This is a genomic window from Bradyrhizobium sp. 25ACV (genome assembly GCF_054863005.1).
This window is the reverse complement of record NZ_JAVAYO010000004.1, coordinates 1-56,958: the sequence shown is the minus strand read 5'-3', so window position 1 is coordinate 56,958 and position 56,958 is coordinate 1. Positions and strand designations below refer to the sequence as shown.

The window sequence follows — 56,958 nt, the reverse complement described above, 5'->3', positions numbered from 1 at the left end:
ACCTGACCGTCACCATCCTTGGCCTGCTCCCAGCGGCCCATCAACAGCGCGATCTCCTCCTCACGGTTGACGAGCGGCGTCAGTCGCGTGCCCATGGCGGCGGCGAATCGGGTCTCCACCCGCGAGGCGCGCACCACATGCCAGGCCTGCGTCTTCTCGGATATCCCCTTCAAGGCGTGGACCCCGAGATTGCGGTAGTCGAACTTCCCCTTCAGCAGCGACTGGGTCGATGAGGAAATCACCACGCCATTGGGCGGCGCGAGACCCTGCAGGCGCGCGGCGAGATTGACGGTTTCTCCGACCGCGGAGTCGCGCTCTTCGGTGCCCTGTCCGACGAGGTCGCCGACCACGACGAGGCCGGTCGCGATCCCGATGCGGACGGCGGGTGAGTGGCTGAGCCCACCGCGCAGCTCGGTCGCGCGTGCGGTCGATAGCAGTCGCACGATCTCGAGCCCGGCGCGCACCGCGCGCTCGGCATCGTCCTCATGCGCGGTCGGATAGCCGAAATAGACGAGGATACCATCGCCGACGAAACGGGCGGCAAAGCCCTCGTAATGCTTGACCACACGGACGCAGGTTTCGCGGAAGCTCGCGATCATGTCGCGGACGTCTTCCGGATCGAACTGCACGGACAGTGAGGTGGAATCCACCATGTCACAAAACATGGTGGTGAGCTGACGCCGTTCAGCGCCGACCTCCGTGCGCGTTGGCGGCACTATTGTCGCGGGCGCCTCGGCCGCTTCCGCCTCGAACAGCGCTGCCATCGCCCGTTGCAGCCGCTTGCGATCGCCGAGCGGCAATCCGAGCTCGACCAGATCGGATTCGGTCAGGTCGCCCATGACGTCGAGATCGAGACGGTGCTGTTCGAAGAGATCGGTGTAATGGCCGAGGCCGACGCCCTCGAGCCAGCGCTTCAGCCCGCCTTCCCTTCCGATGTCCGGCCCATTCTCCAGCATGGTGATTTCTGCCCGACCATAATTCCGTCGAAGGGCTTAGGGCCCCTCAACCACAGATTTTGGGGCCAAAACTTCACCTCAGACTGGACGCGTTCCCTGACTTCTTGGAAGAATAGCTCAATCGGATCAAAAGGGAACGGAATTGTCGGACGTCACACTCCCAGCCCCGGAGGAATCAAGCGGCACGGCGGCCGAAACGAAGACATTCGCCCACATCGGCGGCGTTCTCGATTTCTACGCCCGCAAGACGCCAGCGGCAGCCGCCCTCCTCGCCCCGGGTCGACCCGTCCTCAACTACGGCGCGCTTGGCGAGGTGACGCAAGATCTCGTCCGCACGCTGCGCCGGCTCGGCATCACCCCTGCCGACCGGATTGCGGTTGCATTGCCGCGCGGCGCCGACAGCGCGCTGGCGCTGATCGCGGTTGCCTCGAGCGGCGCCTGCGTCCCCGTCAATCCCGATCTGACCGCGGACGAGCTGCAACGCTATTTCAGCGAACTGAAGCTGACCGCGCTCGTGACCCGGGCCGACATGAACTCGGCGAGCCGCGACGTCGCCAAGGCACTCGATATCGCGGTGATCGATTTCGTGCCGGGACCGCAAGACAATCTGGGCGGCGGCAAATTCATCGGTCCGACAGTCGGGCCGGCGGCGACCGGCGGCGCCTCGCGCGGCGACGACGATGCGTTCATCCTGTTGACATCAGGCACGGCGGCGCGGCCGAAGATGGTGCCGCTGACGCATCGCAATGTATGCCTGTCTGCCGCCAATGCCGGCCACGTGCTGTCGCTTTCGTCCCGTGATCGCCTGCTCAACGTCCTGCCGCTGTTTCACGCCCATGGCTTGATCTCCGGCCTTCTGACGGCACTGGCCGCAGGCTCCAGCGTGATCTGCACCGACGGTTTCGATGCACCGTCGTTCTTCGGCTGGATGCGGGAGCTGCAGCCGACCTGGTACACGGCGGTGCCGACCATCCATCGCGCGCTGCTGACGGCGGCGGAATCGAACCCGGACCGCGCCCGGTCGTCGTCGCTGCGCGTGATCCGCTCGGCCTCGGCCTCGCTCGCGCCTACGATCCTCCAAGGGCTGGAGGCGACGTTCGGCGTTCCCGTGCTCGAGACCTACGGCATGACCGAAGCGGCCTCGCAGATCGCGGCCAATCCGTTCGAACTGCGCAAGATCGGATCGGTCGGGCGTGCCGCCGGCCCCGAGATCGCGATCATGGACGAGACGGGCCGCGCGCTTGCGAGCGGCGAGCGCGGCGAGATCATGCTGCGCGGACCGAACATGAGCCGCGGCTATTACAACGACGAGGCGGCGACACAGGCCTCCTTCCGCAACGGCTGGTTCCGGACCGGCGATCTCGGCTATCTCGACGCTGACGGCTATCTCTTCATCGTTGGCCGCATCAAGGACGTCATCAACCGCGGCGGACAGAAGATCTCGCCTCTCGAAGTGGAAGAGATCCTGCTCAGCCATCCGGCCGTGCTGGAGGCCGGCGTGTTCGCCGTCCCGCACGAAAAGCTCGGCGAGAACGTCGCCGCCGTTGTGGTGCTGCGGCCGGAGGCCGAGGCGACCTCGGAGCAACTGCGCCAGTTCGCGCGAAAGCGGCTCGCAGCCTACAAGGTGCCGAGCCTGATCCGCAGCGTGGCAGCCTTGCCGAAAGGCGGCAGCGGCAAGGTCAAGCGCAACGCGCTGGCCGAGCTGATCGCCAAGGAGGACTCCGATGGGACGAGGTTGCCGCGCACCGCGCTGGAGACCCAGCTCGCTGCGATCTGGGCTGCTCTCTTGGAGCTGCCGCAGGTCGGCGTGGATCAGGACGTCTTCGCGCTCGGCGCGGATTCGCTCGCAGTGACGCAAGTGCGTTCGCGTCTGCGCGAACGTTTCAACGTCGACTTCTCGTTCGAGGACATCTTCGATTGCGCCACGGTCGCCGCGCTTGCAGCCCGGATCGACACCGCCGCAAGCCGGCGTGGGGCGGCACTGCCGGCTTGGCGGCAGGTGACGGAGGCAGACGCGCCGCTCTCGTTCCAACAGCAGCGGATGTACGTGCTGTCGCGGCTCGATCCGACCCGCTACAATTACAACGTCGTCGAAGTCGCCGTGCTCAAAGGCCAGATAGACGTCGCCGCGCTTCAGGCAAGCCTTGGCGCGATCTGCGCGCGCCATGAGGCGCTGCGCTCGGTCTTCGTCGAACGGCAGGGCGAGCCGGCGCAGCTCGTGCTGCAATCGCCGCCGCGGTTCGAGCGGATCAAGCTCAAGCCCTGTCCTGCCGACAAGCGGGCCGCAGTGATCAGGCGCGAGGCGCTCAAGCTCGCGCAATATCCGTTCGACCTGCCGCGCGAGCCGCCGCTGAAGGTCACCCTGCTGTCGTTCGATAAGACGAGCCATGCGCTGGTGGTCAATGTCCATCACCTCGTCACCGACGGCTGGTCGCAACGCCTGTTCTGGGAGGAGCTTGCCGCCCACTATGCCGCCGCTCACAAGAAGAGCGTGGCGACCCTGCCCGCGCCAGCTTTTCAATATCGCGACTTCGCGCTCTGGCAGCAGAGCTGGGCACAGACGCCGGCAGCCAAGGACCAGCTCGACTATTGGCGAGGCCAGCTCGACGGCGTCACCACGCTGCCGCTGCGGACCGACCGGCCAAGGCCGGAGGTCTGGAGCGGTCACGGCGCTCGCCACTATTTCGAGTTCTCCAAGGCTCTCTCGGGCGATGTCCGCGCATTGAGCCAGGATCAGGGCGTCACGCCCTTCATGACGCTGCTCGCGGTCTTCCAGTGCCTGCTGTTCCGCCACACCGGGCATGAGGACGTCGCGACCGGCTCGCTGATCGCCAATCGCAACCAGATCGAGAGCGAGCGCCTGATCGGGCTGTTTGCCAACACCCTGATCCTGCGCAACGATTTTGGCGGCGACCCGAGCTTCAGCGAGATGTTGCGGCGGGTCCGCCAGGTCACGCTCGATGCCTACCGCAACCAGGACCTTGCGATCGAGGAGGTGTTGCGCGCATTGCAGATCGCACGCCGCAGTGACGGCAATCCGCTATTCCGGATCATGTTCATCCTCCAGAACGCCTCGATCGAGACGGCACGCTTTCCCGGCCTCTCGACGCGGCGGCTGGAGATCGATCCGAAAGTGGCGCGCTTCGACATCACGCTCGAGCTGGTCGAGGCCGACGGCCGCTTCACCGGCTTCTTCGAATACGCCACCGACCTGTTCGACGCCGCGACGATCGGCGGCATGGCGGCACAGTTCAAGTCCCTGCTGAAGGCCGTCATCGCCAATCCGGAACAGCGCATCTCGCGCCTGCCGCTCCTCAACGAGGCCGAACGCCGGCAATTGCTGGCGACAGGCCGGGGCGTGCCGGCCAATTTCACCACCCGCGGCAATGTGAGCGAACGCTTCGACCGCCAGGCCAGGACGACGCCGAACGCAATCGCGGTGACGGACGGACACACCTGCCTGAGCTATCGCGAGCTGGCGCGCCGCAGCCGGTCGATTGCGCGCTGGCTGGTGCGCGAAGGGATCGGTGCCGAGAGCGTGGTGGCCTTGCTTGCGGATCGCGGCCCCGACCTGCTCGCCGCGATGATCGGGGTGCAACGCGCGGGCGCGGCCTTCCTCAATCTCGATCCCGATCAGCCGCCGGCGCGGCTCACGACCATTCTCGGATCGAGCTGCGCCCGCATGCTGCTGACGACGCGTGCGCGGTCACCCATGGTCGGGGCGTTACTTGAACCGCTGGTCGAGCGCATCCCGGTGGCCGAACTCGAAGATACGATCGCCTCGGGATCGACCAAGCCGGCCCGCGGGGTACGGCGCGCAGCCTCCGGCCTCGCCTATCTCATCTATACGTCCGGCTCCTCCGGCGCGCCGAAGGGCGTCATGATCGAGCAGCGCGGACTGTCGAACCATCTGGCCTCGCTGATAGCCGAGCTCGGCCTCTCCGCCAGAGACGTCGTCGCGCAGTCCGCGCCGCAGAGCTTTGTCATCTCGGTCTGGCAGTTCCTGGCGGGGCCGATGGTCGGCGCGCGCGTGCATGTCTGCGACGACGCGATCGTGCAGGACCCGATCCTGCTGGCGCGGGAGATCGAGCGCAAAGGCATCACGGTGCTCGAGATCGTCCCATCGCTTTTGCGCGTCATCGTCGAACGGATGAACGAGGCGCCGATCCAGCGCGCCTTTGCGAGATTGCGCCTCCTGATCTCGACCGGCGAGCCGCTGCCCGTCGAGCTCTGCCGGGCCTGGTTCGCGCGCTGCCCAAAGGTGCCGCTGATCAACGCCTATGGCGCGTCGGAATGTTCCGACGACGTCTCCCTGCATCGCCTGACCAAGGCGCTGGCGACCGCGACCAGCAACGTTCCGGTCGGCGCGCCGCTGCCGAACACCCAGCTCTACGTGCTCGACGCCAACCTCCAGCCGCAGCCGGTCGGCGTGACCGGCGAGCTCTGCATCGGCGGCGCCGGAATCGGCCGCGGCTATGTCAACGATCCCGCGCAGAGCCGGCAGCGCTTCCTGCCCGATCCGTTCTCGCGCCAGCCAGGCAGTCGGCTTTACCGCACCGGCGATCTTGCCCGCCGCCGTGCCGACGGGACGATCGAATGCCTCGGCCGCGCCGACCATCAGGTCAAGGTCAGCGGCTACCGTATCGAGCTCAAGGAGATCGAGAACGCGCTTGCCGACCATCCGGGCGTGCGGGCCGGCATCGTCGAGCCGCGCCGCGAGGCGAGCGGCGACGTCAGGCTGATCGCCAATATCGTTGCAAAGCCTGCCAGCCGGATCAGCGCCAGCGAGCTTCGCGAATTCCTGAAGAGCCGGTTGCCGGGCCACGCCATCCCGTCCGCATTCCTGTTCCTGGATCACGTGCCGCTCAACGCCCATGGCAAGATCGACCGGTCCGCACTGCTGGCGCCGGCGCAACAGGAGGCGCCTGGACCTGATGCGCCCGTGCCGGCGCGGCGCTTTACTGAAAAGGTGCTGTCCGACATCTGGATCGACCTGCTCAAGGTCGACAGCATCGGCGTCACTGACAATTTCTTCGACCTCGGTGGCCACTCGCTGCTGGCAGGCCAGGCGATGGCGCGCGTCGCCCGGGCGCTCGGCGTGTCGCTGCCGATCAAGACCATCTTCGAGGCACCGACGATCGGGGGGCTTGCCCGGCGGATCGACCAAGCCATGGCGGCGACGCCGCGCAAGCCTGTCGCAAGCGTGACAAGCCTGGCTGAAGCGAGCATGACCGACAGCGGCGGACCAACGCTCGCGATCGCGCAGGACCAGATGCTCCGGATCGAGCAGAACCTCCCGGGGTTGCCGCTGTTCAACCTGCCCTTCGCCTTCCGCCTGCAGGGTCCGCTCGATGCGGCCGCCCTGGCACAGGCGATCGAGGACGTCATGCGCCGGCACGAATCGCTGCGGACCGCGTTCGGCTGGAACGGCGAGGAGCCGGTCAGCCACATCGCCGCACCCGGCACCCTCGGCCGTGTCCTGACCATCGAGACGATCGGCGACGGTCACGCTCACAATAACAAGCGGCGCAAGGCCCTGGAGCTCCGGAAGATCGATCTTCTGATCCAACAGGAGACCTCTACGCCGATCGACACGACGCGCGCGCCGCTGTTCCGCGCCCGGCTGTTGCGGCTCCATGACGACGAGCATGTGCTGCTGCTGACGCTGCATCACGCCATTGTCGATGGCTGGTCGATCGGCGTGCTGTTCGAGGAATTGTCGAGCCGCTACGCGGCGCTGGCCGGATATCCGTCGGCGCCGCTGCCGAGCCCGTCCCCGGCCTTTTCGGACGTCGCACGCTGGCAGCGCTGGTGGTGCGGCACGGACGCCGCCCGCCGGCAGGCGGCGGACTGGACGGAGAATTTGCGCGGCGCGGTGCCTGTCTTCGACGGCGAATCAAGCCCGGGCGCGTCCACCGGGCATCATCCGGTGAATCTGGATCGTGAGCTGATCAGCCGGCTCACCGCGTTCGCCGGCCGGCACAATGGCACGCTGTTCATGTGCCTGCTCACCGGTCTGAAGGCCTTGCTGCTGGCCCGGACGGGTCGCACCGACATCTCTATCGCCACCGCCATGGCCAATCGCGCCCAGCCGGACACCGACCGAATCGTCGGCCCATTCGAGAATACGGTGATTGTCCGCACCGAAATCACGCCGGAGCTGTCGTTCACGCAGGCGCTGGCGCGGGTACGCCAGAGCGTGCTCGACGCGCATGCGCGGCAGGAGCTGCCCTTCAACATCCTGGCCGACCATCTGGAGCGGGAGGGGATCGATCCGGCCTCGATGCTCCAGGTCTATTTCACCCTGCAGAATCCGCTGCGCCAGCCGCTCGATCTCCCGGATCTCGCCACAGGATCGATCGGCAACATCGCACGCGAAGGCCAGCCGGTGCTGCCGATCGACCAGACCTGGCTGTCGCTGATGCTCAAGGAGCGCCCGACGGGCATCACCGGCTCATGCAATTACAAGCGAGAGCTGCTCGACGGCCGCAGGGTCGGCGCGTGGATGGAGGATCTCGTTGCGCTGCTGGGGGCCGCCGTCGCCCAACCCAACACTCCGCTCGACGGATTGCTCGCGCGCAACGCGGCTTGAGCGGATGACATCGCGGACGAATACGGGTTCACTCGTCAAAGCTGTGCATGACCAAGTTGCATCTTGATTATTTGGCGCCGTCGCGCAAGATTATTCCGGCGTTTTGATTTGGACGATTATTTTCAACCGGGGGAGTGTTATGGGTTTCATCAAATTTACCAAGGGCACCTCGTTGAGCGACAAGGACCGCAAGGCCCTCCAGAAGTTGCTCGGTGCCGAGAAGAAGAAGCTCCAGTCCGCGCTGAAGGACGTCGACGCCAGCCTTTCGGTGCTTGGCGGCTCGAAGAAAGCCAAGAAGAAGAAGAGGTAAGATTCGTCGGCCGGGACGCCGTACGAATCTTCAGGCTTCACTTTTCGGGGATGGGCCGCTCGCGTGTCGAGTTGGGGTCTCGCACAAGCTTGCGCCTGTAAACCGGCCTGCAAATCGACAAGAATTCGCCCGGGTGGACCGCTAGAAGCGGTCCGCTTGATTGATTCTTGCTCAGTTGTTTCTTCCGTCGGGACCGGGGATCTGCCCTCGGCCTGACGCAAAAGGCCCAATTGATGGCGGACGACAGAATTGAACTCTTTGTCGGACTGATCGAGTCCATCGACGCGCCGGGCGCGGTCGAGGCGTGCCGACGGCTGCTCTCGGTCGACGAACGGGTCCGGGCCGATCGCTTCATGTTCGAGCGGCATCGACGGCAGTATATTTTCGCACATGCGATGCTGCGCCTGGCGCTGTCGCAGATCGCCTCCAACGTCGCGCCGACCGACTGGTCCTTTGCAGCCGGCCGCTATGGGCGGCCGTTTGTCGCGGCGCCCGCGACCTCGAGCGCGCTGCATTTCAGCCTGTCTCACGCCGACGGCTGCGTCGCCTGCGTCGTGTCGAGGCATGAGTCCGTCGGCGTCGACGTCGAAACCGTGTCGCGGCGGGTGGCGCCGCTGTCCACCGCGCTTCGCTTCTTTGCACCGGAGGAGGTCGAAACGCTGCGCGGACTGCCGGAGCCGGCGGCGACCGAGCGCTTCTTCGACTATTGGACGCTCAAGGAAGCCTATCTGAAGGCCAGGGGCTTTGGGCTCAATCTGCCGCTCGACGCCTTCGCGATGCAGGTCTCGCGCGAGGCCATCGAGATCAGCTTCAAGCCGGATATCGCCGACGATCCCGACGGCTGGCGCTTCTCGCTGTGCTCGCCGTCGCCCTCGCATCGCCTCGCGATCGCCGACGGCTCGCGTGCGGACGGTGGCCTTCCCATCAGCCGCAATGCCTGGCCGCTCCAGGAAGCGGCTGAATGACGCCGCCGCGGCTGCGCGTCTTTCCCGCGATTTCGCGCAACCGCGACCCCCAGAAATATATCGGCGAGCTGATGCGGGTGGCGCAGTTCGCCGACCGCAACGGCTTCGAAGGCATTTTGCTGTTCGAAGGCAACGACGTGTTCGTCGAGCCCTGGGCCATGGCCCAGCACATCATGGCGGAGACGACGCGATCTTCGCCGCTGATCGCCGTCAATCCGGTCTACATGCACCCGTTCACGGCGGCGAAATTCGTCTCGTCCCTGGCCCAGCTCCACGGCCGCAAGGTCTATCTCAACATGATCACGGGGACCGCGGTCAGCGACTTGCAGGGCCTCGGCGACGACCAGTCGCATGCAGACCGCTATATCAGGCTCGGCGAATTCGTGGAGCTGATGCGGCAGTTGCTGGCGAGCCCGCGGCCGGTGAATTTCGAGGGCAGCTTCTACCGTGCCCACCATCTGCAGCTTCGCCCGCGTCTGCCGGCGGAGCTGATGCCCGAATTCCTGATTGCGGGGCAATCCGAGGCGGCCCAGCGGGTGGCGAAGGAGACCGGCTGCATCAAGATGCAGATGCTGCCGCCGGATCTCGATCGCGGCCTCAACGTATCAGGCATGAATTTCGGCATCTTCGCCCGCGAGGGACGCGAGGAGGCGCGGCAGGCTGCGAAGCTACGTTTCCGCGACAACCCTGACGATCGCGAGCTACTCGCGCTCACCGTCGAGAATAGCGACTCGGTCTGGAAGCGGCGGCTGTACGAGGGACAGACCGGCGAACTTCAGGACAATGGCTATTGGCTGCTGCCGTTCCTGACGTTCCAGGCCGACTGCCCCTATCTCGTCGGCAGCTACCAGGAGATCGGCGCGAAGCTCAAGGACTTTGCGGCGAAGGGCCTGTCCACTGTTATGCTCGACATGGTCGCGGACGAGGCCGAGATGCAGCACGTCTGCAAGGCGCTCGCGGCGAGCGGGATGTTTTAGATCACTCTCGCCGTCATGGCCGGGCTTGTCCCGGGCATGACGACCAACGCGGGGAGCGGTGAAGATCCCTCACCGCGCCTCTTCAAATCCGGCCAGCACCGAGGTCAGGTTCGCGCCCAGAATATCCGAGAGATAACCGCCCTCCTGCACGAACACGGTCGGCAGGCCCATCCTGGCGATGGCCTGGCCGATGCGGCGGAAGCCCGGCGTGGTGACGGCCAATCCCTTGAGCGGATCGTGCTCGGAGGCATCCAGGCCGAGCGCGATCACGAGCGCGCCCGGGGCAAAGGACTCGATCGCCTTGCGCGCGACGTCCATCACCTGGATGTAGCCGTCATCGCCGGTGCCGATGGCGAGCGGGATGTTGAGATTGGTGCCGAGGCCGGGTCCCTCGCCACGCTCGTGGGCATAGCCCCACACATAGGGATAGTAGGCAATGGGATCGGCGTGGATCGACACCGTGTAGACGTCGGGCCGGGCGTAGAAGATGCCTTGGGTGCCGTTGCCGTGATGGACGTCGACGTCGAGGATCACGACGCGCTCGTGCTTCTGCCGCAGATGCGCGGCAGCGATCGCGCTGTTGTTGAGGAAGCAGAAGCCGCCGGCCATGTCGCGATAGGCGTGATGACCGGGCGGACGGCAGAGCGCATAGGTCGCATCCTCACCGTCCATCACCATCTGCGCGGCGGTGACCGCAACGTCGGTCGCGGCACAGGCCGCAGTCCAGGTGCCCGGACCGATCGGCGCCGCGGTGTCGGCGGTGTGCCAGCCGAGCTTGCCGACGATGTGGGTCGGATAGGTCGCAGCATGCCGCACCGGATGGATGTTGCCGATCATCTCCGGCCCGGAATCGCCAAGCGCGGTCCAGGCGTCCCAGGCTTCGCTCAGGAACGACAGATATTCCGGACTGTGAATGCGCGCGCGAGGGCCCTGTCCGAATGTGGTCGGCTCGACCAATTGGTGCTTGCCGTCCTTCAACCCCTTGAGCAGGCGGTCGGCGCGCTCCGGCTGTTCGGTGGTGCGCTTGACGACACCGCGAACCAGGAAGAATTGCGGATCGTGACTGCGGTGCAGTTCGGTATGGACGGCTTTCACTCAAACACTCCGTGCTCGCAGGTTTTTTGACGTGCCACGAAAGTCTTGGTCCGCGCGGCGACGAGATGCAAGCAAGAAGAATGCCGCAGCTGTTGCGCGGCTCTGCGCCGGAAGCAGATCACGCTCAGCAGCGTCCGCGCTGCAGGCAGTGCTCGCGACCCGGCTGATCGGTACGAAACGACTCGATGAAGCCGCCCTGACGCTGGGTGACGAAGACGGTCTTGCCGTCGCTGCCGCCGAAGGCGAGGTTGGTCGGCTCCTTGGCCTTCAGCGCGATCTCCCGCTCGACCGCGCCGTTCGGCTTCATCAGCGCGATCGTGCCCTTGAGAATGCGCGCGACATATAGCCGGCCGATGACGTCCGTGCGCAGTCCGTCGACGGTGTCGGGCTGAAATGCCTTGACGAGCTTTGCGCCGGTGAGCTCGTTGCCGTTGATCGCATAGGACCAGATCTGGCCGCTGCTGGATTCCCCGACATAGAGCGTCTTGCCGTCAGGGCTGAGATCGATGCCGTTGGTGGTGCCCATCGCGCGCGGCGCCGACATGATCTGTCCCTGCACCGTGCCGTCGGTGGCTTTCGTAATCCGCCAGATATGGCCTTCCCGGCCCTTCCAGTTCGGATCGGTCGCATAGATCGTGCCCTCGCGGGCGATCGTGATGTCGTTGGGCTGGTTCATCTCGTCGGAGTGAAACCAGACGGACGGCTCGGTCGCCCCCTTCGCAATCGTGAAGATGTTGTGCTTCTTGTAGTCGGCGATGAACATGGTGCCGCTCCGGTCGAAGCGGATGGCGTTGCCGACACTGCCATCGGGCAGCGCCGTGAACGGCTCCGACGCGGTGCCGCCGGCGGGCAGCCGGCCGATGGTGCCGGGCTTGCCGAGATTGACCACGAACAAATTGCCGTCGAGGTCAGCCGCGGGGCCCTCGATGCCGAAGGTATATTCGCCGGGAGGCGTCACCTGCGCGCTCTCGAACAGCTTCGTTTCCGCATGGGCGGACGCCGTCGCGACGGCGAGTAGGACGCTACTGCACAGGCACCAGAAATTCCTGCCGGATGTAATAGCCATCGCCGTCGGTGCACTCGCCATTCAAATAGGGATCGGCAGGCCGGAAGAATCGGCTGAAGCCGGGTTTGTCTACAGCGCTCCTTTGTGTCACGACAACGACCTTTCCGGCCGGTATTTCGCCGCATTCCTTGGTGGTTTTGCCGAAGAATTTGCGCTGCGGCGGGCCCGGCTTGATCCGCATCCGCGTGCCCGGGACCATTGTCGCGACGAGCAGATCCGCCGTGTCCAGCAGGCGTTTGTAGCCCGGCTCGGTCTTCGGCAGGCTCTCGCCGCCCGGCGGCATCAGCTTCTCCGCGCCGAGACCGCGGAGCCGCGTGCGCAGCTTGCCGGCGTCGGGATCGCCGGGATAGATCCAGCCGTCCTGCGAAAGCATGAAGCGGAGCACCACCGCGTCCTTCTCCGCCTCCGGTTGGCCGCCCTTCAAGCCGAAATCGGAATGGCAGCCGACGCAATGCTTCTCGACGAGGCCTTTGCGCAGCGTCGTCAGCCGGGCGCTGTTCTGCGCATCCCTGGCGACAAAGGCCGCGAGCTGGTCGATCAACGCCTGGCTGCGCATGTCGCACGGCAGCGGTGGCGGCGGATCACCCGCGGCACGATCAATGCGGATCACCGTCTGGTTCTTGTCCTCGACTAGCCAGATCGCGCCATCTTCCGCGACGGTCATGCCGACCGGCGCACCTTGCGGCCGCGCGCCGTTGACGCGGTGCCAGCCTGCGATCAGTTCGTCGAACGGCGCGGCGGCGACGTCGCCTGCGTCGGTCTGAAAACTGCGCACCGGATCGGCGGCGCAACTGACGTAATAGCGCACCGGCGCGGGAGAAGGCTTGGGGAAGCCGCGATCGTCGACGTCATAGACGAGGACACGGCTGCCGGTCGGACGATAGCCGTGGAGGCCGACCAGCAGCTTGCCCTCCAGCTCCGGAAATTTGCCGCCGTGATAATAGAGCATCGCGAGCGGCGCGCCGTGTGGCGGCATCAGCGAGAGCGGCGGCTTGTAGAGCGCGTTGGCCGTGCAGAGCGATTTGTAGACCCCGCCTTGCAGCACGTTCCTGAATTCCGGGCTCGGCGTCGACAAATCGTAGCAATAGGGCCAGCCATAATGCCTGCCCTGCTCGATCGCGTTGATCTCCTCGTTCGGCTTGAAGATGTCGGGCAAGTCGCGGCTGTTCTCGCCCTGCAGGAAGGCGTAGCCGGCCTCGGGAAACTTCGGATGCAGCGCCAGCGCCATCGAATTGCGCAAGCCTCGCGCATAGACGGTGTGCGGCGGATCGGAATCGCCGGGCTTCAGCCCCGGGAAGACGCCACCCGTGGATGGCGTGAACAGCCAGATCGCTGCCATCGCGGAAGTGCCCTCGGCCGCCGCGCAAGGCTTTGTGATCGGCGCCGGCGTGATGCAGTCATCGCTGTGCGAGCCGACATTGACGAATAGCCGCCCGTTCCTGTCGAAGACGAACTGCTTGAGCGGATGCGCGCTCTCCTGGAGCCTTGTGCCGTCGGGCAGCGTGATCCGGCGTCCCGGCATATGACGGATGATGGTCTCGACCGTGCCGCCCGGATTGTCGGCGAGGGGGTCGAACCGGAAGATGGTCTCGGCGGTCGAGGCGTAGAGCTTCCTGTCCGGGCCGATCGCGAGGCCGAACGGATATTCGATTCCCGCCAGAAGCTCCCTGAACCGCTGGCCCTGGGCCGCGCGCGGATCGAGCAGCAACAGCCGTCCGTCGGTGTGGCCCCAGCCGCCCATGTCGGCCACCACGAACAGCTCCCGGCCCGGCAGCTGGACGATCGCGCGCGGGAATTTCAGGCCATCCTCTTCGCTGGCGACGAGCCCGGCGCAAAATCCGGCCTTCATGTCGATCTGGATCCTGGGAAAAGCGAGATCGCCATCGCCGCAGGTTTCCGCGCCGATCGCATAGCCGCTGCGGCGGAGCGGCTCCGATGACGCCGCCGAGATGAGCCCAAGCAGGACCGCCAACATCCCCGCACATGCGCGCAGGCTTCGGCGTCCACGCCTGGATGTGAAGTAGCTCACGGCGTCTCCCCCCGACTTCCCGTGAAAAAGCTGTTTCATGCCGTCCGAACGCCGTCCAGCCGAACATCACTCGCCTGTGATTAAACCTGTAACGACCTCTGGGCCGACCAATATCCGTAGATTCCCTTACCGGGCTCGACCCGAATGTTTCGCGAAGGCCTCGGGTGGTATCGATTTGCCATCCAAGTACTCCCGCCAGGAGGCGCATATGGTCCAGGTCTATTTTCACTGCTCCAACACCGAGGGCACGCTGATCGACCGCTACGGCGCCGCCGTCTCCAATCTCACGGAGGCGCGCGACCGTGCCTCCCAGATCATGAATTCGATGATCCAGACGCCCGGCGCTGAAGACTGGCGCGATTGGGTGATCCATGTCAGCGGCTCCGACGGCGAGGATCTGTTCGATCTTCCCTTCACCGCCATGCTCGGCAAGCCGCATTGAGGTGATGTCATGTTGCTCGCTTCACTGAGCCTGTTCCGCCAGCCCGTGAACTTCGTCGCCGCCAAATGGCAGACGCTGATCAGGGTCGCGGGCGACCCCTACCGCCCCGAGCTGCACTACATGCGCGGGCCGGGCCCCAAATGGCGCGCCAAGTATCAGGCCAGCCGGCTGAACCGCTCGCTCTGAGCGCTACGGCCTCGCCGCTTCCAATCTCCGTCTCTCCTTCGTCATGGCCGGGCTTGTCCCGGCCATCTACGTTCTTGGATCACCTACGCGAGACGTGGATGGCTGGAACAAGCCCGACCATGACGGCGTGGTGATAGGACCCTACCTCACCTCCCGGTAAACCTCGCCTTGCGCTTCTCCACGAAGGCATTGCGCCCCTCGACGGCATCCGCGCTCTTGCGAACCACCGCCTGAAGCTCAATCTCGCGGCGGAACTGCGCCTCGTAGGTCGCATGCTCGCTCTCCTCAACGAGCAGGCGCGTTGCCACCAAAGCGCGTGTCGGGCCCTCCGCCAGACGGCGCGCCAGAATCAGCGCCTCGTCCATCAGCTTCGCATCGTCGACGACCTGCCGCACCAGGCCGATGTCCTGGGCGCGTTCGGCCGTCAACGGCTCGTTCAGCAGCATCAGCTCGAGCGCGCGCTGGCGGCCGATCAGCCGCGGCAACAGCCAGGTCGAGCCGAGATCCGGCACCAGCGCGATGCGGCTGAACACCTGGATGAAGCTCGCCGACCGCGCCGCCACGATCATGTCGCCGGCCATCGCCAGACTGAAGCCGCCGCCGGCCGCGACGCCATTGACGGCGACGACGACGGGCACGCGGCATTCGCGCAGCGCCTTGAAGGCGGGCCAGTAGAACCGCATGACGCCGGCAGCAAGATCCTCACCCAGCGCTTCCGACGCCTTCAAATTCTGTCCTGAGCAAAAACCGCGCCCCGCGCCGGTGAGGATCAGAGCTCGAATACCCTCGTCCTGCGCCATCTCGCCGATGGCGGCGGCGAGCGCGCCGAGCAGGTCCGGCGTCATCGCGTTCAGGCTCGCCGGCTCGTCCAGCGTCAGGATTCCGACCGCACCATCCCGCGCCTGTTTCACACCAGCCATGTCGCGTCTCCCTTTGGATTTTCTCGTTGGCGGCAATGTGCCATCCTTCGCACGCCCCGCCAATGCTGAGCTTCCGCGCCAGCACAGCAACGCCAGAACAACAGAGATCAAGACGACATCATGCCTCATCAGTTCAGCCTCAACCAAACCGTCCGCAAACCTGCCGTCACGTCCAAGGGCGGCATCGTCGCCTCGCAGTCGCGGCGGGCGGCCGAAGTGGGCGCGCAGGTGCTGGCGGCGGGCGGCGACTGCGTGGACGCGATCGTCGCAACCACCATGGCGCTGAATGTGCTCGAGCCCTGGAATAGCGGCATCGGCGGCGGCGGTGCGATGGTGCTCTACCGCGCCAAGGAAAACCGCTTTGAGGTGATCGACTACGGCATGTGCGCGCCGCAGAGCCTGCGCGTTGCCGACTATCCGCTCAGCGGCGAAGGCGCGGCCTCCGATCTCTTCCCGTGGCCGCGGGTGAAGGACGATCGCAACATCCACGGCCCCGGGTCGATCGCCGTGCCCGGCGTCGTCGCCGGGATGGAAGAGGCGCATCGCCGCTACGCCACAATGCCGTGGAAGGATCTGGTCGCGCCGGCAGCCAGGCTCGCCGGCGAAGGCCTGCTGGTCGATTGGTGGACCACAGTGACGATCTCGGGCTCGGCCGCCGATCTCAGGCGCTATCCCGCCAGCGCGGCGGCGTTCCTGAAGGACGGACTGCCGCCGAGCGCGCCATGGGGCATCAAGGCCGAGACGCGACTGCCGCAGGACACGCTGAAAGCGACGCTGTCGCATCTCGCCGAGGCAGGGCCGCGCGATTTCTACCAGGGCGATCTCGCCACGAGCATCGCCTCCGACATCAAGGCCGATGGCGGTTCGCTATCGGTCGAGGACCTCGCCGCCTTCCGCGCGCATTTGCGCGAGCCGCTGGCGATCCCGTATCGCGGCGGCAAGGTGTATGCGACGCCTGAGCTCACGGCCGGGCCCACCATGGCGCACGCGCTGCGCCTGTTGCAGCAGAGCCTGAAGCCGGCGAGCGCGCCGGACGCGGCCGCCTATGTCGAATATGCACTCGCTCTGCAGGCGGCCTTCCGCGAGCGGCTCAAGGACATGGGCGATGCCGACGGCAAGCGCTCGCTCGGTGCCGAATATCTGGCGCCCGCCTGCACCACGCATTTCTCCGTGGTCGACCGACACGGCAACATCGCCGCGGTGACTCAGACGCTGCTTTCGTCCTTTGGCTCGAGATATGTGACGCCGCACACCGGCATCGCCATGAACAACGGCATCATGTGGTTCGATCCGACACCGGGCACCACCAATTCGCTCGCGCCCGGCAAGCGCTGTCTCTGCAACTACACACCCGTCATCGCCGAAACCAGGGACGGCAAGCGTCTCGCGATCGGCGCCTCAGGCGGCCGCCGCATCCTGCCGTCGGTGATGCAGCTCGTCTCCTTCGCGATGGACTTCGGCATGGACCTCGATGCCGCCATCCACCAGCCGCGCATCGACGCCAGCGAGGGCGCGGTGGTGATCGGCGATGCTCGCTTGCCGGAGGACGTGCGCAAGACGCTGGGCTCGCGCTTCGACTATGAAGAGACCCGCGTGCAGACGCTGCCGCAAAAATTCGCCTGCCCGAGCGTTGTGATGCGCGAGGGCGACACGAATTCCGGCGCGGTCGAGATCTTTCAGCCCTGGGCCGAGGCGGTCGCGGAAGCCTGAGCGCATCGATCGATGCGGGATTGTGCCAGCACGCGTTGAGCTCTCGCACGATTACGCATCTGCGCGAGCGTCACGACTCCTCCACATTCGCAGGGAACTTACCTACCGGCCGTTCATTGATTGAACGGACAAGTGCGCTCGCCCCAGTGGAGGACATATGAAGAAACTTGCGCTCGCCGCGTCGCTGATCCTTGCAGCCGGCCTCACATTCACCAGTCCTGCCCTAGCCAAGGGCGGGCATGGCGGAGGACATGGCGGCGGACATGGGCACGGCCATGGTCATGGCCATTCGATGGGCCATCATCACCACGGCACACCGCCCGGCTGGTCGCGCGGACGCAAGGTCGGCTGGCGCGGTCACGGCTGCCCGCCCGGACTGTGGAAGCAGGGCCGCTGCTGAAGTCGGATATCTGCCAATGATGCAAGGCGTCGCTCCTCACCGGGCGACGCCTTCTTCACATGCCGAGCCGGTCCCGTATGCGGCCCGCGATCACGGCGGTCGACACACCCACCGGCCAGAACGCGTGCATCGGGATCGGTTTGATGCCCGTGATGGGCATGTCGATCTCCGCCTTGGCGCCGCCGATCAGCCGGCGCGCGAGCTGCGCACCCATCGCGGTCGCGAGCGCGACGCCGCGGCCGTTGCAGCCGAGCGAGATCAGGATGCCTTCGGCCGGCTCATGCACATGGGGGTAATGATCCCCAGTGATGGCGAGACGGCTATTCCAGCCGTGAGTCCAGGCAACGCCTTTCAATTGCGGCCATAGCCGCTCGGCATAGCGCATGAGATAGGCGACGTCGTACGGCGACTTGATCCAGCGCATCGGGCCGCGGCCGCCCATCAAGAGGCGATTGTGCTGGTCAATGCGGTAATAGACGGTGATGTGGCCGCTCTCGTAGAGCACGGACCGCGTCGGCATGATCGCGCGGGCAACCGCGTCGGAGAGCGGCGCCGTGGCGGCGATCGAGGAGAACACGGGCACGATGGTGCGGCGGAGCGCGGGCCAGAGATCGTCGGTAAAACCGTTGGTGGCGAGCAGGACCTTGTCGGCATGAACCACTGCCCGCGGCGTCTCGATGCGCCAGCTTCTGCCATCGCGGCGCAGTGACAGCGCCGGCGTCTCGCCATGCACTTTCGCGCCTGCCGAGATTGCCGCACGCGCGAGACCACGGGCATAGCTGAGGGGATGTAGATCGCCGCCGCGCGCATCCAGCATGGCGCCGATGTAGCGATCAGTACCGGTCATCTCGCGCAGCTGCTCGCGGTTCAGATATGTCACCGGCATGCCGCGGCGGATGCATTGCTGCGCCGTTGTCTCGATCGCCGCGGCGCTGGTCGCGTTATAGGCCGCGCGCAGCGTACCGTTCTGACGTGCCTCGCACGGGATCTGGTAGCGGCGGATCAGATCGTGCGTGAAATTCGTGGTGCCGTAGGAGAACTCGATCATGCGGCGGCCGAGGTCAGCGCCGAAATCAGCCTCGATCTGATCAGGATCGTGCTTCAGGCCGGGATTGGTGTGCCCGCCATTGTTGCCGGACGCGCCCCAGCCCGGCTCCTGCGCCTCCAGCACCAGCGCCTCGACACCCTGCTCCGCCAGATGCAACGCGGTGGACAGGCCGGTGTAGCCACCGCCGATGATCGCGACCGAAACATTCTTGTCCGTATCGAGCGGCGGCGTGGCGACCGGCGCGACGGCAGTGTCGGCATAGAGCGAGGGCGGCAGAGGCAGGCGCGCAGGCATGGCAAAGACCGTCAGAGCGGATGCAGCACACGCCGCAAGAAGTCCTGCGTGCGCGGATGCTGGGGTTGGTTGAGCAGCGCCCTGGCCGGTCCCTGCTCGACGATGACGCCGCCGTCGATGAACAGCACGCGGTCGGCAACGTCGCGGGCAAAGCCCATCTCGTGGGTGACGACGACCATGGTCATGCCGTCGTCGGCGAGCTTGCGCATCACGCCGAGCACGTCGCCGACCAGTTCGGGGTCGAGCGCCGAGGTCGGCTCGTCGAACAGAATCGCCTTGGGCTGCATGGCAAGGGCCCGCGCGATCGCGACGCGCTGCTGCTGGCCGCCGGAGAGTTGCGGCGGATGCGCATCGGCCTTCTCGGCCAGCCCGACCTGGGCGAGCAGCGCGCGGCCGCGCTCGAGCGCCTGCGCGCGCGATTCCTTCTTCACGTAGAGCGGTCCTTCGATGACGTTCTCCAGCGCCGTCCGATGCGGGAACAGGTTGAAGCGTTGGAACACCATCGAGACCTGGGTGCGGATGTTGACGATCGACGGCGCGTCGCGGTCGACCTTCAGGCCTTCGACGCTGATCTCGCCGCGGTCGTAGCTCTCCAGCCCGTTGATGCAGCGCAGGATGGTGGACTTGCCGGAGCCGGAGGGACCGACGATGCAGACCACCTCGCCCTTCTGCACCGAGGCCGTGATGCCCTTGAGCACCTCGTTCTCGCCAAAGCTCTTGTGGACGTCGTTCAGCTCGATCATCGCTTGCCGGCCCGCTTCTCGAAGTGACGAACCAGCAGGATCAGCGGAATGCTCATGGTGAGATACATCAGCGCAACAAGCGTGAACACGCTGGTGTTCTTGAAGGTCGAGGACGCAATCAGCTTGCCCTGCAACGCAAGCTCGGCGACCGTGATGGTCGAAGCTTGCGAAGAATCCTTCAGCATCATGATCATGACGTTGCCGTAGGGCGGCAGCACGATGCGCACGGCCTGCGGCAGCACCACGCGGCGCATGGTGAGCCACCAGCCCATGCCGATCGACTGCGCCGCCTCGATCTGGCCCTTGTCGATCGCCTCGATGCCGGCGCGGAAGTTTTCCGCCTGATAGGCCGAATAGGCGATGCCGAGCCCGAGGATCGCCGCCTGCAAGGCCGACAGCGTGACGCCGAGATCGGGCATCACGAAGTAGAGGTAGAACAACAGCACGATGATCGGGATGCCGCGGATCACATTGATCAGGCTGGCGCTGATCATCGACAGCGCCTTGATGCCGGAGACCCGCATCATCGCCCAGATCAGGCCGAGCACCGTCGAGAGCAGCAGCGAGCCGATGGTGACGACGATCGTCAACACGACGCCGTTCATCAGGATCGGGAAGAACTCGACGGCGTCGTGCCAGAAGCCTTTCATCGGGCAGCCTTCATCGATCCGAACTTATCGATCAGCCCTGAGCCTTGAGGCCCCATTTATCGAGGATCTTGTCGATGGTGCCGTTAGCTTTCAGCTTCGCGAGCGAGGCGTTGATCTTGCCGAGCAGCGCGGCCTCGCCCTTGCGCACGCCGATGCCGACCGAGCCGACGGTGACGGGCTTGTAGCCATCGACGAGACGCACTTCGGGGAAGCCGCCCTGCTTCAGATTATAGGCGAGGATCGGATAATCGGCGTAGCCGGCCTTGAGACGACCGGTGTTCACGTCGCGCAGGATGTCCGGAATGGTGTCGTAGGCCTTCACGTCGGCGAACAAGCCGGACTTTTTCAGCGCGTCGACGAAGGCGGTGCCGACCTGGGCGCCGACCGTTTCACCCTTGAGATCCTCCTGCGTGGCATAGGCCTTGGTGTCGCTCTTCGGCACGACGAGGCCTTCGCCGTAGGTGTAAATCGGGTCGGAGAAGTCGACGACCTCCTTGCGCGGTGCGGTGATGAACATCGCGGCGGCGATGATGTCGATCTTGCTCGAGGTCAGCGACGGGATCAGCGCCGAGAACTGCATCGGCTCGATCTGCACGTTGAAGCCGGCGTCCTTGCCGACTTCAGTGACGAGATCGACCATGATGCCCTGGATGGTGTTGGTCTTGGTGTCCAGGAAGGTGAAGGGAATGCCAGTCGGAGTCGAGCCGACCTTCAGCACCTGCTGCGCCGAAGCGGGCGCCACGGCTGCCAGTGCGAGCGCCGCGACTGCGGCCTGAACAAAACGCTTCATCGCATCCCCCTTTGGGTCTGGCCGATGGCGGCGCTCGCGGGTGTTGCGAGCCGAGCCGTTTCAGCCTATTTTCACCAATATGAAAATTTGGTCACACTTTCGCGAACGATGCAAGCGGTTTTCATGCACATGAAGGAAGCGGTTTGACGTGAGCGGTGGCAAAAGAATGCGCAGACCGGCCGCGCCAAAGCCGGCGAAGAAGGTGAAGGCCAAATCCGCCGAGCCCGCGATGGACGTCGCGGTCGGCCGCCGCATCAGGGATCTCCGGCGCGTCAGGCAATTCTCGCTGGAAACGGTCGCGGCGCGCACGGATTTGTCGATCGGCTTTCTCAGCCAGATCGAGCGCGGCCTGTCGTCACCGTCGTTGCGCGTGCTGGCGACGCTCGCCGACGTGCTCGGCGTCGGCATCGCCGCCCTGTTCGGCGCAAGTCCGAGCGCCGACGGCACCTCCGATCAGGTGGTGACGCGTGGGCTGCAGCGGCCCGAGCTGAAGCTCTGGCGCACCGGCGTGTCAAAGCAGCTGCTGAGCCCGGCCAGCGCCGACAACAAGCTCAATCTGTTCCTGGTGCATCTGGAACCCGGCGGCTCTACCGGCGACGAGCTCTACACCCATGACGGCGAAGAAGCCGGCCTCGTGCTCGAAGGCGAGATGATGCTGACGGTGGATAGCGAGACCTGGTCGCTGAAGACGGGCGACAGCTTTCGCTTTGCCAGCCGCCGGCCGCACCGGTTTTCAAATCCGGCCGAGGATGCGAAGGCCGTGGTGCTCTGGGTGAATTGCGTGACGGGGGCGTAAGCTTCCGTGCTTCACGCTGTCAGCCCCGTCATCCTGAGGTGCGAGTGGCGCGATGCAACCGCATCGCGCCGGGAGCCTCGAAGGATGAGCGGCCCCGATAGAGCCGGGCCGTCGCCCTTCGAGGGCCGCTGAAGAAGCGGCCACCTCAGGGTGACGGTGATGGAATTGGACGCGCGCTACCTCCACATCGCCATTGCGAGCGCAGCGAAGCAATCCAGACTGTCTCCGCGGAGGGATACTGGATTGCTTCGCTACGCTTGCAATGACGCGGGGATAGAGTCCTACCCGAACCGGTGATTGTACCGGTCAACCGTCAGCGCACTCACGTCGATGTCCGGCTTCTTGCCCGACAGCATGTCGGCGAGCACGCGGCCCGAACCGCAGGACATGGTCCAGCCCAGCGTGCCGTGGCCGGTGTTGAGGTGGAGATTGGCGTATTGCGTCGGGCCGATCACGGGCGGGCCGTCCGGCGTCATCGGACGCAGGCCGCTCCAGAAGGTTGCCTTGGCGAGATCGCCGCCGCGCGGGAACAGGTCAGTCAAGGAATGATCGAGCGTGGCACGGCGCGCATCGTAGAGCTTGTCCGAATAGCCGGAGATTTCGGCGGTGCCGCCGACGCGGATGCGATCGCCCAATCGCGTGATCGCGACCTTGTAGCTCTCGTCCATCACGGTCGATTCCGGCGCGCCCGCGGCCTCCTTGATCGGTACCGTGATCGAATAGCCCTTCACCGGGTAGACCGGCAGCGAAATGCCGAGCGGCGCAACCAGCCGCGACGACCAGCTTCCAAGCGCGAGCACGTAAGCGTCGGCCTGCAATGTGCCGGCACTGGTTACGACACCGCTGACGCGCGCGCCGTCGGTGACGATGCGGTCAATGCCGGTGTCGAACATGAAGCGGACGCCGAGCGCCTCGGCATGCTTGGCCAGCGCCTGCGTGAACATGTGGCAGTCGCCGGTCTCGTCCTGCGGCAAGCGAAGCCCGCCGACGAATTTTTCCTTCACGCCTGCGAGCGCCGGCTCGACTGCGATGCAGCCCTCGCGGCTCAGCACCTCGAACGGCACGCCATATTGCTTGAGCACGGCGATGTCTTCGCCAGTGCCGTCGAGCTGCGCCTGGTAACGGAACAACTGCAGCGTGCCTTGCGAGCGCTCATCATACTGGATGCCGATGTCGCGGCGCAGATCGCGCAAGGAATCGCGGCTGTATTCCGCGATCGGGATCATCCGGCTCTTGTTGACCGCGTAGCGTGCGCTGGTGCAGTTGCGCAGCATCCTGAGCAGCCAGACCCACATGACGGGATCGAGCTTCGGCCGGACGACGAGCGGGCCGTGCTTCATCAGAAGCCACTTCACCGCCTTAACCGGCACGCCGGGGCCGGCCCAGGGCGAGGAATAGCCGGGCGACACTTCGCCGGCATTGGCGAACGAGGTCTCCAGCGCCGGCTCGGGCTGGCGGTCGACGACCGTCACCTCGTGGCCGGCACGCGCAAGGTAGTAGGCAGAGGTGACACCGATGACACCGCTGCCGAGGATCAGAACTTTCACGCTTGGTCAAACTCCCGCGGCATCACGCTCGCCGCTGCAAGGAAACAACTCGCAACGGCGAGAGCAATTATCAGGCCACCCGCTTGATGGCATCACCCAGGATCGACACGATATCGTCGATGTGGCTCTTCTCGACGATGAGCGGGGGCGACAGCGCGAAGGAGTCGCCGCTCATGCGGAAGTACAGCCCGCGATTGAAGCAGTCGACCATGACGTCGTAGCCACGCGCACCGACCGCACCGTCACGCGGCGACAGCTCGACCGCGCCCATCAGCCCGCAATTGCGGATGTCGATGACGTTGGGCAGGCCTTTCAGCGAATGCAGCGCATCGCGCCAATATTCGGCGATCGAGGCACCACGCGTCAGCAGACCCTCGTCCTTGTAGATGTCGAGCGTCGCGATGCCCGCGGCGCAGGCGGTCGGATGCGCCGAATAGGTGTAGCCGTGGAACAGCTCCATGACGTTTTCCGGGCCGATCATCATGGCGTCATGCACCTTGCGATGCGCGAACACCGCGCCGCAGGGAATGGTGCCGTTGGTGATGCCCTTGGCGGTGGTCATCATATCAGGCGTGACGCCGAAGAAGTTGGCGGCGAACGGCGTGCCGAGGCGGCCGAAGCCGGTGATGACCTCGTCGAAGATCAGGAGGATGCCATGCTTGTCGCAGATCTCGCGCAGGCGCTGCAGATAGCCCTTCGGCGGCGGCAGCACCGCAGTCGAACCGGGGACCGGCTCGACGATGACGGCAGCGATCGTCTCGGCACCGTGCAGGGCCACCAGACGCTCGAGATCGTCGGCGAGCTCGGCGCCATGCTCCGGCTGATCCTTGGCGAAGGCGTTGCGGCTGAGATCGTGGGTGTGGCGGATGTGGTCGACGCCCGGCAGCAGGGTGGCGAAGGCGCGGCGGTTGGCGACCATGCCGCCGACCGAGGTGCCGCCGAAGCCGACGCCGTGATAGCCGCGCTCACGGCCGATCAGGCGGGTGCGGCTCGCCTGGCCGTTGGCGCGGTGATAGGCGAGCGCGATTTTCAGCGCGGTGTCGACCGATTCGGAGCCGGAATTGGTGAAGAAGATGCGGTCGAGGCCCTTCGGCGCGATCTCGGCGAGGCGCTCGGCGAAGTCAAATGCCAGCGGATGGCCCATCTGGAACGACGGCGCGAAGTCCAGCGTCATCAGCTGGCGCTCGACCGCAGCGGCGATCTGCTTGCGGCCGTGGCCTGCATTGACGCACCACAGGCCGGCGGAGCCGTCGATCACCTTGCGGCCGTCGACGGTGGTGTAGTGCATGCCCTCGGCCGAGGAGAACAGGCGCGGCGCCTTCTTGAACTGCCGATTGGCCGTGAACGGCATCCAGAACGAGTCGGTCTTGATAGTGTTCGGAATCTGATGAAGGGTCACGGCCGCGCTCCTTTGCTGACCCTCTAGCAGAGCCACGGCTTCAAAAGCGCAACAAGTCCTTTTCTGGTGACCTGCAAGCCATTGATTTGTCTGGGGCCGCCAGTCCATATTTGCGCGATCCGCAACACCTGCAACACAGGACTTGGCTATGAGCGTCGACATCGGTGGACGGCTGCGATTCATCCGGGCGCGCCACAAGCTGTCGCAGCGCGAACTGGCCAAGCGCGCCGGGGTCACCAATTCGACGATTTCGCTGATCGAATCCAACCAGATGAACCCCTCGGTCGGCGCGCTCAAGCGCATCCTCGACGGCATCCCGATGGGGCTCGCCGAGTTTTTCGCGCTGGAGCCGGAGTCCAGGCGCAAGATCTTCTACCGCGCCGAGGAGCTGACCGAAGTCGGCAAGAAGCCGATCTCCTATCGGCAGATCGGCGACAATCTATTCGGCCGCAGCCTGCAGATCCTGAAAGAGCGCTACGAGCCCGGCAGCGACACCGGGCGCGTCCACCTCGTCCATGACGGCGAGGAAGGCGGCATCGTGATCTCGGGCAAGCTCGAAGTCACTGTCGAGGACGAGCGCCGCATCCTCAATCCGGGCGATGCCTATTATTTCGAGAGCCGCCGCCCGCATCGCTTCCGCTGCGTCGGCGGCAAGCCGTGCGAGGTGATCTCGGCCTGCACGCCGCCGACGTTCTGATCGGGACAGTGCATCCGGAAGGTTACGGGCGGCCACCGGTATCTTACGGTGGTTGAGCCATCTCAATTTCTGTGCGCCGGACCGCTATATATTACGAACCGTAGCCGAGCAGCCTGGCTTAGAGGTGCTGAGGTTATGGCCCCGGACTCCAGGGTATTCCGGGGCCGCTTCGTAACAGAGGCTCGCGCATGAAGATCACTCTTGCCAATGCGGAAGCCGCGCTCGACGAAGTCCTGCGCGACACCGACAAGGTCCGTTCGCGCGAGCTGCGCAAAGCCATCGCGAAATACATCGAAGTGCAGAAAGAGCAAATCAAGGCTCTCCGCAGGATGATGAACTGATCGGCCGCCGCGGAGCGAGCAGGGCTCGCCCCGCCTGCCGCCTCAACCCTGCGTCAGCAACTCCTCAATCCGGATCGGGAATTTGCGGACGCGCACGCCGGTCGCATGCCAGACCGCGTTCGCGACCGCGCCGGCACTGCCGGTGATGCCGATCTCGCCGACGCCCTTGATGCCGAGCGCATTGACGTGCGGGTCGTGCTCCTCGACCGTGATCACGTCGAGCGGCGGCACGTCGGCATTCACGGGGACGTGGTACTCACCGAGATTGGCATTCATGATCCGCCCGCTGCGCCGGTCGGTGACGGCCTCCTCGTGCAGCGCAAAGGAGAGGCCCCAGATCATGCCGCCGAACAGCTGGCTTTGCACCATACGCGGGTTGACGATGCGCCCGGCCGCGAAGGCGCCGACCATGCGGGTGACGCGGACCTGACCGAGTTCGGGATCGACCTTCACCTCTGCGAACACCGCGCCATGGGCATGCATCGCATATTCCTCCATCGCCGCGGGGTTCGGCGCACCGGTGCCGCGCGCCTCGACCTCGGCGACGCCGGCACGCGCGAGGATCTCGGCGTAGCTCTCGCCGCGACTCTCGTCATCGCGCCGGATCAACCGGCCGTCGCGCGCGATCACACCGGCATTGCCGGCGCCGAACAGCGGCGAGCGCTCGTCATTGGTGGCGAGATCGGCGAGCTTTGCGATCACGGCCGCGCCCGCGCTGTGGATCGCAGCCCCCGCGGTTGCGGTGTGCGCGGAGCCGCCGGCGATGCCGGCATCGGGCAGGTCCGATGTCCCCGCCTTGAACGTGACGCGGTCGATATCAAGGCCGACGGCGTCGGCGGCGATCTGCGCCAGTGCCGTCCAGGCACCCTGCCCCATGTCGTGCGCGCCGATCTCCATCGCGCCCGTGCCGTCGCGGCGGATCGCCGCGCGCGCTTCGGCCTGGAACATCAGCGCCGGGAAGGTCGCCGTGCCCATGCCCCAGCCGACCAGCAGGCCGGCATCGTCGCGCATCTGCCGCGGCTGCAGCGGACGCTTCGCCCAGCCGAAGCGCGCCGCGCCCTGGTCGTAACAGGCCCGCAGCGCCTTTGACGAGAACGGCTTGCCGGTGATCGGCTCGACTTCGGCATAGTTCTTCAGGCGGAAGGCCAGCGGATCGATACCGCAGGCCCAGGCCATTTCGTCGATCGCGCTCTCCAGCGCAACCGAGCCCGTCGCCTCGCCCGGTGCGCGCATGAACAGCGGCGTGCCGGTGTTGACGCGCACGGCGTCATGCGAGGTGCGGATGGCAGGTGCCGCATAGAGCGTGTGCGAGGCGTCGGCCGCGGGCTCGTAGAAATCGTCGAAGGTGCTCGACACGGTCCGCGCGTGATGATCGAGCGCGGTCAGACGTCCCTCGCCGTCGGCACCGATGCGCAGACGCTGGCGCGTCGGCGCGCGATGGCCGACCGGGCCGTACATCTGCTCACGGCGCAGCACCAGCTTGACCGGCTTGCCTACGAGCTTGGCGGCCATGATGCCGAGGACCGGCGGACCGCCCATGAGCCCCTTCGATCCGAAGCCGCCACCGAGGAACGGGCTGCGGATGTGGATCTTGTCGTGCGCGATGCCGAACAGCTCGGCGATGCGCGCGAGCGACAGCTTCAGGCCCTGGGTCGGCATGTCCACGGACAGCTTGTCGCCATCCCAGTGAGCCACGACCGCATGCGGCTCCATGGCGTTGTGATATTGCGGCGGCGTCTCGTAGGTCGCGTCGATCTGCGTCTCCGCCGAGGCAAGGCCCCCCTCGACATCGCCGCGGTGATTTTCGGTGGGATTGCCGACGCCGACGACGGGCGGCACAAAACTCTCGCCGGCATCGAGGCCGATGAGCGGAGGCTGCGCCTCGTAGCGCGGCGCCAGCAGCGCGGCACCTTCCGTCGCGGCTTCAAGCGTCTCGGCGATCACGACGGCGATCGGCTGATTGGCGTAGCGGACCTCGTTGCTCTGCAAAGCCTCCATCCGAAACACGAACGGATTGGTCTTGATCTCGGGGTCGATGGCGAGCGGTGGCTTGTGGTCGGGTGTCATGACGTCGACGACGCCGGGATGACGTTTGGCGGCGGCGACATCGAGCGACTCCACACGTCCGCGCGCGATGCTGGAAGCCGCGATCACCGCAAACAGCATGCCGGGCGGATGATTGTCGGCGGCATAGGTCGCCTGCCCCGAGACCTTGAGGACGCCGTCGCGGCGGGTCAGCGGCTGGCCGATGTTCGAGCCGTGGCGCAGATGGGCAGGCGCGCTGGTGAGATTGAGCTCAGGCATGGATGGCTCCTGATGTCGAGGCAAAGGGAGAGGCCGGCAGTGCGGGCAGGCGCGCGGGCGTACCGGCGGCGGCGAGGGTCAACGCACGCACGACGATGCGGCGCGCGAGCTCGATCTTGAAGGCGTTGTCACCGGACGGCTTTGCGTCGGTGAGCGCGCGCCAGGCGGCTTCCTGGAAGGCATCGGCCGTGGGCGCGACGCCTTTGAGAACGTCCTCCGCAGCGCGGGCACGCCAGGGCTTTGCGGCGACACCGCCAAGTGCGAGCCGCGCTTCCGCGATCTTGCCGTTCTCAATCCGCAAGGCAGCGGCGGCCGACACCACAGCGAAGGCGTAGGAGGTGCGCTCGCGGACCTTGAGGTAGCGCGCATGCGAGGCAAATTCGCGCGCCGCCGGCGGCAGGCGCACCGCAACGATGAGATCGCCGGGCTCGAGCGCGGACTCGCGCTCGGGGGTATCGCCTGGCAGGCGATGCAGCTCGTCGAGCGCGATCTCGCGCCAGCCGCCCCGGCCCTCGATCTCCACGATGGCATCGAGCGCGACCAGCGGCACGCAGAAATCGGAGGGATGCGTCGCAATGCAGCTCTCGCTCCAGCCGAGCACGGCGTGGGTACGATTCTCGCCGCCGCGGGCGTCGCAGCCGCTGCCGGCTTCGCGCTTGTTACAGCGGCTGGCACTGTCGTAGAAATACGCGCAGCGCGTCCGTTGCAAGAGATTGCCGCCGACGGTCGCGGCATTGCGCAACTGCGCGGATGCCCCGGAGAGGAGCGCTTCGGCGACGGCGGGATAGGACCTTGCGAAGTCCGCATCATGCGCGAGATCGGCGTTGCTGACGAGCGCACCGATGCGCAAAGACCCATCGGCGAGGCGCTCGACGCCGTCGAGCCCATCGAGATGCGTGACGTCGACGAGACGATCCGGACGGCTGACGCCGCCCTTCATCAGATCGAGCAGATTGGTGCCGGCGGCGAGATAGACCGCGCCCGGCTGGGCCGCGGCGGCAATCGCTTCAGTGACGGTGGCGGGCCTGACATAATCGAACTGTTTCATGCGGAGCGCCTCTGGTTGGTTTCGTCTACACCGGCTTGCGCATCGAGCACGGCATCGACGATGCCGGCATAGGCGCCGCAGCGGCACAGATTGCCGCTCATGCATTCGCGGATGCGTTCGGGATCGTTGCCGGCCTGGCCTTCGCGCATCATGCCGATCGCGCTCATGACCTGACCGGGCGTACAGAAGCCGCACTGAAATCCGTCATGGGCGATGAAGGCGGCCTGCACCGGGTGCAGCTGGTCGCCGCGCGCAACGCCCTCGATGGTGAGGATGTCGGCGCCGTCATGACTGATCGCGAGCGCGAGGCAGGAGTTGATGCGCTTGCCGTCGACCAGAATGGTGCAGGCGCCGCACTGGCCGCGGTCGCATCCCTTCTTGGTTCCGGTGAGATGGAGGCGCTCACGCAAGAGATCGAGCAGCGTGACGCGCGGATCGTCGAGGACGAAGTCGCGCCGCGCACCGTTCACGGTGAGGCTGATGGAGTGGTTCATACAAGGCTCCGATCAGATTTGGACATAAGTGATCGCGCAGCGCGCCACCGCCGTGGCCGCCGTCGATCTACGTTGACGCGGGCAGAAGCCGGCCAACATCGAGGCGAAGATACGGAGGCTCCCTCCGCTTAACAAGGGCCGGCGGAAAAATATTGGAATTGGTCAAAAGCCCGTGCGCCACCAACGCGATGCAGCCCGGCAAGGGTTCAACGAGGGTTCAATCTAACCAATTCGTGATCTACATTGCCTGATATGGACGACCACAGCGACCAGACCCGGAAACCCCGCGCCGATGCCGTGCGCAATCGCGAGCGCGTGCTCGAAGCAGCCAAGGCCGTGTTCAACGCCGGCGGCCCGGAGGCGAGCCTGGAGGCCGTGGCCAAGCGCGCCGGCGTCGGCATCGGCACGCTCTATCGGCATTTTCCGACGCGTGAGGATCTGTTCGAGGCGGTGTACCGGCGCGAGGTCGAGCAGCTCAGCGAGCTTGCCGAGCATCTGCGAAGCGCCAAGGATCCGGTCGAGGCGCTGCGGCGCTGGCTGCAGTCCGCCGTCGAATTCGTTGCCACCAAGAAAGGCATGTTAGCCGCGCTGGCGCTGGCTTATCAGAGCTCGTCGGAACTCGCCGTTTTCTCCATGGACCGGCTGACCAAGGCGATCGGCTCGCTGCTCGAGCGCGCGGTCGCAGCCGGCCAGATGCGTGCCGATATCAGCCCGGAGGACCTACTGCGGGCGTTTTTCGGGATGTGCTACATACACGATCAGCGGGGATGGCAATCCTCGGTGCTGCGCCTGCTCGACGTGTTCGTCGACGGATTGCGGGTACAATCCGCTGCCAAGACCAAGGCGCGCGCGGCCAAGCCAGCGAAGCCGGCGGTGAAACGGAAGCGATAGGTCGCCCGTATTTCCCCGAGGTCATGCTAGGATCAGCATTGCCGGGATTTCAACGCGGAGCCTGTCATGCGCATTGCCGCCTTGCTCGTCGCTATCAGCATTGTCTTCAGCTCCACCGCAGCCCTCGCGGACGATGTTGCCGCGGCGCAGGGCGTCATCCGCGCCCAGGAGCAGGCCTTCGTCCGCGACGATGCGACCGCCGCCTATTCCCATGCCGCACCGGCGATCAAGGAGATATTCCCCGCGCCCGACATCTTCATGTCCATGGTGCAAAGCGGCTATGCGCCGGTCTACCGGCACAAGAGTTTTGAATTTGGCGAGAGCAAGAGCGAAGGCAGCTGGATTGCACAGCGCGTTCATATCATCGACGCCAATGGCGAAGCCTGGGAAGCGCTCTACACGCTCGAACAGCAGGCCGACGGCAACTACAAGATCACCGGCTGCTCGCTGCTGAAGGCGGGACAGGCGGTTTAGGTTGCAAAGCCCGGTCCGGTCCTGACCGACTTCATCCGCGAGCGGATCAGCAGGGTCAGGACGATGCCGATATTGAGCGCGTTCCACGCCACGCCGTTCGCGAATGCCGCGGCGTAGGAACCGGTCGCATCGAAGATGATGCCCGACACCCAGCCGCCGAAGGACATGCCGAACACCGAGGCGAAGATCACGATGCCGACCCGGGTTGCGGCTTCGCTCGCCGGCATCGCCTCGCGCACGATGATCGCGTAGCTCGGCACGATGCCGCCCTGGAACAGGCCGAACATCGCGGAAATGAGATACAGCGAGGCGAGACTGTCGAAGAACAGATAGAACACCAGCGCAAAGCCCTGCGCCAGCGATCCCACCAGCAGCGTGCGGATGCCGCCGATCTTGTCGGCGAGGAAGCCCGAGCCGATCCGGCTGACGATGCCGCAGGCCATCATCAGCGACAGCATCTCGGCGCCGCGCGCCACGCCGTAGCCGAGATCGCCGCAATAGGCGACGATATGCACCTGCGGCATCGCCATGGCGACGCAGCAGGAGATGCTGGCGATCGAGAGCAGCACGGTCAGCGTGTTGGTCGATAGCTTGAGATCGACGCGCGGCGGCGGCGCATTGGCGTGGTCCTGGACCTTGTCGTCGCCCATCTGCGCACGCAGCACCAGCACCAGGATCGTCATCAGGCTGACGCAGACGAGCCCGATGCCGATATGAGTGTAGCGCCAGCCGATGGTCTGCATGCCCCAGTTCACAATCGGGGGCCACATCGTTCCGGCGAAATAATTGCCGCTCGCGACGATGGTCACGGCGAGGCCGCGATAACGCTCGAACCAGTGCGAAGCCTCCGCCATCAGCGGCGCGAACGTCGCGGACGTTCCGAGACCGATCAGAAAATAGGCCGCCACGAACTGCCAGAGTTGGGTCGACAGCCCCGCGAGCACATTGGCAACGCCGAGGAAGGCGATGCTGATCGCCATTGCCGGCACGATGCCGAACCGGTCGGTGATCTTGCCCGCGATCACGCCGCCGAGCCCGAAGCCGAACATCATGAGGGTGAAGGCCAGCGACACCGCGCCGCGGGTGGCGGAAAATTCGGCCTGCACCGCGGGAAGCATCACCACGATCGCCCACATGCCGACGCCGCCGATCGAGCCGATCACCAGCGCAAGCACGAGCCGTATCCAGGCCTGACGGGAATCAGGGCTGAATGTTCCAGGCGTTTGTCCGGAGTGATTTGGCGCGTGCACGGGCCGGAACATGGCCCGCGGATCGTCACAGGGTCAAGCATCGTGGCGCGATATTGGGCATGCGCGGTGCACTGCGGTAAGAAGCAGCTTGGCGAACGCGCGATTTGCCATTAGTTTGCAATCTGCGTGAGCAAATCGCCGCGCGAAAAGCATGTCGGCGGAATGTTGCTGCGATTGACACGATCGGTGCGGATCAAGGTGGGGCGCTTCATTGCCCTCGCCTATCTGTTCTGCGTGCTCGCGCCGGCGGCAAGCCTCGCCTGGGGCAGCGGCCCGGCGCCGTGTCTTGATGAGACACTGCTGGCCGATCTCGTGCCGGTGCATCAGCAGATGCCGGGCGGTCACATGCACGACGGCGCCTCGCACGATCACGCGGGGGCACACGCGCATCACCAGGCCGCCGCGCAGGACGCGCCCGCTCCTTCGCATCATCATGGCGGCAAGGGCACGGCCGGACCGTGCTGCGCGATGATGTGCATCAGCGCACTGCCGGCCGATCTGCCGAGCTTCGCCAAGCCGGTTCAGCCCGTCTCCGCCTGTGCGCCCGAGATCGTGGCCAGCCTGCACAGCGCGGCGCCGCCCGTGCACTACCGTCCTCCCATCGCTTGATCTGACACGACGATTTCGGGCCGAGCGCGCTTTTGCGCGCGCGAACCTGTGGTCTTTCAGATCAGGAATGAATCATGCCTACGCTTTCCGGGGCGAAGTTCGCCGCCGCATCCGCGGTGCGTGGACGACACTTTCGATTCTATTGGCCGCTGCTGGCCGCACTTGCGCTGGCGCCGTCCGGCTGCACCCCGGCAACGACGCAAGTTGCCGGCGCCGATCCCGCTGATCCCGCGGCGAAGGTCGCGCCTGTCGGCTATCGGTCGACCATTGCGCCCTACACCAGCCTGCGGCCTGGAGCGCCGGCGCCATGGCGCGACCGCAACGACGCCGTCGCGCCGCGGCCGAAGCAAGACCGGTAAGAGCGCGCCATGGCACATCAATTCGCGCGAAGCCTGCTCGTTCTCGCCGCGCTCGGCCCTTGCGCACCCGGACTTGCCGGCTGCGCCGCGTTCTCGCCCGACAGCGGCATGAGCGCAGTCTCCGAGCTGACGAGCCAGACCATCAACAAGGATGTCGCCTTCGTTCGCACACCCGAGGCAGCGGGCGCAGTCGATGAACGTGTCCGCCAACTGCTCTCGCGGGCGCTGAGCGTGGAGGCCGCCGTTCAGATCGCACTGCTCAACAACAAGGGATTGCAAGCCGCCTATAACGAGCTGGCGCTGGCCGAGACGGATCTGGTCGAGCAGAGCCTGCCGCCCAATCCCGTGTTCTCGATCTCGCGGATCTCGGGCAACGGCGCCAGCGAGATCGAGCGCCAGGTGGTCGGCGACATCCTTGCGCTCGCCACCCTGCCGTTCCGCTCCGACATTGCCCGCGACCGGTTCCGCCAGGCGCAGTTGCGCGCGGCGCTGGCGACGTTGCGGCTCGCCGCCGACGTCCGTGGCACCTACGTGCGCGCTGTCGCCGGCAACGAGATGGTGGCGCTGCTGACGGATGCGAAGGCAACGGCGGAATCGACCGCACAGCTTGCGGTCAAACTGGGCGAGACCGGCTCGCTCAACAAGCTCGACCAGGCCCGCGAACAGGTGTTTTACGCCGAGACCACCGCCGACCTCGCCACCGCGCGCCAGGCTGCGACGAGTGCGCGCGAAAGGCTCGCGCGGCTGATGGGATTGTGGGACGGCGGCCTCGACTTCCGTCTGCCCAATCAATTGCCGCCGCTGCCGCGCCGGCCGCAGGCACTGCCCTCGATCGAGGCCGATGCGGTGGCCCATCGCATCGATCTGCAGATCGCCCGGTTGGAGCTGACCGCGCTGGCGAAGTCGCTGAACCTCACCGAGGCGACGCGCTTCGTGACACTGCTCGATCTCGCCGGCATCTCCCGCCGCACCCGGGATCCCGAAGGCGCGCCATTCCGCGAACGCGGCTTCGATGTCCAGTTCCAGATCCCGATCTTCGACGGCGGCGAGGTGCGGATGCGGCAGGCGGCAGAGATCTACAATCTCGCCTTCAACCGCCTGACCGAGCGCGCCGTGAACGTTCGCTCGGAGGCGCGCGATGCTTATCGTGCCTATCGCTCGGCTTACGACATCGCCAGCCACTACCAGCGCGAGATCATCCCCTTGCGCAAGATCATCACCGAGGAGATGCAGCTCCGCTTCTCCAGCATGCAGGTCGATATCTTTGCGCTGCTCACCGAAGCACGACAGCGTCTGGCCTCGCTGCGCGGCGCGATCGATGCCCGGCAACGATTCTTCGTCGCCCAATCCGACCTGCAGACCGCCGTCAATGGCGGCGGCGCGCCTGCTGCGGGCGGCGACAATTCAACCACCATCGCCGCGGCAGCGCCTGCCGACGGCGGCCACTGAGATGGAGGCCGGCATGTTTTCCCGCAGAGGATTTTTGGGCACCGCCGCGCTGGTCGGCGCATCCGCGGTGCAAGGCCGCGTGCAGGCGACATCGATCCCGGAAGCTGCGCACATGGACAAGGTGGTGATGCAGCCGCCGCTGCATCCGATCAGCGGCCCGGACTATCGCCCCGTCGTCACCCTGAACGGCTGGTCGCTGCCGTTCCGCATGAACGGCGACTGGAAGGAATTCCATCTCGTCGCCGAGCCCGTGGTGCGCGAATTCGCCGAGGGCATGAAGGTGAATCTGTGGGGCTATAACGGCCAGTCGCCGGGCCCGACGATCGAGGCAGTCGAGGGCGACAAGGTCCGCATCTTCGTCACCAACCGCCTGCCCGAATACACCACCGTGCACTGGCACGGCATGATCATTCCGAGCGGCATGGACGGTGTCGGCGGGCTGACCCAGCCGCACATCCAACCCGGCAAGACCTTCGTCTACGAGTTCGAGATGAAGAAGAGCGGGACCTTCATGTACCACCCGCATTCCGACGAGATGGTGCAGATGGCGATGGGCATGATGGGCATGGTCGTCGTGCATCCGCGCGATCCGAACTTCCGACCCGTCGACCGCGACTTCGTGTTCGTGATGAGCACCTATCGCGTCGATCCCGGCACCTATCTGCCGCTGGTCAACGAGATGACCGACTTCAACATGTGGACCTGGAACGCGCGGGTGTTTCCCGGCATCGATCCGCTGCCGGTGCGACTCGGCGACAAGGTGCGCGTACGCATCGGCAATCTCAGCATGACCAACCATCCGATCCATTTGCATGGCCACGCCTTCGCAGTGACCTGCACCGACGGCGGCTGGGTTCCGGAGAGCGCGCAATATCCGGAGACGACGACGGACGTGCCGGTGGGCGCGGTTCGCGTGTTCGACGTGCTCGCCGACAATCCCGGCGACTGGGCGTTCCATTGCCACAAATCGCATCACACCATGAATGCGATGGGACACGATGTGCGCAACCTGATCGGCGTGTCGCGCAAGGACCTCGCCAAGGCCGTCGGCAAGCTCGCGCCCGACAGCATGGCGATGGGCTCGACCGGCATGGCGATGGGCAACATGGAGATGCCCGCGCCCGACAACACGCTGCCGATGATGACGGGCACCGGCCAGTTCGGGCCGATCGAGATGGGCGGCATGTTCACGGTGATGAAGATCCGCGAGGACCTCGCGAGTGACGATTATCGCGATCCCGGCCCGTACAAGTTTCCGCAAGGCACCGTCGCCTACGAGGTCGAGGCGCCCGATGCGGCACCAGTGCGGCAACCAGGCAAGCCGACGCACAAGATGAAGATGTGAGCGTTTCGATGAACCACCAACTGGAGATGACGATGAAGACGATCAAGCTCGGCCTCGCGCTGGCAGCGCTTTTGACCGCGCCGGTCCTTGCCCACGACAAGCACGGTCACGCGACCTTTTCGGCCGGCGAGCCCGGCGACCCCAACAAGCCCGCGCGCACCATCGAGATCCTGCTGAACGAGATGGACTATGCGCCAGCCAAAATCGAGGTCAAGCGCGGCGAACAGGTCCGCTTCGTGCTGCGCAATGTCGGCAAGGAGGACCACGAATTCCTGCTCGCCACCACCAAGGAGAATCTCGCGCATGCGGTGGAGATGAAGAAGCATCCGCACATGGAGCACGACGATCCCAATGGCGTCAGGCTCGCACCGAATAAGTCGGCCGAGATTCTCTGGAAGTTCAGCAAGGCCGGCACGTTCGAATTTTCGTGCCTCATTCCCGACCATCGCGACTACGGCATGGTTGGCCACGTCACCGTGAAGTAGCGCCAAGGAGACCCCCATGAACCGCATCATTCGTATCACTGCTGCGCTGGCGCTGACTGTCGGCCTTACCACTGCCGCCCTCGCGGCGGGGACCGCCTCGATCAGCGGTGAGGTCAAGAAAATCGACGAGGGCGCCGGCAAGATCACGCTCAAGCACGGTCCGGCCAAGAGCCTCGGCATGGAGGACCCCATGACCATGGTCTACCGCGTCAAGGACCCCGCTTTGCTCAAGCAGGTGAAGGTCGGCGACAAGGTGACCTTCGAGGCCGAGGAGGCGGCCTCGGGGTATACGGTGACCAAGATGGACAAGGCGAAGTAGCGCCCCATCAACTGTCATTCCGGGGCGCGCCGCTTGGCGCGAACCCGGAATCTCGAGGTTCCGGGTTCGGCTCTGCGAGCCGCCCCGGAACGACGGCGCGCCCTACGCGCGCCCCCGAAACACCCCGGTCCGCACTCTTCCCGCCCCCGCGTTAACCCTTTGCTAACCATACACCGGGCAAAAATTGCCGGGTGAAGTCGAGTGTCGTCAGCCGCGTAGAACGGGAGCTCCCGTGGACGCCAGTGCGGTGCCTCACTTTCGGAACGGCGGCCCTTCGGCCGCCGCGCAGACGTTTGGGGCGCGCGGACGGCAGTCGCGCGGGGAGGCAGCTACCATGGTCGACGTCACCGCGGGACAGGGCGTAGGCACCGCAAGGCCCTCGATCCCCTCCCTCAACGAGATCGTCAACGTCCTCAAGCGCGGCGACATCGCGCTGGCGCTCGGCATCCTCACCATCCTGGTGGTGCTGATCCTGCCGCTGCCCGCGATCGTGCTGGACCTGTTCCTGGCGATCTCGATCACGCTGTCGATCCTGATCCTGATGACCTCGTTGTTCATCCAGACACCGCTGGAATTCTCGGCCTTCCCGACCATCCTGCTGATCTCGACCATGCTGCGCCTGTCGCTCAACATGGCTTCGACCCGGCTGATCCTGTCGCACGGGCACGAGGGCACGGCTGCCGCCGGTCACGTCATCGAGGCCTTCGGCAACTTCGTGATGGGCGGCAATTTCGTCATCGGCATCATCGTCTTCGCCATCCTGATCATCGTCAATTTCGTCGTCATCACCAAGGGTTCGGGCCGTATCGCCGAGGTCGCCGCCCGCTTCCACCTCGACGCCATGCCCGGCAAGCAGATGGCGATCGACGCCGACCTCGGCGCCGGCCTGATCGACGAGAAGGTCGCCAAGCACCGCCGCAAGGAGCTGGAGGACGAGAGCGGCTTCTTCGGCGCCATGGACGGTGCCTCCAAATTCGTCCGCGGCGACGCCATCGCCGGCCTCTTGATCGTCTTCATCAACGTCGTCGGCGGCATGATCATCGGCGTGGCGCAGCAGGGCATGTCCTTTGCCGACGCCGGGCGCAGCTACACGCTGCTGACCGTCGGCGACGGCCTCGTCACCCAGGTGCCGGCGCTGATCGTCTCGACCGCCGCCGGCCTGCTCGTCTCCAAGGCCGGCGTCTCCGGCGCCGCCGACAAGGCGCTGATGAAGCAGTTCTCCGGCTATCCGCAGGCGCTCGCGATGTCCTCGGCGGTCATGCTGGTGCTGGCCGCCCTGCCGGGCATTCCGACCATCCCCTTCCTGGCGCTCGGCGCCGGCGCCGGCGCGCTGGCCTGGCACGCCCGCAACCACAAGAAGACGTCCGTTCAGGCCGAGGAAGCCGCCATGGCCGCGCCTGCTGCCGGTCAGCCCGGCGCGCCGGGCGCTGCGGCCGCCGAAGAGCCGATCTCGGCGGCGCTCAAGATCGATGATCTCAAGATCGAGCTCGGCTATGCGCTGCTGCCGCTGGTCAACGGCCCCGACGGCACCGACCGCCTCACCGAGCAGATCAAGGCGCTGCGCCGTTCGCTCGCGATCGAGATGGGTTTCGTGATGCCGGCGGTGCGCATCCTCGACAACGTCCAGCTTGAGGCCAACACCTACATCATCAAGATCAAGGAGGTCGACGCCGGCACCGGCAAGATCTGGCCGAACCAGTTCATGGTCATGGACCCCGGCGGCAGCCAGGTACAGGTGCCCGGCATCCACACCACCGAGCCGACCTTCGGCCTGCCCGCGACCTGGGTCGACGCCAGCCTCAAGGAGGAGGCCTCGCTCAAGGGCTACACCGTCGTCGACGCCGCGACCGTGCTCTCGACCCACCTCACCGAGCTGCTCAAGGCGAACATGTCGGACCTCTTGTCCTATGGCGAGGTGCAGAAGCTGCTCAAGGAGCTGCCGAAGGAGCAGAGCGAGCTGGTCAAGGATATCGTGCCGGGACAGGTCACGGTCTCCGGCATCCAGCGCGTGCTGCAACTCCTGCTCGCCGAGCGCATCTCGATCCGCGATCTCTCGACCATCCTCGAAGGCATCGCCGATTCGCTGGCCTTCTCGCGCAATCCCGCCACCATGGTCGAGCATGTCCGGGCCCGCCTGGCGCGGCAGATCTGCGCGCAGAACACCTCCTATGCCGGCTATCTGCCGCTGATCGCGCTGTCGGCGCGGTGGGAGCAGGCCTTTGCCGAATCCATCATCGGCCAGGGCGAGGAGCGAAGCCTTGCGATGCAGCCCTCGAAATTGTCGGAGTTCATGACCGGCGTGCGCGAGGCGTTCGAGCGCGCCGCCCGCGAAGGCGAGGCGCCGGTGCTGGTCACATCTGCGGCAATTCGTCCCTTCGTCCGATCTCTGGTGGAGCGGTTCCGGGCCCAGACGACGGTGCTGTCGCAGGCCGAGATCCACCCCAGGGCGAGGTTGAAAACGGTCGGAAGCATCTGATTTGCCTTAAGAAGCCGTGTGTTTTTCAGCCACAGGCAAATGGTTTTTGAGTTCCTGTCGCCTTGTGGACCAACCCTCGACAAGGCGCCTGACAAGCACATTACAGCTTTGAAATAATTGCAAAAATGCACGGTCAAGGGTCGCTTTTGATCGCGATCTTTCACGTCCTGTCACGCTCTTGTGATGGCCTCTTGGGAACGAATCCCCCCAATACTAGGTTGTTGGGCACCGGAAGCATGAACCTGCCTGAAACGGCCGGCGACTACTTCGGGTAGATGGCGGCAGGAGGCTTCCATGAACCACTCGATCTACAGCGCAGATCGCGCGACCCATTTGAAAGTCGTGGTCGTCGCCCTCGTCGCAGGGATCGCGGTGGCGGGCCTCGGCATCACGGCACGCACGGGTTCGGACGAAGGTCTGACCCAGACCGCCCGCGTCATCAAGGCCGACAAGCCGGTTGTTATCACCAGCGCGAATGCGTCCCTCGTTCGCTAAGGAGATCTGACGAGTTTTTCGAATTCACGCGGCTCTTTACCAGCCCCCCAAAGTCGCCACGTGGATATGTAGACGACCCCAACCCCAAGTCGACTACAGAAAGCGCCCGCCCCCCACGGGCGCTTTCTCATGTCTGGGGTGATGTTTTGGTCGCGTGGGCCCCAAGCTCGTCATTGCGAACGCTGCGACTTGTCCGCCGAAGCCTGAAGGCGGAAGCAGTCCGGAATCTTTCCGCGGAAGGATTCTGGATTGCTTCGTCGCAAGAGCTCCTCGCAATGACGGAGCGTGAAGTAGCAACGCCCCCTCTCTCGTGTCCCGGACGCGCTGCAACGCTCTTGCGTTGCTGCGCAGAGCCGGGACCCAGGAAGCCACGGCACTCGCTGCCACATGGGCCCGGCTCTGCAGCGCACCGCCGAAGAGGCGCTGCGCTGCGTCCGGGGCACGAGAGCGGTGTTTGGCGCACAGCTGCATCAACATCGTCATTGCGAGCGGCTTGTCTCAAGCCATCCAGAAATCTTTTCCGCACTGACAGTGTCCGTCCCGTCATCCTGAGGTGCGAGGCGTGCGATGCGAACGCATCGTATGCCGAGCCTCGAAGGATGAATGGCCAAGCTGGTGCAGCCGGGCCGTCGCCCTTCGAGGCTCGCTCTGCGTCGCTGTCGCGCCGCAGCGCGCGCACCTCAGGGTGACGGTGAGAGCTCGCGGCAGCATTCCGTATTCGGTCTCGACGTGGAGACACACCTTCACATCCTCGCGGCGCATTTCGCCCGAGCTTTGCTTGATCGCTTCGCCCTCAATTGAAAAGGGCGCAGGGAAGGCTGGGAGCCGGTTGGCTCCCATGGCCGCCTGTGCGCAAGATCTGCGTGTGCCAAAAGCACAGGCGGAAAGACCACAGGGCAACCGGGACATCCCAGCCTTCCCTGCGCAGTGGGCTTACGGCTTATGTCGTGTTCTCCCCGGGGAGCGTTGCACTATTGCCCCCGTCGCCTTGCGGATGGCTGATGCGCTCGCCCGGTTGGGCTTCCACACCACCGCAAGACTTGGCGCACAGACCCCGGGCGCCAGGACGACACGATTTTACCGTACGCCGATCACACCGGTCGTGTGCGCGACGCCCTCGCTCACGGTTGCCCGCCCTGCGAAAGCTCTTCGCGCCGATGCAATCGACGTCCACCGCCGCCCGGCCCGCGTTCGTGACGATCGCGATACGCCCCTCTTCCTTGGGCCGGGTTGCCGCGGCACATACGTCATTTCCGAATTTCGGTAAAGTGGAATATTTTCGACTGAGGCGATTGACCGGCATCTTGCGTGTTTTGCCCGTCGGCGATGCCATAGTTTGTGGTTAGCGCTGGGCCAAAAGCCGAACTCGAGGTCGAGCATCTCTATTGTGGCGGCGGCGAAGGCGGCATCTTTGGAAACTGCGGAAGCCCTTCATGCATGCGATGCCAGGGAGCCGCCGATGAGACGAATAGATGCAATCCAGGGATAAGGTCCGAATTGTCATCCAATGCGCCCAGCTTGACCGTCGTGAACGGCGCACCAGGGGTACGCTCCAAAGCGGCGTTCCACACTCCGGACAGAAGGCGCGCTTCGCGTCCTCGCCACTCTCGGGCTTGCTGACGTAGACCTTGGGTCCTCCCCGGACGATCGCTCGGGCCATCTCGCACATCCCGAGCATCGGCCGCAAAACTCAGCAGCCGCGCAGGCCAAGTGGCCTAGTCCTGAAGGGGAGTGAGGGTAAACTGGAAGACGGCGCCCCGCGGTTTATTCAGGGTGACCCACAATCGTCCGCCATGAGCCGCAATGATCGACCGACAGATGGCAAGCCCCATGCCTAGGCCGTTGGACTTGGTCGTGTAAAACGCGTCGAAAACACGTTCCGCATTCGTCGGCTCGAGCCCCGGACCCGAATCCCGTACAGCGACGAGCACGCCGCCTGCAACATCCCTTTCGGTACTGATCTGCAACTCCCGCTTGCCATCCTCAAGGCTGCTCATGGCTTCCACGGCATTGATGATCAGATTAAGGAGCACTTGCTGCAGCTGAATGCGCTCACCTTCGATTTGCGGCAGGTCCTCAGCGAGTTGTATCTGTACCGAGATTCCATGCCTCACCGCCTCGCTCCGGACCATGGCGATGACGTCCAGAACGGCTGCGTTGACGTCGAGCCGACTTTTGGGCAACGGCGCTTTCCTGACCATAGCGCGGATCCGGTGGACGATGTCGCCAGCTCGTTGGCAATCTGTGACAATGTGCTGGAGGGACTCGCGGCCCTTGTCCAGGTTTGGTGGGTCCGCGGCGAGCCAGTTCAAGGCGGCGTCGGCGTTAGTAAGCGCAGCCGAGATCGGCTGATTGATCTCATGGGCAATCGAGGCCGTCAGCTGCCCCATTGTGGCTACGCGACTGACATGAGCGAGCTCGACCTGTGTCTTCTGGCGTTCGATAATGCCTTTCTTGAAGACATTGACCGCGGCCGCCATTGCGCCGATTTCGTCACGCCGATCAATTCCAGGCACGTCGATGCTCGTGTCTCCCTTGGCAAGTGCCGCCATCGCCCCGGTCATGCCTGTGATCGGCCGCGCGATCGCGCGTGTGAGTAGTATGCCCATCAACACTGCGACCATGAGCGAGGCTGCGGCGCCCATCACAGTTGCCTTATATGCAGTAGCGTATGCCAACTTCTGTACGGCGTCACGCCTTGCCAACAGATCGCGCTCAACCTGCTCGATTTCGCTGGCCTTGGCGCGGATTGCGTCCATGGCAGCTTTGCCGGTCGCCCCCTCCAACGTGCGCGCCTGCTCCCGAGTCGTGGGATGCGCCATTAGCGCGATCTCCCGCTCAGCGGTCTCGACGCGCCAAGTCATCGCCAGCTTGTTCAATTCATCTAGACGACCTTGCTGGCCTGGGTTATCCGAAGTCTGTTCTCTTAATTTTCGGATTGCCGCGCTGAAGTCGGCGCTGCCTCTGCGGTACGGGTCCAAGAACTTCTCGTCACCGCTGATCAAATAGCCGCGTAAACTAGTTTGTTGATCCAGCGCTGCGGCCACTGCCGCCTCTAACGTGTCCAACACGTCAGTGGTATGGACCCGCCGGTTTTTGGCCCCTTCGATCACGCTAAGCCTGTCGTAGACTATTGCGCCGCTCACGAATATGACTGCTACCACGGCGGCAAACGCCGCCATCAATTTGTGCAAAATCAGTAAACTCGAAAACTGGGGCACCTGACCCTCGAGGCCGAAGTCCGCGACCGACCAGACAGCTAGCTCAAGATTGCTCCCAAGCGATGGCGTTCGCAAGAATTGGTATGGGACCGGGACGGGGCAAAGCGGCGCAGCCTCCGGAGTGGAGCGCAGTCAGTGTGTCTCGTCGGGCAACGGGAAACTTTGGCGTGCCGACAGACATGGAAGCGTCGGCAACGATAATTTGCCAACTCGCTTGGATGAGCGGGAGGCCGACGATCTACAGGATCTGCGTCGCTATCCCGGCTAACAGAATGCGCAGGTTCGCCGCGGCGACTATAAATCGCGCGCGACCATCAGTGGCATTGTGTTTAACGGGCCAACTTCTGCCTTAAGCAGGCGCGGCAAAACATGCCAGCGCATGCTCGGGCAAATGCTGTTGGTCCACACCTGGGCGGGGTCAACGCTGCGCCGAAGAGCCAGAAAGTCCTTGACGCGACAGAACACCATGGATTTGGATCAGTCGGAAGACCTTGATTGATGGACGGAGCAACCCGTGGGATCTTTGCCGAGAATTATGCTCGCAACCGCTCTCGTGAACCTTGCTCCAGCCGTCGCCCAGGCGCCGAAGAAAGCCGTCGCTTCTCCTGCCTTGCAGAAGGAATTCGACGGCTTCATCGAGAAGTTTCGTGCGGCGCTGAGAACAAACGATTCCGCCGCCGTCGCCGGCATGACACGATTGCCGTTCATGAACGACAGCGCAATTCGCGACGCCGCGCAATTTCGCGCCAAGACCTATCCGACCTCGTTCACGGAGAAAAATCGCGCGTGTGTCCAGCGCGGCAAGGCCGTCTACGATCGCGATCAAGAGAACAATGACAATTACTTCGTCTTCTGCGGCCAGCTCATCTTCGTCTTTACCAAGACGCCGGCCGGGTTCCTTTTTACGGAGGTCGGCGCGAATGACTGATCAGGCAACAATGCTATCCACTGCCGCCGGAGCGCGCGTTCAGGAAGTATGCGCCAGCGCTGTGGGAAGAGACAACACCATGGCTCTACCTAGGTGGGACTCGAAATCTTAAAGACTGGATGGTTGCCTTTATAGCGGTCGCAAGTCCGCCCGAGAGCCAACACTCCCACTCCGCCCGTCACTTGGGTGAAGCGGAGATCGCTTTCGTTGCATTCATCGTTTCGTTTGCTGATAGACGCACCGCCAGCTCAACGACGCGCACCATAGCTCGGCGGCGGTGCCTGCACGGTCGGCGCAGCGGCGGCGAACAGCTCATCCTTGCTGCCGGTCAGCGGCGGATAGATGCGCTTGCGGTTGATGATGTTCTTGGTCGTCTTCGCAGCCTGACCGGTCGCCTTGACCTCGCGATCCCAGCCTTCGGTATAGAGCGCGCCCCAGCCGCCGAGATCGAGCACGGTCACGTACCAGTCGATCCGCAGCGGCAGCATCGGCAGGCCGGCGAGATCGGCGACCACGTTGTGGCCGGCGAAGCGGCCCATGGGACGCGCGAACTGGCAGGACATCACGGTCGGATGCAGCCCGTCGACCACGCTGGAGGCGACATCGCCGGCCGCGAACACGCCAGGCACATCCGCAACCCGCATGAAGGGATCGACCAGGAGACGTCCGAGCCGGTCGCGCGCGTCCGGAAAGCTCGCCGCCAAAGGGCTCGCACGCATGCCGGCACACCAGATCACGGTCTGCGCCGGAATGAATTCGCCGGAGCTCAAGCGAATGCCGGCCGCCTCGACCGAGACGACGCGCACGCCGAGGCGCATCTCGACGTCGAGCGCGGCCAACGCCGTCTCGATGACGGGACGCGCCGGCGCGCCGATGGTGGCGCCGACCGCGGCGTTGGGGTCGACCAGGATGATGCGGCGGCTGCCGGTGATACCCGCACGCGCCAGCCTGTCGGGCATCTCGGCCGCGACCTCGATGCCGGTGAAGCCCGCGCCGACCACCACCACCGTCGACCACCCTGGCGACGGCGCACTGCGGCCGAGCGAGACGAGATGATCCTCGAGGTGGAGCGCCGCAACATAGGTGTCGACATCGAAGGCGTGCTCGGCAAGGCCGGGAATGTCGGGACGCATCACCTCGCTGCCGAGCGCCAGCACCAGGCGGTCATAGGCCAGTGTCTGCTGGCCGCTGCTCGTGACCAGTGAAATTTCGTGCCGGACCGGATCGATGGCTTCGACCTCGCCGATCTCGTGACTGACACCGACGGGATCGAGCAGCTGCGGCAAGGGTATCGCGACCTCGCTGAGATCGACCTCGTAATTGCGCACACGGATGTTGTGATAGGGATTGCGATCGATCAGGCAGATCTCGATGTCACTGACAGCACCGATCTCGTCGCGCTTGCGCGCGGCACCGATGGCCGCCCACAGGCCTGCAAATCCGGCGCCGAGCACGACGATACGCGCCATGTCCGTTGACTGCACTTTCCCAATGGAACGACAAGGGAACGACAAGCGATCGAGCGGTCTACCCGCACAGGTAGATATAGCTCATCGCCGCGAATGGGCCAACTGTGATCCGCAGAACGAAACCGGGGGGCGCGCCTCACGTTTCGCGCAATTCCGACGGTGTCGCGCCAAAGCGCTTGCGGAAGGCACGGTTGAAATAGGACAAATCGGAAAAGCCCGAGGAGTGTGCGATGTCGCTGATCTTGCGCGCCCTGGCGCGGGGATCGCCGAGCAGCTTGCGCGCCTGCAGCAGGCGCTGCTCCAGCACGAATTCCGTGAAGGTCGTGCCGGCCTGCTCGAACAGGCGTTGCGCCTGGCGCGGGCTCAAGCCCGAGCGCGTCGCGATCTCGGACAGGCAGAGATCGTTGCGGCCGAGCGCGGCCATCACATCGGCGCGCATGAGGTCGAGGCGCGCCGCCGCATGGCCACGGCCACGCGCAAGACTTGCATGCTCGGCATCGGTGCCGAGCAGGAGGCCGACCAGATCAACCATATGCTGCGCGGTCAGGCGCTGGCCCACCGCGTCGAGATGCGGCGCATGATTGGCGGCGAGCGCATGGTAGCAGAAGATGGTCTCGGCGACCGCACCGTCGCTGAGCACTTGCGACAGCTTGTCCTCGGCACGCGGATTGATGTCGAGCAACGCGCGACGCGGCATGCGGATGGTGGTGAAGCGATTTTCATCGGTGTGACCGACGGTGCCGGTGATGCTCATGTCGACGAGCACCATCTGCGCGGGCGCAAGCTCCAGGGTGTGGCCGTTCTGCCCGACACGGACGAGCCCGGCATGTGCGGCGATCAGCACGAGGTCGTCGCTGCCGTCGGCAAGGTGGCTCTGGGTGCGGGAATATTGCGCGGAGGCGCCTTCCGGAATCGCGAGCGCGATGTTGTCGACCACACTGATCTGGAGCCGGCAATCGATGCTGTCGCCATGGCTCGGCCCGATATCGAGACCGCAGGCCCCGAAGGCCCGCTCGCGCCAATGCTCGAACGCAGGGCCGTGCGGCAGTCCCGTGTATTGGTGAACGAAGATGCCGGGCGTTTTCGCTGCATCCATCTGATTTCTAGCCCCTCTTCGGCTCCGCGATCGGCGGCGCCGACTGCAAATTCCGGGGATTTGACGCCGCAAATAGCGGCAAGGTTCAAATCGGGGGCGGATTCAAGGCGACTTGTCGGGATGCGACGGCAGGGTGGACCGTGGCGACAAAACGGCTTCGTAGCCGGGATGGAGCGAAGCGTAATCCGGGGTTGTCGCCTGATGGCGCGGTGGCCCCGGATTGCGCTGCGCTCCATCCGGGCTACCGGACCTACTTCTTCGCGGGCGCCTGCGGCTGGGACGGCGGCACGGTCTCGATCAGCTTGCCGGAAAACACCGGGGCCGAGGTCGGTTGGCCGTTGGGCGAGCCGCCGGCCTGCTCGACCGTGACCGCGTAGGTCGCGCCGTTGACGACCTCGGAATCATAGGAGGCGAGCAGCGGACGCGCGGTGAATTCGCCGGCGCCGATCACACCGAGCGAGCGCGGGCGCGGCAGCTTGTCCGAGATCAGCCAGAGCTCGAAGCTTTTGCCGGGCTCCGGCGTCGCGCCGACCTTGCGCACGGTAAAGTTCTTGGTCGCGCCGTCGATGGTGAGGATGAAGGCGGGGCCGCCGCCCTGGCCCTGCAGCAGCGCGACATATTGCGCAGCGGCGGTGAGCGGCGCGGCCGGCGTCTTCACTTCCACCGTCTGGATGCGCGGCGCCGGACGCAAAGCCCCCGGCAGCGCGTCGGGCAGGAAGATCTGAAGCGACAGCGTCACCAGCAGCGCAGCCGCGAGCGCGCCGACCACGGATGCGATCGAGCGCCAGCGCTTCACGCGGCCCTCGAGACGGATCACGTTGGTGTCGTCGGCGATGGGCACCTGCGGCGTCCGCACGACCTCAGGATCGGGCGCATGGACCTGCGGCATGAACACCGGCGCGATGTCGGGTATCACATCGGATCCGGAGCGCATCGGCTCGGGCTGCTCTGCTTCGGGAGGCTGCGGCTCCGGTTGCGGTCCCTGCTCCAGCGGCGCTTCCGGCGGCGCGGCTTCGACGGGCGGGACTGGCGGCGGTACGACGTCGGCCAAAACAGGCGGCTGCTGCGCAAGCGCCGTGCGCGCGATCTCGGACCTGATGTTCTCCCACACGACCGGACGCGGCTCGACCGAGCCGACCATCTGGTTGAGGGCGCCGAGCCGATAGGCCCAGGCCAGCACGATGTCGGCGAACGCCGGGTCCACCGCCATCATGGTCTCGACCTGCGCGCGCTCATCGGCCTCGAGCGTACCGAGCGCATATTCCGCGGCGAGCGCGATATGGTCCTCCGAGTAGGCCATCACATGCAGTCCAGAACCACCCTCACCGTATAAACCCTCATAGTCCGAGGCACTCCCGGATATCCAACATGCTGCGCCGGAGCCACGTCTTCACCGTGTTGACGGGAGCGGCGAATTTCTCCGCCAATTGCTCGCGGCTCCAGCCGTTGTAATAGGCGAGAAGCACGAGCCGCTGACGGTCCGGCTCGAGCCGGCCGACGCATTCCAGCAGCCGCTTCAACTCCTCGGTCATCTCCCGGCGCGCCAGCGGATCGGGGCTGTCGGCCGCGACCTCCATCGCCTGAGGCTCTTCCTCGATGGAGATTTCCGTCTTCTTGCGCACGATGTCGATCGCACGGTTGCGCGCAATCGACGCCATCCACGTGATCGGCGACGACAGCGCCGGATTGAACTGGCCCGCACTGTTCCAGATCTTGACGTAGGTCTCCTGAATGACCTCCTCTGCGAGATCCTGTCGACGCAAGATACGGAGCACGACGCCATAGAGTTTCGCGCGCGTGGCGGCGTAGAGGCGCTCGAACGCCGTCTGATCGCCCTTCGCCACCGCCTCGATCAACCCGACCAGCTCTGCTGGCGTCAGCATTCAGCCCCCCAACCTTCCTCCCTCTCCCCGCCTGCGGGGGCGGGACGAGCTACGCTCGCCCTGAGAGGGTCGGGGTGAGGGGGAGTCTCCGCAAGGGAGGTTGCAGACGGACTCGCGGAGAGTCCCCCTCACCCGGATCGCGCCGGACGATGCTACGCATCGCCGGGGCAATCCGACCTCTCCCCTTAAAGCGGGGCGAGGTAATCCATCCACCACCATAGCGCGTGGCCAAGCCGTCCACCAAGGGGTGCGGCGCCACACTGTGGATAGCACATGCGAAAACCCGGACCTTGCGGGTCCGGGTTTGGCAAAATTCTCGGCGGTTTGGCCGCTGGCTGTGTCTTTAGGCGACGGCGCCGATGCGGGCGCGCATCAGGCCGATGCTGTCGAGGTCGGCCTGCTCGCGGGCATTTTCCTCGGCGCGCTCGCGGGCCTGGTCGCGCTCGTCCAGGAGCTCGACCTTCTTGAGCTCCTCGAAGGCCTCGGCCAGCGCGGCCTTGGCTTCGTCGAGCTGGCCCTTGAGCTCGTCGGCCGAGCGGGTCAGGTTCTCGCGGCGCTGAATGGCGGCCTTGGCATAGGTCGGATAGGCGAAGTGCGAGGGATCGTTGATCCCGGCACGCTCCTGCTCGGTCGTGATCTCGCGTTCAAGATCGGTCGACATCCGCTGGAAGTCGGCGATCATGGTCTCGATCTGGGTGACCCGGCGGCGCTTCTCGTCGACCTGAAACTTCTTCAGGCGGATGAGGGTATCTCGTGACTTCATCGACTCATACTCCCCAGAAGTCCCCTCGCTGCACGTGGGACGTCACCGGTCTCCCCACAGGCCCGACTGGGGCCAAGACCGGCTCTGCTACTCTGTGGGATGGGATGATGACGGGACAAAGTTAGCGTTCCGTTTCCAAATTACCGAGGATTTGCGCCAATTGGCGATAGCCGTCCGCCAGAGACGCATTTTCGTCCTTGCGCTGGCGCAGGAACGCCTCGAGCGGTTCGTGCAGGCGGATCGCCTCGTCGACCTCGGGGCTGGAGCCGGCCCGGTAGGCGCCGAGCCGGATCAATTCCTCCATATCGGCATAGGTCGCCATCACCGCCCGCGCCTTCTGGATGACGGGCCAGAACTGCGGGTCGGCCGATTTCGGCATGGTGCGGGAGACGGATTTGAGGATGTTGATGGCGGGGTAACGGCCGCGCTCGGCGATCGAGCGCTGCATCACGATGTGGCCGTCGAGGATGCCGCGGACCGCGTCCGCAATCGGCTCGTTATGGTCGTCGCCGTCGACCAGCACCGTGAAGATCGCGGTGATGGCGCCCTCCCCCAGGCCCGGTCCGGCGCGCTCCAGAAGTTTCGGCAGCTCGGTGAAGACGGTCGGGGTGTAGCCCTTGGCCGTCGGCGGCTCGCCGGCGGACAGGCCGATCTCGCGCTGGGCCATGGCAAAGCGCGTCACCGAGTCCATCAGGCAGAGCACGTCCTGATCCTCGTCGCGGAAATATTCGGCGACCGCGAGCGTCAGATACGCCGCCTGGCGGCGCATCAGTGCCGGCTCGTCGGAGGTCGCGACCACCACGACCGAACGGGCGAGGCCCTCCTCGCCAAGGTCGTCCTGCAGAAATTCCTGAACCTCGCGGCCGCGTTCGCCGATCAGCCCGATGACGCTGACCGCCGCGTCGACGTTGCGCGCGAGCATCGACAGCAGCACCGATTTGCCGACGCCGGACCCTGCGAAGATGCCCATGCGCTGGCCGCGGCAGCAGGTGAGGAAGGTGTTCATTGCGCGCACGCCGAGATCGAGCGGGGCGCCGACACGCTTGCGCGAATGCGCCGGCGGCGGCGCATTGCGGAACGGCATCGGCGAAGCGCCCTGCGGCAGCGGTCCCTTGCCGTCGATTGGCTCGCCCAGCGCGTTGACGACGCGGCCGAGCCAGGCCGACGACGGCCGCACCAGATTGGCGGCATTGGCGATGACGGCCTTGCAGCCGCGGCGTACGCCGTCGAGGCCGGCGAACGGCATCACGACAGCATTGTTGCCGGAGAAACCGATCACCTCGCAGGGAATCGAACGGTTGGCACCAGTCTCGATCACCAGCCGCGCGCCGACCGACATCGCATGAATGGGGCCGGCCACCTCGACCATCAGGCCGCGGACACCGACGACGCGGCCATAAATATTGATGCCGTCGATGTCGCCGATCTGTTCGGCAAGCGCCTTCATCGGGGAGCCTTCATTAAGGACCGCGCCTTGGTCATCCCCAGGGGTCGCCCCTGCGATTCCCGGGACTTCACGGTGAAAACCTTAGCTTTCGCCATATTTCTGAACGGCGCTTAACTTCGTGTTTACCCGCATCATTAATCATTGCGTCACTGTCTTTGTGACTGAGCGTGACTCCCCTTCAGAAGAAGGCTGAGTCGCGGGAGTCGGTTAGGCCCGTCTCTTAAAGTGGAACTTGAACGGAGCTGGGCGACGAAAGCTGCTTCACGCGCAATACCTTAGGGCGATTCGACAAAAATTGCACCCGGGGGACTTGCGTTCCAGAATCAGAGTTTGTTAACCATCTGTTGTCAGGATCCGAATCAGTTGTTCAAAGGCGTTTTGTTGAGTGCCGCGAATGCGGCCGACCTGACGCCCAGGAGCGGCGACTATGGGGAACTGGCATGCGCGTTTTGCTGATTGAAGATGACAGCGCCGTCGCGCAGTCGATCGAGCTGATGCTGAAGTCTGAGAGCTTCAACGTCTACACGACCGATTTGGGGGAAGAAGGCGTCGATCTCGGTAAATTATACGATTACGACATTATCCTTCTCGACCTCAACCTGCCCGACATGTCCGGCTACGACGTGCTCAAGCAGCTTCGGGTCTCCAAGATCAAGACACCGATCCTGATCCTCTCCGGCCTCGCCGGCATCGAGGACAAGGTCAAGGGTCTCGGCGTCGGCGCCGACGACTACATGACCAAGCCCTTCCATAAAGACGAGCTGGTGGCCCGCATCCACGCGATCGTGCGCCGCTCCAAGGGCCACGCCCAGTCGGTCATCCAGACCGGCGACCTCGTCGTCAACCTCGACACCAAGACGGTGGAAGTCGGCGGCCAGCGCGTGCATCTGACCGGCAAGGAATATCAGATGCTGGAGCTGCTTTCGCTCCGCAAGGGTACGACCCTCACCAAGGAAATGTTCCTCAACCACCTCTACGGCGGCATGGACGAGCCCGAGCTGAAGATCATCGACGTCTTCATCTGCAAGCTCCGCAAGAAGCTGGCCAATGCTTCCGAGGGACGCAACTTCATCGAGACCGTGTGGGGCCGCGGCTACGTGCTGCGCGAGCCGCACGAGCACGAAGAGCGCATTCCCGCCTGATCTCTGGGTTTACGTCGCAAGCCCTCCCGGGCTTGCTCCTCCCAGCCTGGACCCCGCCGCAAATGGCGGGGTTTTGTTTTTTGGGGATGCCAAGGCGGGTTAAAGGCGGCTTCATCGCCCTCCTGCCATTGAACCGCTATCCTTCCCCCGCCGACGAATGGTCGCTGCACGATGGGGGAACGATGATCCTGCAATCACTGGCCGGCCTGCCCGCCTTCCTGGTCTATTTCTGCACCGGGCTGATCGCGATCGTGGCGTATCTGTTCGTCTATACCCGCATCACCGCGCATAACGAGTTCCAGCTGATCCGCGACAACGAGCCGGCAGCGGCGATCGCGCTCGGCCTCAGCCTGCTCGGCTTGGTGGCGCCGCTGGTCAGTGCCATCGCGCATTCGGCCAATGTGCTGGACTGCCTGATCTGGGCGATGATCGCGCTGATCGTGCAGATCATCGTGTTCTTTCTCGTGCGCGTGCCGGTGCCGAAGCTGTCGGAGCGGATCGCCGCCGGCGAGCTTGCGCCCGCGATCTGGCTCGGGCTGTCCTCGCTCGCCGCGGGCCTGCTCAACGCCGCCAGCATGATCTATTGAGATGGCCGACAACCCGTCCGAAAAACAGTTCGGCAAGCGCCGGCTACGCCTGCCAGAGTCATTGCCGCTGCCGGCCAAAGAGCCGGTGAAGCGCTCCGGCCATGTCGCGCTGCTGGTGATGGGCACGCTCGCGGTCGGCACCACCGCCTACACGATGATGCCGCGGCAGAATTGCGAGCCCACACCCGGCGCCGTGCCGGGGCAGACGACCACGACCTGCACAAGCAGCAGCGGCAGCAGTTCGTCAGGCGGCAGCAGCTCGCGCTGGTCGTCGCGGTCGAGCTTCTTCAGCAGCGATTCCTCGAGCCATTCCTCATCGAGCACGTCGTCCGATTCCGGCCACAGCAGCGTCAGTCGCGGCGGCTTCGGCTCGTTCGGCCATGGCTTCTCGGGCGGCGGTTAGCGCATGATCCGGAAAAGTGGCCACCGGTTTTCCGGCAAGATCATGCGCAGGAAATGACATGCAGCGCATTACCTGTCTCGAGCGCGACGACTGGCGGGAGACCGCGGCGCAATGCGGCTTCGTTTTCCACACCATCGACGGCGAACGCTATTGGGACGAGCGCGCCTACTACGGCTTCACGCTCGACGAGATCGAGCGCGGCATCGAGACGCCGACCGCCGAGATCGAGGCGATGTGCCTGGAGCTTGCCGGCCGCGTCATCGGCGAGGAGCGGGACCTGCGGCGCCTGAAAATTCCGGAAGCGTTCTGGAGCCTGATCGCCGAGAGCTGGCAGCGCGAAGACCGCAGCCTCTATGGCCGGCTCGATCTGAAGTTCGACGGCAAGTCGCCGGCAAAACTGCTCGAATACAACGCGGACACGCCGACCTCGATCTTCGAGGCCGCGGTGTTCCAATGGACCTGGCTCGAACAGGCGATCGAGCGGTGCATCGTTCCTGTTCGCGCCGATCAGTTCAACTCCATCCACGAGCGCTTGATCGCGGCGTGGAAGGAGATCGCCGCGGGCCGTCACATTCATCTCACCGGCACCACCGACAACTCGGAAGACGCCGGCACGCTCGCTTATCTCGAGGATACCGCGCGCCAGGCCGGGCTGTCGACCAGGTTGCTCGACATCGAGGAGGTCGGCTGGCGCCTTGAGCCTGGCGGCTTCGTCGATCTCGACGAGAACGACATCGCGCTCGCCTTCAAGCTCTATCCCTGGGAATGGATGTTCCACGATGCCTTCGGCGCAAAGCTGAAGGACGCACCGACGCGCTGGATCGAGCCGCCGTGGAAGGCGGTGCTCTCCAACAAGGGCATTTTGCCGCTGCTGTGGGAGATGTTTCCGAACCATCCAAATCTGCTGCCGGCGTTCTTCGAGGACGACGCGCGAGCAGCAGAGCTCGGCACGTCCTATGTCCGCAAGCCGCTGCTGTCGCGCGAAGGCGCCAACGTCACGATCGTGTCCGGCGGCGTATCGCTGGACGAGCACGAAGGTCCCTACGGCGCCGAAGGTTTTGTGCGCCAGGCGCTCGCGCCGCTGCCGAATTTTTCGGGCTTCTATCCGGTGGTGGGAAGCTGGCTGGTGAACCACGAGCCGTGCGGATTGTCGATCCGCGAGGACGAGAGCCCGATCACCGGCAACCGCTCGCGGTTTCTGCCGCATGCGATTTTGTGAGGAGCTCTTCTCCCTTCTCCCCTTGTGGGAGAAGGTGGCGCGAAGCGCCGGATGAGGGGTTCTCTCCACTCGCGAGACCGCCGGCGAGGATAGAAACCCCTCACCCGGCTTCGCTATCGCGCAGCCACCCTCTCCCACAAGGGGAGAGGGTGAAGAGACATCTCACCGCGCCGCGGCTACCTTCAAGGACGGCGGCATCAATCCGCCCATGGGGCGGCCGGAGCGCGCGGGGTTGAGCTGGTAGAGGCCGCGGCGCTCGGTGATAGGACGGAACGCATCGGTGATACCGACGACGGATTCGGCGGCGCCCAGCAGCAACGTGCCATCGGCCTCCAGGCCCTTCGCCATCCGTTCGAAGATCACCGCCTTGGTGTCCTGGTTGAAATAGATCAGCACGTTGCGGCAGAAGATCACGTCGAACGTGCCGAGATGGGAGAAATCCTGCAGCAGGTTGAGCTGGCGGAACTGCACCATCGCGCGAATGTCGGCATTGAGCTGCCAGGTCTCGCCGGCTTGCGTGAAGTACTTCATCAGGTGCTGGATCGGCAGGCCGCGCTGCACCTCGAACTGGCTGTAGATGCCGGCCTTGGATTTCTCCAGCACCTCCTGCGACAGATCGGTGGCGACGATCTCGATGCGCCAGCCGGCCAACGCTGCGCCCATCTCCTTCACGCACATCGCGATCGAATAGGGCTCCTGCCCCGTCGACGACGCCGCCGACCAGATGCGAAGCGACCTGCGCGCTGCGCGCGTCTTGATCAGGCCCGGCAGGATGGTGTCGCGTAAATGATCGAACGGGATCTTGTCGCGATAGAAGAAGGTCTCGTTGGTGGTCATCGCTTCGACCACGTCGGTGGCAAGCCGGCCGTCGCCGTTCCTGATCTTCAGCACGAGATCGGGAATGCCTGACAGGCTCGCCTTGCGCGCCAGCGGCAAGAGCCGGCTCTCGACCAGATATTGCTTGTCGGGCGACAGATCGAGGCCGGAGCGCTCTTTCAGGAACTTGCGCAGATAATCGTAGTCAACCGGCGTCACGCGCGATCTCCCGCGAACAGGCGGTTGACCTTGGCGCCGATCTGGTTGAGCGGCAGGATCGCCGCGCAGATGCCGGCATTGGCCGCCGCGCCCGGCATGCCCCAGACCACGCTGGAGGCTTCGTCCTGCGCGATGACGCTGCCGCCGGCTGCAACGATGTCCTTGCCGCCGCGCATGCCGTCCGAGCCCATGCCGGTCAGGATCACGGAGAGGATGCTGCCGTGCCAGATGTCGATGGCGGAGGTGAAGAGCGGATCGACCGCGGGCTTGCAGAAATTGACGGCGGGGCCGTCGTCGAGCGCGATCACGGTGTCCGCACCGCTGCGCGCCACGCGCATGTGCTTGCCGCCGGGCGCCAGATAGATCCGTCCCGGCTTCACCGGCTCGCCGTCGACCGCCTCGGCTGCCGGCTTACGGCTCGAACGCGCCAGATGCTCGGCAAGGATGGTGGTGAAGGTCGGCGGCATGTGCTGGGTGATCAGCACCGGGAAGCGGTCGATCACCGGGCCGAGCTCGGTGACGAGCGCCATCAGCGCCTGCGGACCGCCGGTCGAGGAGCCGATGAGCAGCACCTTGGGGGTCTGAGTGGAGAACGGGCGCATGGTGAGCGCCCCGGACGACGCAGCGGACACCGCCGGAGCGGGCACCGTGGGCCGCGCAACAGGACTACGCGGGGCCGGAGCCGGGCTCGCAGGCGCCAGCGGCGGGCTTGCGACCGCGGCCTTGCGACGCAGCCGCGCACCGAGATGGCGGATCTTCTGGATCAGGTCGTGATGAAAGATGTCGGCGGCCGACGCCTCGCGCGTCGATTCCGGCTTCGGAATGTAATCGGCGGCGCCGAGCGACAGCGCCTTGAAGCTGATCTCCGCGTTACGGCGGGTCAGCGTCGAGGCCATGATGATGACGAGATCGCGCTTCTTCGCCAGCAGCTGCGGCAGCGCCGAGATGCCGTCGAGCTCGGGCATCTCGATGTCGAGCACTGCAACGTCAGGATTGATGCGTTCGATCTGGTTGACCGCTTCGAGCCCGGTGCGCAGCGAGGCAGCGACCTCCATGTCGTGCTCGGCACCGACCCAGCGCGAGATCAGACCGCGGATGACGACGGAGTCGTCGACGATCATCACCCGCAGCGGCCCCGCTTCGCGCGAGCCGGTCGTAGCCGAATTACCTGCGAACGCAACACTCATTACTCACCAACTCAGACTGAAAGGGTACAGTTGAAAACAAGCGCCGAAGAATCCCTTCGGCCTCCGGCCGATCGCTCAGATAAGGCCGACTTCCTGGAATTTCGCCGTCACAATGTCCTTGTCGAACGGCTTCATGATGTACTCGTTGGCGCCGGCATGCAGCGCGCGCGCGATATGCGCGACGTCGTTCTCAGTGGTGCAGAACACCACCTTGGGCTGGTCGCCGCCGGGCATGCGCCTGAGATGGCCGAGGAACTCGTAGCCGTCCATCACCGGCATGTTCCAGTCGAGCAGCACCGCATCGGGCAAGCCGCGCTTGCAGGCCTCCAGCGCCTTCTCACCGTCCTCGGCTTCGAGGATCTGGAAGTCGAGGCCCTCCAGAATCCGGCGCGCAACCTTGCGGATGACGCTGGAATCATCAACGACGAGACAAGTTCGCATCTGAACCTCTGCTTCCTCCCCCTTTGCGGGGGGCACTTCCAATTACTGGCACGTCGGCGGCGAGCCGCCGTATCAGGCCGCCATCATTTCCGGCGCGAGATCGAGGACACGATCGACGTCGAGGACGACCATGAGCTGTCCCTCGAGGCGATGGACGCCGCCGGCGAGCTTGGCCATGCGGGGGTC

The 56,958-nt window shown here is 65.1% G+C and carries 52 protein-coding genes and 1 pseudogene (1 of these 53 only partly in view); 26 read left to right on the top strand and 27 right to left on the bottom strand.

Annotation, left to right across the window (positions count from 1 at the left end; translation table 11 throughout):
* Nucleotides 1–956, bottom strand: partial view of an AAA family ATPase gene (locus RAD04_RS10495; protein ID WP_461623719.1) — the 5' portion only. The gene continues 2,506 nt to the left of window position 1, outside the view; the window shows 956 of its 3,462 coding nt (coding positions 1–956); the start codon lies at nt 954–956; its stop codon lies beyond the left edge, outside the window.
* A gap of 142 nt (nt 957–1,098) precedes the next feature.
* Between RAD04_RS10495 and RAD04_RS10490 the strand changes: the two genes are divergently transcribed.
* From RAD04_RS10490 to RAD04_RS10475, 4 genes are all read left to right on the top strand, one after another.
* Nucleotides 1,099–7,548: an amino acid adenylation domain-containing protein gene (locus RAD04_RS10490; protein WP_461623718.1), complete on the top strand. Its 6,450-nt coding sequence runs from the start codon at nt 1,099–1,101 to the stop codon at nt 7,546–7,548.
* Nucleotides 7,549–7,687: 139 nt separating this feature from the next.
* Nucleotides 7,688–7,858 (top strand): hypothetical protein, encoded by a 171-nt coding sequence (locus RAD04_RS10485; protein WP_162832248.1) that lies wholly within the window; start codon nt 7,688–7,690, stop codon nt 7,856–7,858.
* 233 nt (nt 7,859–8,091) lie between these two features.
* A complete protein-coding gene (locus tag RAD04_RS10480; RefSeq protein ID WP_461623717.1) occupies nt 8,092–8,823 on the top strand; it encodes a 4'-phosphopantetheinyl transferase family protein in 732 nt (243 codons plus the stop codon).
* Nucleotides 8,820–9,800 carry an LLM class flavin-dependent oxidoreductase gene (locus tag RAD04_RS10475; protein WP_461623716.1) on the top strand — a complete coding sequence of 327 codons (981 nt, stop codon included), beginning with the start codon at nt 8,820–8,822 and terminating at the stop codon, nt 9,798–9,800. The genes RAD04_RS10480 and RAD04_RS10475 overlap by 4 nt, the downstream gene beginning before the upstream one ends.
* Before the next feature lie 69 nt (nt 9,801–9,869).
* Here the strand turns inward: RAD04_RS10475 and RAD04_RS10470 are convergent, their stop codons facing one another.
* The 3 genes from RAD04_RS10470 to RAD04_RS10460 form a co-directional block, all read right to left on the bottom strand.
* Complete coding sequence (locus RAD04_RS10470; protein ID WP_461623715.1) at nt 9,870–10,895, bottom strand: histone deacetylase family protein; 1,026 nt, start codon at nt 10,893–10,895, stop codon at nt 9,870–9,872.
* 124 nt (nt 10,896–11,019) lie between these two features.
* A complete protein-coding gene (locus RAD04_RS10465; protein WP_461623714.1) occupies nt 11,020–11,961 on the bottom strand; it encodes an SMP-30/gluconolactonase/LRE family protein in 942 nt (313 codons plus the stop codon).
* Nucleotides 11,918–13,936: a PQQ-dependent sugar dehydrogenase gene (locus tag RAD04_RS10460; RefSeq protein ID WP_461623713.1), complete on the bottom strand. Its 2,019-nt coding sequence runs from the start codon at nt 13,934–13,936 to the stop codon at nt 11,918–11,920. Before RAD04_RS10460 ends, RAD04_RS10465 begins: the two co-directional genes overlap by 44 nt.
* 262 nt (nt 13,937–14,198) lie before the next feature.
* On the opposite strand from RAD04_RS10460, the gene RAD04_RS10455 reads away from it, so the two are divergent.
* Entirely contained in the window at nt 14,199–14,432 is a 234-nt protein-coding gene (locus RAD04_RS10455; RefSeq protein WP_018316955.1) for a DUF6894 family protein, read from the top strand.
* Between the two features lie 9 nt (nt 14,433–14,441).
* Nucleotides 14,442–14,618 (top strand): hypothetical protein, encoded by a 177-nt coding sequence (locus tag RAD04_RS10450; RefSeq protein WP_018316954.1) that lies wholly within the window; start codon nt 14,442–14,444, stop codon nt 14,616–14,618.
* Between the two features lie 146 nt (nt 14,619–14,764).
* On the opposite strand, the gene RAD04_RS10445 is transcribed toward RAD04_RS10450, so the two are convergent.
* A complete protein-coding gene (locus RAD04_RS10445; protein WP_461623712.1) occupies nt 14,765–15,538 on the bottom strand; it encodes an enoyl-CoA hydratase-related protein in 774 nt (257 codons plus the stop codon).
* Between the two features lie 120 nt (nt 15,539–15,658).
* Between RAD04_RS10445 and RAD04_RS10440 the strand changes: the two genes are divergently transcribed.
* Nucleotides 15,659–17,248: a gamma-glutamyltransferase family protein gene (locus tag RAD04_RS10440; RefSeq protein WP_461623711.1), complete on the top strand. Its 1,590-nt coding sequence runs from the start codon at nt 15,659–15,661 to the stop codon at nt 17,246–17,248.
* A 157-nt stretch (nt 17,249–17,405) separates the two neighbouring features.
* Entirely contained in the window at nt 17,406–17,648 is a 243-nt protein-coding gene (locus RAD04_RS10435) for a hypothetical protein (RefSeq protein WP_461623710.1), read from the top strand.
* 55 nt (nt 17,649–17,703) lie between these two features.
* Here the strand turns inward: RAD04_RS10435 and RAD04_RS10430 are convergent, their stop codons facing one another.
* From RAD04_RS10430 to RAD04_RS10415, 4 genes are read right to left on the bottom strand one after another with little or no spacing between them, the layout of a single operon-like run.
* Nucleotides 17,704–18,990: an NAD(P)/FAD-dependent oxidoreductase gene (locus tag RAD04_RS10430; RefSeq protein WP_461623709.1), complete on the bottom strand. Its 1,287-nt coding sequence runs from the start codon at nt 18,988–18,990 to the stop codon at nt 17,704–17,706.
* A gap of 11 nt (nt 18,991–19,001) precedes the next feature.
* Nucleotides 19,002–19,733: an amino acid ABC transporter ATP-binding protein gene (locus RAD04_RS10425; protein ID WP_461623708.1), complete on the bottom strand. Its 732-nt coding sequence runs from the start codon at nt 19,731–19,733 to the stop codon at nt 19,002–19,004.
* Nucleotides 19,730–20,383, bottom strand: a complete 654-nt coding sequence (locus tag RAD04_RS10420; protein ID WP_091956319.1) for an amino acid ABC transporter permease — start codon at nt 20,381–20,383, stop codon at nt 19,730–19,732. Before RAD04_RS10420 ends, RAD04_RS10425 begins: the two co-directional genes overlap by 4 nt.
* Before the next feature lie 31 nt (nt 20,384–20,414).
* The gene (locus RAD04_RS10415; protein ID WP_461623707.1) at nt 20,415–21,173 is read right to left on the bottom strand and encodes an ABC transporter substrate-binding protein; all 759 of its coding nucleotides are present in this window, start codon (nt 21,171–21,173) and stop codon (nt 20,415–20,417) included.
* A 166-nt stretch (nt 21,174–21,339) separates the two neighbouring features.
* On the opposite strand from RAD04_RS10415, the gene RAD04_RS10410 reads away from it, so the two are divergent.
* A complete protein-coding gene (locus RAD04_RS10410) occupies nt 21,340–21,969 on the top strand; it encodes a helix-turn-helix domain-containing protein (protein WP_461623706.1) in 630 nt (209 codons plus the stop codon).
* Between the two features lie 281 nt (nt 21,970–22,250).
* Here RAD04_RS10410 and RAD04_RS10405 read toward each other — a convergent pair whose 3' ends face one another.
* Both RAD04_RS10405 and aptA read right to left on the bottom strand, forming a co-directional pair.
* Entirely contained in the window at nt 22,251–23,516 is a 1,266-nt protein-coding gene (locus tag RAD04_RS10405; RefSeq protein WP_461623705.1) for a D-amino acid dehydrogenase, read from the bottom strand.
* 70 nt (nt 23,517–23,586) lie between these two features.
* Complete coding sequence (gene aptA, locus RAD04_RS10400) at nt 23,587–24,915, bottom strand: omega-aminotransferase AptA (protein ID WP_461623704.1); 1,329 nt, start codon at nt 24,913–24,915, stop codon at nt 23,587–23,589.
* 148 nt (nt 24,916–25,063) lie between these two features.
* Between aptA and RAD04_RS10395 the strand changes: the two genes are divergently transcribed.
* Together RAD04_RS10395 and RAD04_RS10390 are read left to right on the top strand one after the other, a co-directional pair.
* Nucleotides 25,064–25,612 (top strand): cupin domain-containing protein, encoded by a 549-nt coding sequence (locus RAD04_RS10395; RefSeq protein WP_008561958.1) that lies wholly within the window; start codon nt 25,064–25,066, stop codon nt 25,610–25,612.
* 188 nt (nt 25,613–25,800) lie between these two features.
* Nucleotides 25,801–25,953 carry a hypothetical protein gene (locus RAD04_RS10390; RefSeq protein WP_461623703.1) on the top strand — a complete coding sequence of 51 codons (153 nt, stop codon included), beginning with the start codon at nt 25,801–25,803 and terminating at the stop codon, nt 25,951–25,953.
* 42 nt (nt 25,954–25,995) lie between these two features.
* Here the strand turns inward: RAD04_RS10390 and RAD04_RS10385 are convergent, their stop codons facing one another.
* Genes RAD04_RS10385 through RAD04_RS10375 form a run of 3 tightly spaced genes read right to left on the bottom strand, consistent with a single transcriptional unit; the run spans nt 25,996 to nt 29,799 of the window.
* Nucleotides 25,996–28,257, bottom strand: coding sequence for a xanthine dehydrogenase family protein molybdopterin-binding subunit (locus tag RAD04_RS10385; RefSeq protein WP_461623702.1), 2,262 nt, complete (start codon nt 28,255–28,257; stop codon nt 25,996–25,998).
* Entirely contained in the window at nt 28,250–29,305 is a 1,056-nt protein-coding gene (locus RAD04_RS10380) for an FAD binding domain-containing protein (RefSeq protein WP_461623701.1), read from the bottom strand. Before RAD04_RS10380 ends, RAD04_RS10385 begins: the two co-directional genes overlap by 8 nt.
* A complete protein-coding gene (locus tag RAD04_RS10375) occupies nt 29,302–29,799 on the bottom strand; it encodes a (2Fe-2S)-binding protein (RefSeq protein WP_461623700.1) in 498 nt (165 codons plus the stop codon). Before RAD04_RS10375 ends, RAD04_RS10380 begins: the two co-directional genes overlap by 4 nt.
* 252 nt (nt 29,800–30,051) lie before the next feature.
* On the opposite strand from RAD04_RS10375, the gene RAD04_RS10370 reads away from it, so the two are divergent.
* Nucleotides 30,052–30,690 (top strand): TetR/AcrR family transcriptional regulator, encoded by a 639-nt coding sequence (locus RAD04_RS10370; protein ID WP_461623699.1) that lies wholly within the window; start codon nt 30,052–30,054, stop codon nt 30,688–30,690.
* 66 nt (nt 30,691–30,756) lie between these two features.
* Nucleotides 30,757–31,164, top strand: a complete 408-nt coding sequence (locus RAD04_RS10365; RefSeq protein WP_461623698.1) for a DUF4864 domain-containing protein — start codon at nt 30,757–30,759, stop codon at nt 31,162–31,164.
* Here RAD04_RS10365 and RAD04_RS10360 read toward each other — a convergent pair.
* Entirely contained in the window at nt 31,161–32,426 is a 1,266-nt protein-coding gene (locus RAD04_RS10360; protein WP_461619482.1) for an MFS transporter, read from the bottom strand. The two genes, RAD04_RS10365 and RAD04_RS10360, sit on opposite strands and share 4 nt — an antisense overlap.
* Before the next feature lie 150 nt (nt 32,427–32,576).
* Here RAD04_RS10360 and RAD04_RS10355 point away from each other — a divergent pair, with 150 nt between their 5' ends.
* From RAD04_RS10355 to RAD04_RS10320, 8 genes are all read left to right on the top strand, one after another.
* On the top strand, nt 32,577–33,023 hold the full coding sequence (locus RAD04_RS10355; protein ID WP_461623697.1) for a hypothetical protein: 447 nt from the start codon (nt 32,577–32,579) through the stop codon (nt 33,021–33,023).
* Between the two features lie 74 nt (nt 33,024–33,097).
* Nucleotides 33,098–33,382, top strand: coding sequence for a hypothetical protein (locus tag RAD04_RS10350; protein ID WP_461623696.1), 285 nt, complete (start codon nt 33,098–33,100; stop codon nt 33,380–33,382).
* 9 nt (nt 33,383–33,391) lie between these two features.
* Nucleotides 33,392–34,831 (top strand): TolC family protein, encoded by a 1,440-nt coding sequence (locus tag RAD04_RS10345; protein ID WP_461623695.1) that lies wholly within the window; start codon nt 33,392–33,394, stop codon nt 34,829–34,831.
* Nucleotides 34,832–34,844: 13 nt separating this feature from the next.
* On the top strand, nt 34,845–36,176 hold the full coding sequence (locus tag RAD04_RS10340; protein ID WP_461623694.1) for a multicopper oxidase family protein: 1,332 nt from the start codon (nt 34,845–34,847) through the stop codon (nt 36,174–36,176).
* Between the two features lie 8 nt (nt 36,177–36,184).
* A complete protein-coding gene (locus RAD04_RS10335; protein ID WP_461623693.1) occupies nt 36,185–36,661 on the top strand; it encodes a cupredoxin domain-containing protein in 477 nt (158 codons plus the stop codon).
* 16 nt (nt 36,662–36,677) lie between these two features.
* Entirely contained in the window at nt 36,678–36,980 is a 303-nt protein-coding gene (locus tag RAD04_RS10330) for a copper-binding protein (RefSeq protein WP_461623692.1), read from the top strand.
* 334 nt (nt 36,981–37,314) lie between these two features.
* Nucleotides 37,315–39,456, top strand: a complete 2,142-nt coding sequence (gene flhA, locus RAD04_RS10325; RefSeq protein WP_461623691.1) for a flagellar biosynthesis protein FlhA — start codon at nt 37,315–37,317, stop codon at nt 39,454–39,456.
* Between the two features lie 294 nt (nt 39,457–39,750).
* Nucleotides 39,751–39,951: a hypothetical protein gene (locus tag RAD04_RS10320; protein WP_028142198.1), complete on the top strand. Its 201-nt coding sequence runs from the start codon at nt 39,751–39,753 to the stop codon at nt 39,949–39,951.
* Between the two features lie 1,342 nt (nt 39,952–41,293).
* Here the strand turns inward: RAD04_RS10320 and RAD04_RS10315 are convergent.
* Nucleotides 41,294–41,611: a GFA family protein gene (locus RAD04_RS10315; protein ID WP_461623690.1), complete on the bottom strand. Its 318-nt coding sequence runs from the start codon at nt 41,609–41,611 to the stop codon at nt 41,294–41,296.
* 55 nt (nt 41,612–41,666) lie between these two features.
* Complete coding sequence (locus RAD04_RS10310; protein ID WP_461623689.1) at nt 41,667–43,172, bottom strand: CHASE3 domain-containing protein; 1,506 nt, start codon at nt 43,170–43,172, stop codon at nt 41,667–41,669.
* A gap of 535 nt (nt 43,173–43,707) precedes the next feature.
* On the opposite strand from RAD04_RS10310, the gene RAD04_RS10305 reads away from it, so the two are divergent.
* Entirely contained in the window at nt 43,708–44,100 is a 393-nt protein-coding gene (locus RAD04_RS10305; RefSeq protein WP_461623688.1) for a hypothetical protein, read from the top strand.
* Between the two features lie 248 nt (nt 44,101–44,348).
* Here RAD04_RS10305 and RAD04_RS10300 read toward each other — a convergent pair whose 3' ends face one another.
* The 6 genes from RAD04_RS10300 to fliI all read right to left on the bottom strand — a co-directional run bounded on the left by RAD04_RS10300 (nt 44,349) and on the right by fliI (nt 50,758).
* A complete protein-coding gene (locus tag RAD04_RS10300; protein WP_461623687.1) occupies nt 44,349–45,569 on the bottom strand; it encodes an NAD(P)/FAD-dependent oxidoreductase in 1,221 nt (406 codons plus the stop codon).
* A 136-nt stretch (nt 45,570–45,705) separates the two neighbouring features.
* Nucleotides 45,706–46,665: a helix-turn-helix transcriptional regulator gene (locus RAD04_RS10295; RefSeq protein WP_461623686.1), complete on the bottom strand. Its 960-nt coding sequence runs from the start codon at nt 46,663–46,665 to the stop codon at nt 45,706–45,708.
* A 250-nt stretch (nt 46,666–46,915) separates the two neighbouring features.
* Nucleotides 46,916–47,965: an anti-sigma factor gene (locus RAD04_RS10290; protein ID WP_461623685.1), complete on the bottom strand. Its 1,050-nt coding sequence runs from the start codon at nt 47,963–47,965 to the stop codon at nt 46,916–46,918.
* Between the two features lie 37 nt (nt 47,966–48,002).
* Nucleotides 48,003–48,548: a sigma-70 family RNA polymerase sigma factor gene (locus tag RAD04_RS10285; RefSeq protein ID WP_461623684.1), complete on the bottom strand. Its 546-nt coding sequence runs from the start codon at nt 48,546–48,548 to the stop codon at nt 48,003–48,005.
* Nucleotides 48,549–48,891: 343 nt separating this feature from the next.
* Nucleotides 48,892–49,311 carry a flagellar export protein FliJ gene (fliJ, locus tag RAD04_RS10280; RefSeq protein ID WP_008138882.1) on the bottom strand — a complete coding sequence of 140 codons (420 nt, stop codon included), beginning with the start codon at nt 49,309–49,311 and terminating at the stop codon, nt 48,892–48,894.
* Between the two features lie 121 nt (nt 49,312–49,432).
* Complete coding sequence (gene fliI / locus RAD04_RS10275) at nt 49,433–50,758, bottom strand: flagellar protein export ATPase FliI (RefSeq protein WP_038972090.1); 1,326 nt, start codon at nt 50,756–50,758, stop codon at nt 49,433–49,435.
* Nucleotides 50,759–51,198: 440 nt separating this feature from the next.
* Here fliI and ctrA point away from each other — a divergent pair, with 440 nt between their 5' ends.
* The 4 genes from ctrA (at nt 51,199) to RAD04_RS10255 (ending at nt 54,109) form a co-directional block, all read left to right on the top strand.
* The gene (ctrA, locus tag RAD04_RS10270) at nt 51,199–51,900 is read left to right on the top strand and encodes a response regulator transcription factor CtrA (protein ID WP_008138878.1); all 702 of its coding nucleotides are present in this window, start codon (nt 51,199–51,201) and stop codon (nt 51,898–51,900) included.
* 182 nt (nt 51,901–52,082) lie between these two features.
* On the top strand, nt 52,083–52,487 hold the full coding sequence (locus RAD04_RS10265) for a DUF350 domain-containing protein (RefSeq protein ID WP_461623683.1): 405 nt from the start codon (nt 52,083–52,085) through the stop codon (nt 52,485–52,487).
* 1 nt (nt 52,488) lies between these two features.
* The gene (locus tag RAD04_RS10260) at nt 52,489–52,890 is read left to right on the top strand and encodes a hypothetical protein (RefSeq protein WP_461623682.1); all 402 of its coding nucleotides are present in this window, start codon (nt 52,489–52,491) and stop codon (nt 52,888–52,890) included.
* A 58-nt stretch (nt 52,891–52,948) separates the two neighbouring features.
* Complete coding sequence (locus RAD04_RS10255) at nt 52,949–54,109, top strand: glutathionylspermidine synthase family protein (RefSeq protein WP_461623681.1); 1,161 nt, start codon at nt 52,949–52,951, stop codon at nt 54,107–54,109.
* A 162-nt stretch (nt 54,110–54,271) separates the two neighbouring features.
* Here the strand turns inward: RAD04_RS10255 and RAD04_RS10250 are convergent, their stop codons facing one another.
* The 4 genes and pseudogenes from RAD04_RS10250 to RAD04_RS10235 all read right to left on the bottom strand — a co-directional run.
* Nucleotides 54,272–55,144 carry a CheR family methyltransferase gene (locus RAD04_RS10250; protein ID WP_461623680.1) on the bottom strand — a complete coding sequence of 291 codons (873 nt, stop codon included), beginning with the start codon at nt 55,142–55,144 and terminating at the stop codon, nt 54,272–54,274.
* Nucleotides 55,141–56,331 carry a protein-glutamate methylesterase/protein-glutamine glutaminase gene (locus tag RAD04_RS10245; protein ID WP_461623679.1) on the bottom strand — a complete coding sequence of 397 codons (1,191 nt, stop codon included), beginning with the start codon at nt 56,329–56,331 and terminating at the stop codon, nt 55,141–55,143. The genes RAD04_RS10250 and RAD04_RS10245 overlap by 4 nt, the downstream gene beginning before the upstream one ends.
* A 75-nt stretch (nt 56,332–56,406) precedes the next feature.
* Nucleotides 56,407–56,772, bottom strand: coding sequence for a response regulator (locus RAD04_RS10240; protein WP_007600538.1), 366 nt, complete (start codon nt 56,770–56,772; stop codon nt 56,407–56,409).
* Nucleotides 56,773–56,844: 72 nt separating this feature from the next.
* Nucleotides 56,845–56,958: pseudogene (locus tag RAD04_RS10235) on the bottom strand (chemotaxis protein CheW); the annotation flags it as partial.

Bases quoted from the DNA above. Each gene is read 5' to 3' on its own strand.
- RAD04_RS10370 (WP_461623699.1), top strand. From the start codon at position 30,052: ATGGACGACCACAGCGACCAGACCCGGAAACCCCGCGCCGATGCCGTG.
- RAD04_RS10355 (WP_461623697.1), top strand. From the start codon at position 32,577: ATGTTGCTGCGATTGACACGATCGGTGCGGATCAAGGTGGGGCGCTTC.
- RAD04_RS10365 (WP_461623698.1), top strand. From the start codon at position 30,757: ATGCGCATTGCCGCCTTGCTCGTCGCTATCAGCATTGTCTTCAGCTCC.
- RAD04_RS10245 (WP_461623679.1), bottom strand. From the start codon at position 56,331: ATGAGTGTTGCGTTCGCAGGTAATTCGGCTACGACCGGCTCGCGCGAA.
- RAD04_RS10430 (WP_461623709.1), bottom strand. From the start codon at position 18,990: ATGCCTGCGCGCCTGCCTCTGCCGCCCTCGCTCTATGCCGACACTGCC.
- RAD04_RS10255 (WP_461623681.1), top strand. From the start codon at position 52,949: ATGCAGCGCATTACCTGTCTCGAGCGCGACGACTGGCGGGAGACCGCG.
- RAD04_RS10395 (WP_008561958.1), top strand. From the start codon at position 25,064: ATGAGCGTCGACATCGGTGGACGGCTGCGATTCATCCGGGCGCGCCAC.
- RAD04_RS10300 (WP_461623687.1), bottom strand. From the start codon at position 45,569: ATGGCGCGTATCGTCGTGCTCGGCGCCGGATTTGCAGGCCTGTGGGCG.
- RAD04_RS10265 (WP_461623683.1), top strand. From the start codon at position 52,083: ATGATCCTGCAATCACTGGCCGGCCTGCCCGCCTTCCTGGTCTATTTC.
- RAD04_RS10240 (WP_007600538.1), bottom strand. From the start codon at position 56,772: ATGCGAACTTGTCTCGTCGTTGATGATTCCAGCGTCATCCGCAAGGTT.
- RAD04_RS10435 (WP_461623710.1), top strand. From the start codon at position 17,406: ATGAAGAAACTTGCGCTCGCCGCGTCGCTGATCCTTGCAGCCGGCCTC.
- RAD04_RS10380 (WP_461623701.1), bottom strand. From the start codon at position 29,305: ATGAAACAGTTCGATTATGTCAGGCCCGCCACCGTCACTGAAGCGATT.
- RAD04_RS10295 (WP_461623686.1), bottom strand. From the start codon at position 46,665: ATGGATGCAGCGAAAACGCCCGGCATCTTCGTTCACCAATACACGGGA.
- RAD04_RS10390 (WP_461623703.1), top strand. From the start codon at position 25,801: ATGAAGATCACTCTTGCCAATGCGGAAGCCGCGCTCGACGAAGTCCTG.
- RAD04_RS10330 (WP_461623692.1), top strand. From the start codon at position 36,678: ATGAACCGCATCATTCGTATCACTGCTGCGCTGGCGCTGACTGTCGGC.
- RAD04_RS10415 (WP_461623707.1), bottom strand. From the start codon at position 21,173: ATGAAGCGTTTTGTTCAGGCCGCAGTCGCGGCGCTCGCACTGGCAGCC.
- RAD04_RS10445 (WP_461623712.1), bottom strand. From the start codon at position 15,538: ATGGCTGGTGTGAAACAGGCGCGGGATGGTGCGGTCGGAATCCTGACG.
- RAD04_RS10305 (WP_461623688.1), top strand. From the start codon at position 43,708: ATGCTCGCAACCGCTCTCGTGAACCTTGCTCCAGCCGTCGCCCAGGCG.
- RAD04_RS10315 (WP_461623690.1), bottom strand. From the start codon at position 41,611: ATGGCCCGAGCGATCGTCCGGGGAGGACCCAAGGTCTACGTCAGCAAG.
- RAD04_RS10425 (WP_461623708.1), bottom strand. From the start codon at position 19,733: ATGATCGAGCTGAACGACGTCCACAAGAGCTTTGGCGAGAACGAGGTG.
- ctrA (WP_008138878.1), top strand. From the start codon at position 51,199: ATGCGCGTTTTGCTGATTGAAGATGACAGCGCCGTCGCGCAGTCGATC.
- RAD04_RS10345 (WP_461623695.1), top strand. From the start codon at position 33,392: ATGGCACATCAATTCGCGCGAAGCCTGCTCGTTCTCGCCGCGCTCGGC.
- RAD04_RS10475 (WP_461623716.1), top strand. From the start codon at position 8,820: ATGACGCCGCCGCGGCTGCGCGTCTTTCCCGCGATTTCGCGCAACCGC.
- RAD04_RS10485 (WP_162832248.1), top strand. From the start codon at position 7,688: ATGGGTTTCATCAAATTTACCAAGGGCACCTCGTTGAGCGACAAGGAC.
- RAD04_RS10420 (WP_091956319.1), bottom strand. From the start codon at position 20,383: ATGAAAGGCTTCTGGCACGACGCCGTCGAGTTCTTCCCGATCCTGATG.
- RAD04_RS10440 (WP_461623711.1), top strand. From the start codon at position 15,659: ATGCCTCATCAGTTCAGCCTCAACCAAACCGTCCGCAAACCTGCCGTC.
- RAD04_RS10285 (WP_461623684.1), bottom strand. From the start codon at position 48,548: ATGCTGACGCCAGCAGAGCTGGTCGGGTTGATCGAGGCGGTGGCGAAG.
- fliJ (WP_008138882.1), bottom strand. From the start codon at position 49,311: ATGAAGTCACGAGATACCCTCATCCGCCTGAAGAAGTTTCAGGTCGAC.
- RAD04_RS10465 (WP_461623714.1), bottom strand. From the start codon at position 11,961: ATGGCTATTACATCCGGCAGGAATTTCTGGTGCCTGTGCAGTAGCGTC.
- RAD04_RS10450 (WP_018316954.1), top strand. From the start codon at position 14,442: ATGTTGCTCGCTTCACTGAGCCTGTTCCGCCAGCCCGTGAACTTCGTC.
- RAD04_RS10480 (WP_461623717.1), top strand. From the start codon at position 8,092: ATGGCGGACGACAGAATTGAACTCTTTGTCGGACTGATCGAGTCCATC.
- RAD04_RS10340 (WP_461623694.1), top strand. From the start codon at position 34,845: ATGTTTTCCCGCAGAGGATTTTTGGGCACCGCCGCGCTGGTCGGCGCA.
- RAD04_RS10290 (WP_461623685.1), bottom strand. From the start codon at position 47,965: ATGGCCTACTCGGAGGACCATATCGCGCTCGCCGCGGAATATGCGCTC.
- RAD04_RS10385 (WP_461623702.1), bottom strand. From the start codon at position 28,257: ATGCCTGAGCTCAATCTCACCAGCGCGCCTGCCCATCTGCGCCACGGC.
- RAD04_RS10410 (WP_461623706.1), top strand. From the start codon at position 21,340: ATGCGCAGACCGGCCGCGCCAAAGCCGGCGAAGAAGGTGAAGGCCAAA.
- fliI (WP_038972090.1), bottom strand. From the start codon at position 50,758: ATGAAGGCGCTTGCCGAACAGATCGGCGACATCGACGGCATCAATATT.
- RAD04_RS10335 (WP_461623693.1), top strand. From the start codon at position 36,185: ATGAACCACCAACTGGAGATGACGATGAAGACGATCAAGCTCGGCCTC.
- RAD04_RS10375 (WP_461623700.1), bottom strand. From the start codon at position 29,799: ATGAACCACTCCATCAGCCTCACCGTGAACGGTGCGCGGCGCGACTTC.
- RAD04_RS10350 (WP_461623696.1), top strand. From the start codon at position 33,098: ATGCCTACGCTTTCCGGGGCGAAGTTCGCCGCCGCATCCGCGGTGCGT.
- flhA (WP_461623691.1), top strand. From the start codon at position 37,315: ATGGTCGACGTCACCGCGGGACAGGGCGTAGGCACCGCAAGGCCCTCG.
- RAD04_RS10260 (WP_461623682.1), top strand. From the start codon at position 52,489: ATGGCCGACAACCCGTCCGAAAAACAGTTCGGCAAGCGCCGGCTACGC.
- RAD04_RS10360 (WP_461619482.1), bottom strand. From the start codon at position 32,426: ATGTTCCGGCCCGTGCACGCGCCAAATCACTCCGGACAAACGCCTGGA.
- RAD04_RS10460 (WP_461623713.1), bottom strand. From the start codon at position 13,936: ATGTTGGCGGTCCTGCTTGGGCTCATCTCGGCGGCGTCATCGGAGCCG.
- RAD04_RS10320 (WP_028142198.1), top strand. From the start codon at position 39,751: ATGAACCACTCGATCTACAGCGCAGATCGCGCGACCCATTTGAAAGTC.
- RAD04_RS10455 (WP_018316955.1), top strand. From the start codon at position 14,199: ATGGTCCAGGTCTATTTTCACTGCTCCAACACCGAGGGCACGCTGATC.